Origin of the sequence: Microcoleus sp. A006_D1 (assembly GCF_036702805.1) — a bacterium.
Taxonomy (GTDB): Bacteria; Cyanobacteriota; Cyanobacteriia; order Cyanobacteriales; family Microcoleaceae; genus Microcoleus.
This window is the reverse complement of the sequence record NZ_JAUBVZ010000007.1, coordinates 73,427-131,097: the sequence shown is the minus strand read 5'-3', so window position 1 is coordinate 131,097 and position 57,671 is coordinate 73,427. Positions and strand designations below refer to the sequence as shown.

Here is a 57,671-nt window from a genome sequence, read left to right as displayed (position 1 = left end):
TAGACAAATTGATTGATGTGTGACACTCCGCGTAAGTCCTGATATTCAAGGTGCAAAATGTATGGCTTACAGCGACTTCAGTTTAGCCAGTGTCAAAAAAGCTCTTAATTTAACGATTTCGCCGAGGCAAGATTTGTTCTCTGCTGTACCTGCCTTGGAACCCAGCAATTATTTAACAGAAACTTTACTTTATAATGTTCCTTTTGCGCTGGCGAGCAATACGGAAAAATCTCGATCGGAGATGATTATTGCGCCGATTTTGCTGGAACTCACTCGACATTTTGCCGATCGCATCAGTTTGTTTTCGGGCGTAGATTTTACGGTTGACACCGATCTGGGGTTAAATGGCAGTTGCGATTTTCTGATTAGTCGATCGCCCGAACTGCTGATTATTAGTGCGCCAATAATTTTGATTGTGGAAGCCAAAAAGGAAAATATTAATGCAGGGTTGGGTCAGTGCGTGGCAGAAATGTATGCAGCTCAACTATTTAATGAACGGGAAGGAAATGAGATATTGGGGATTTATGGGGTTGTGACCACCGGAGAAATTTGGAAGTTTTTAAGGCTAGAGGGACAGGCAATTCAAATAGATTTATTGGAGTATTTTTTGAATCAGGTTAATCAAATATTGGGGATTTTGGCGATCGGCATTCAGAATGGGTAATTGTTAATGGTTATTTGTCAATGGTTATTTGCTGCTGATTTATTGACAATTTGGTAATATCACATATTCTAAAAAAACATAAATATTGTAGGGGCGGGTTCCACCAACCATAACTGCCTAAAACCAATAATCTCGTAAACCCGCCCCCACCCAACCGCAAATCCTAATCTACCTCTTTTGAAATACCAGAAAATACAACCCAAATCTGTATAAAACCTTAAAAGTTACTTAACCTACAAATAGTCACTAATTTTTACACTAGATTATAACCAGTGTCAATTCTGGAACTCGTGCAAACTAACCTCTATTGAACTGACCCAAGGAGATAACGATGGATATCTTATCTAACACCGTGGCGCTATCGCGGATGCAATTTGCGCTGACGGCAATATTTCATATGCTGTGGCCAGTTCTGACTACTGGAATGGGAATTTATCTGGTAATTGTCGAAGGAATGTGGCTGAAAACTCGCAATCCCGACTACTACCACCACGCTCGTTTTTGGTCTAAACTCTACGTACTCAATTTTGGGATTGGTGTAGCTTCCGGAATTCCGATGGAATTTCAATTTGGTACAAATTGGGCACCATTTTCTGAAGCTACAGGCGACTTTTTTGGCAGCATTTTAGGATTTGAAGCTTCAATGGCATTTATGCTAGAAGCTGGCTTTTTAGGAATCATGCTGTTTGGTTGGGAGCGCGTTCACCCGCTAGTTCATTTGTTCGCTACAATCATGGTAGCCTTCGGCGCAAACCTATCAACAGTCTGGATTTTAGTCGCCAACTCTTGGCTGCAAACTCCTGCGGGCGGAGAAATGGTTAATGGCAAGTTTATTGTCACCGATTACTTTCAAGCAATTATGAACCCGTTCGCATTAAACAGCATTCTCCATATGTTTTTTGCAACGTTAGAAACTTCGCTGTTTGTGATTGGTGGGATTAGCGCTTGGTACATTCTAAACAAGCGCAATGAAGCCTTTTTTTCCAAATCGTTAAAAATTGCGATCGCAACTGCAATCGCCGTTGCACCTTTGCAGATATACATCGGACACTTGAGCGCCGAACAAGTCTATCACTATCAACCCACTAAATTAGCAGCAATCGAAGCTAAATGGGAAACCTCACCAGCCGGAGAATCTGCTGATTGGACTTTGCTAGCTTTGCCTAATGAAAAAGCCCAAAAAAATGATTGGGAAATTAAGGTTCCCAATGGCTTAGGATACGTTCTAGAATTTAAACAAAAACTCTCAGAACCCGTACTCGGATTAAAGGAATGGAAACCAGAAGATAGACCCCGCATGGTGGGTTTAATCTACTATTGTTTCCGCATCATGTCCGGGATTGGATTCTTTTTTCTAGGATTGATGCTATTCAGTATAATTCAGTGGCTGCGGGGCAAACTTGCTGCTGAAAATATCGGCAGTCAACCTTGGCTGATGCGCGCTTGGGTATTAGCTGCTCCCCTGGGATACATTGCTGTAGAATCGGGTTGGATTGTCCGCTGTGTCGGTAGACAACCGTGGGTTTTATACGGGCAAATTCGTACTGCTGATGCTGTATCAGTAATCCCGGCTAGCAATGTTTTAGTTTCCCTCAGCTTCTTTGCTGTTATCTACAGCTTTTTGTTTGTTTGTGCGATGTATTTCGGCAGCAGAATTATCCGCCAAGGCCCGAATTTAAGTCTGCCGGTGCCGGGTTTAGACAATCAACCTGCCATCGAAACTGAACCCGCAGAACACATTCCCGATCAACGTCCAGTAGAAGCACAACAATAGGAGATTTTATGCAAGCTTTAGAGCATTTTCTCCCGCAGGTTTGGTTCGTAATTTTAGGTATCTTTCTCTTGCTCTATGTCATGCTAGACGGTTTTGACTTAGGAGTCGGAATTTTGTCTCTGACTGCGAGCGACGAGGAACGCCGGGGCATTTTAATGACGAGTCTGGGCAATGTTTGGGATGCTAATGAAACTTGGCTGGTTTTGATGGGAGGCGCTCTGTTTGGTGCATTTCCCCTCGCTTACGGCACGATTTTAACTGCTTTGTATATACCGATTTGCATGATGCTTTTCGGGTTGATTTTCCGGGCTGTCGCGTTTGAGTTTCGCGAGCATTCTAACCGGAAAAAATTCTGGAATTATGCTTTTGGTGCTGGCAGTTTCTTGGCGTCTTTAGCTCAAGGATTTGCCCTCGGTGCGGTGCTGGAAGGTATTGCAGTTGATGAAGCTGGTCACTTTGTCGGTACGACTTGGGATTGGCTGGATTGGCGATCGATCTTGGTGGCTTTGACGCTGGTTCAAGGCTATGTTTTGATCGGTTCAACCTATTTGATCATGAAAACTGACGGGGAACTGCAAACAACTCACTATCGCACTGCTAAAATTGCGGCGGTGACGACTTTAATCGGAGCGGTTTTAATTACGATCGCCACTCCGGTATTTTACGAAAGTACGCGGGCGAGGTTGTTCGATAAACCGCTGGTTTATGTCTTTGTCGCGATTCCTTTGCTGGGAGCGCTATTTGTGGGAATGCTGCTGAAAAGTCTCGCAAATAAAGAAGAACGGACGCCGTTTGTCTGGACAATTCTGATTTTTTTGCTGAGTTTTATCGGCTTGGGATTGATTGTTTTTCCATACATTATCCCGACGCAAATCACGATTTATCAAGCCGCAGCTTCTCCGAGCGCGCTGGTGTTTATGATTGTGTTCATTGGCTTTCTGATCCCGATTATGATTTTTTACAACATCTACAATTACATTGTATTTCGGGGTAAGGTTGCTGGCGGATATCACGGGGAATAAAATAGGTTCGTAGTGAGGAATTTATTCCTCATAAAAGTCTGAGGATTGAAGTCCTCACTACAAACCTATTTTTCATAAGGGAAGCTCGATCGCAAATTCCGTCCATTCACCGAAAACCGAACGGCATATCAAGGTTCTGCCACAATACGGTTCACTTAAGACCGATCTCCCTGGCACACCCCTTAAAAAGGGGGGGACTGGAGTGATCAAAGTCCCCCTTCTTAAGGGGGATTTAGGGGGATCTCCTGGGCATAAATAGTGTTAAGTGAACCGTATTGGGTTCTGCCATGTTTTCCGACGATAATCCGGTAACTGATAGCTAACCCCAAACCAGTGCTTTTCCCCATCTGTTTTGTGGTGAAAAACAGATGCAGACGGCCCTTGAAACCGCCCTATTTTCTATGAGCCAAGAGTTTTTAACCCCTGACTTTTACCTTAGCAAATCCACAATTAACTAAGCCTCACCCAGTACCAAATGCACCAAAGTCCGAACTCCAAAACCAGTTGCTCCGGGGCCGTTGTAGCCATTTTCTTTCTCGATCCAAACCGGGCCAGCAATATCTAAATGCGCCCAAGCAGTATCCTTGACAAACTGCTTCAAAAATAGTGCCGCCGTAATCGAACCACCAGCACGGGGCCCAGTGTTTTTCATGTCAGCGTGCAATGCTTTTAAGCCTTCAAAATATTTCTCTTCCATTGGCATTCGCCAAAACTTTTCGCCGGCTTTTTCTGAGGCGGCGACTATTTCGGCGGCGACGCTATCTTCAGGACTCCACAAACCCGCGATATCTTCGCCCAAAGCAACTACGCAAGCACCAGTCAGAGTGGCTAAATCGACAATTACGTCCACTCCCAATTTATCAGCAAATACCAACGCATCAGCCAGGGTTAAACGGCCTTCTGCATCGGTATTGTTGACTTCAATTGTTTTGCCGTTGGAAGCTGTGAGGATGTCTCCCGGGCGCATGGCGCGGCCGCTAATCATGTTTTCGGTGACGGCGCTGATAAAGTGAACTTCGACATCTGGTTTGATGTGTCCGATCGCCTTTGCGGCTCCAAAAGTAGCAGCAGCGCCGCCCATGTCTACTTTCATGATTTCGATGCCGCTACCCGTGAGCTTGATGTTCAAACCGCCGGAATCAAAGGTTAATCCTTTGCCCACAATTGCTATTTTGCGGCGCGGCGTGCCTGCGGGTTTGTAAGTCAGGTGGATGAATTTAGGTGGCAAATCGGATGCTCTGGCAACACCGAGAAAGGCTCCCATGCCGAGTTTTTCGCAGTCTTCTTGCTCTAATATTTCTAATTCTAAGCCGCATTCAGCCGCTAGACTTTGAGCGGTTTCGGCCATGGTAATCGGGGTGACAAAATTTGCCGGCGCTGCGACTAATTCCCGTGCTAAAATGACTCCGGCTGTGATTTGGCGGGCGCGGGCGATCGCGCTTTCGGTACCTGCAAAACCGAGCAAATGAATTTCTTCGATTTGCGAGCTTTTATCGTCGGGTTCCGATTTGAAACGGTTGTCTTGATGCAGGGATAATTCTACACCTTCGGCGATCGCACTTGCTGTAGCCTCCGACGCGCTTTTCCACACAGGAATGCTAATTCCCAGGGTTTGGCATTTCTCCTTTTTGGCTAACTTGGCGCAAACACCCGCAGCTTGCCGCACGGTGTCTAATTTTAACTCCGAGGCTTTCCCCAAACCGACGATCGCAATTTTGCGGATCGGATTATTGCCGCCGACGCGGGCGATCGCGCTTTGGCCTGCTTTGCCCTTAAAGTCTACTTCCTGAATCAGCTCTTTCAGCGTACCAGACAGCTTTGCGTCTAATTCTGCCAAATCGCCAGTAAGCTCTACTGAATCCTCAAATAGACCAATTGCCAGGGCGTCTCCCGTCCAACCAGAGCGGGGTGTATCGGTAACTAGAAATTCCATGTTTTGATTTACACTTTATATTTTAGATTTTTGATTGTACTTTGTAGTTGGTGGTTTGTGCTTTTTCCTTGGTGCGGATAAATAAATCGATCGCCCAAATTCTCTCCTACAGATCTAAATAAATTCTGGTACGATATCAGCCAAGTCTGCTGGCGATCGATTTTCTATTGTTATTTTCTTAAATTTTCCCATGAAGAAGCGACGCAAAACCCGAGTTTCTGTTTTAATCAGCGTTTCAGTGTGCGTAATGGCGATCGGCTCAGGTCTGGCGGCGGCGAAATGGATGGGTTTAAGCCCCTTCCAGAAGGCTCCGCAGCCCGTGGATGCAGCGAATTCCGCATCCTCGGTTAAGATGTTGGTATCGCTGTCACCTAGCGAGCGATCGGCGAAATTAATTGAACTCGCAGCCACTGAATCTGCAACTACGAACCCGCAGCAGCAAATCTCCCCTCAAAGCCGCGCCCGCTACCTGCTGGCTAGCGATTTAATCCAGCAAGGAAATGCCGCCAAAGCATTAAAGTTATTGGACAAACTAGAGCCAGAATATCCGCTTTTAGCCTCTCATATTGCCCTAAAAAGGGCCCAAGCTTACCAATTGAGCGGCGACAAAGACCAAGCACAAAAAGCTTGGGAAGAACTGCTAAAGAACTATCCGAGCGACCCAGTAGCTGCCGAAGCTTTGTATGTTTTAGGCAAGTCAAAACCGGAATATTGGCAGCAGGCAATTACTGAATTTCCCGCACATCCGCGCAGCGTAGAAATTGCCCTCGGCAAGTTAAAACAAAATCCGAATCAGCCAGAGTTGATGCTGCTAGTAGCGAAACACGGTCACTATGTCAAAGATTACGGCACTGTTTTAGAACAATTAGTGCAGCAAAACAGCGCTGCTTTGAAACCAGAAGATTGGGAAGAAATTGCCTTTGGCTATTGGGAAAAACAGGATTACGGCAAAGGAGCTATGGCTTACGGGAAAGCTCCCCGCACTGCTAAAAATCTTTACCGCAAAGCTCGCGGTTTGTGGCTCGACGGCAAAATCCCGGAATCGAGAATTGCCTATCAAGAATTAGTGCGGGAGTTTCCCGATTCTGAAGATACTGGGATGGGTTTAATTCGGCTGTCGCGGGTGAGTGATGCCAAGGATGCGATCGTTTATCTCGATCGCGCCATTAGCAAATTCCCCAACTATGCCGCCGAAGCTTTGCTAGATAAATCGAAACTTCTGGACAAAGCAGGCAGCGGTGAATCCGCCTCAGAAACCCGCAAGTTGCTATTGACAAAATACAACAATTCTGATAAAGCAGGCGAACTGCGTTGGGCGATCGCCCAACAGTATGCCAAAGCCGCAGATTTTAAATCAGCTTGGCAGTGGGCGAGAGAACTAACCACCAACAATCCCGACAGCGAACAAGCACCAGAAGCAGCATTTTGGGTCGGGAAATGGGCAATGCAGCTCGGCCGCGAACAAGATGCGAAGACTGCATTTGACTACACTATTTTACGCTATCCAGAATCATATTTTGCATGGCGATCGGCAGTATTTCTCGGCTGGCCAGTAGGCGACTTTACCACAGTCCGAGACTTATCTCCCAAGGTAGTGCAACTCCCTCAGCGTCCCGAACCAACCGCCGGTTCTCCTGCGTTGAAAGAACTCTATCAATTAGGTCAAGATAGAGATGCTTGGAATCTGTGGCAAATAGAATTTACCAACCGCGTAGAACCGAGTATTGCCGAACAGTTTACCGACGGTTTAATGCGAATTGGAGTCGGAGACAATTTAGACGGTTTGTGGATGATTGGGAGTTTGCGGCAGCGCGACAAACCCGATGATAGAACCCAATACCTCGCTCTCAGACAGCAGCCAGCTTATTGGCAAGCACTTTATCCTTTTCCGTACTTAGAAACCATTGTCAAATGGTCGCAAGAACGCAAAATAAATCCAGTATTAGTAACAGCATTGATCCGGCAAGAATCGCGGTTTATGCCCCAAATCAAATCAGTAGTTGGCGCGACAGGTTTAATGCAAGTAATGCCAGAAACCGCTAGTTGGGTAGCCGGGAAAATCAATCTCAAAAAGTATTCATTGGAGAATGTGGACGACAATGTTAAACTCGGCACGTGGTATTTGGATCACACTCACGACGAGTACAAAAATAACTCGATGTTAGCTGTGGCGAGTTACAATGCCGGGCCGAATGCAGTAGCAGATTGGTTGAAGAGGTTTGATTTTAGTGATCCGGATGCTTTTGCCGAAAAGATTCCGTTTCCTGAAACGAAAGGATACGTGAAATCGGTGTTTGAGAATTATTGGAATTATCTACGGATTTACAATCCAGAAGTCAATCAGTTAATGACTGAGAATTATGCTGCTTCTCAGAAAAAAGCCAAGCCTCAATAAATTCGGTTTGTAGTAATACCAGTTACATTCTTTTTGGAAACTGGTATTACAATAGTTATTGTCAATCCAACTATCACAATCGCTGGCATCTTTTTGTAGCTTCAAGAGACTCAACGCTTGACAAATCTGGGTTTTTGTCGGAGTTGTCATCCCGTCAGCAATACCGACTAAAAATAAAAAATAGACAAAACTGACGGATTAATACTATTTGAGATTTTCGATTAGGAATGACTAAAGTCGATCGCCTTTGAGGTAATTTCCAAACCTGTAGAAAATTTAAATTCTTAAATAGCTAGCCGTCGGACTTAGCGGCAACAAAAGCAGTGTTTGTTTCTGCAAATCTAATTCAATTCCCAATGCTTCTAAGGGGATGACACCCAATAACGGATCGGCTCCTACAGGCAGTTCTATGCACTCAAAAGTCGCGTCTCTTCCCATTAACGAAATTTTTGCATCTTCAAAAATGCGTGCTGTACCGATGCCTGTTGCCGTTGCTACAGGCACTGTTTTCAGGAGTTTTAAACCGAGTTGAGCTATTGCATCCTGCGGCAGACATAAAGTAGTCGCCCCAGTATCCACCAGCACATTTTTGATGGTAATAGAACGTATTTGCTCAGCCGGAATCGCGCCATCTTCACAGCGAATTTGATCGGCATGATTTGTGATTGTCAGCGTTGTAGTAATTTTGCCCATTGTTTCTTGGATTGTTGATGTCATTATTATATCCCTCCCAGGATAATTTTAGTCAACTTTTGAGCAAAATATCGTCCTGCACATCAACAGCACAAAATCACTCTTTTGTTAATACAAAAACACTTCCTTCATTGCCACGCCCGATCCGCAAATCGCCATCCAAATAAGTAATATCCAACCATCCCTGCTGTTCGCGAGTATCCAGGTTGAAATCTACAGCAGCGAACTTTTTTCCCGACTCAATCTCATTGATAAACTTGAGCGGAGATTCATAGCGAATCAAGCTGCGTAAACCTAAAATTGACCGCTCAAACTTCACCTGCACTCGCCGTTCCGAAGTCGCCTCAAATCTCGCGGCTACACTGACAATTCCTTCTAAATAAGGCAAACCGTAAAGTTCCGCAATGTTGTATATTTTAGATTCTTTGACGCGGATAGATTGATAAATTTGACCCAATTTTAACAACGGAAAACCGTCAAGATTCAGCAGGGCGCGGCTGCTGGTGTACAATAACCGCCAATCGCCATTTAAAAGCTCTGCGGCTTCGATAGGGCGTGGTGTGGGGTTATAATCTTCCAATTGGGCGATCGCACTTAGAATCGCCTGTTTGTCGGTTGGAGTCGCCAGCAAACCGCGATTCTTACCAGCAATTATTTCTAATAGTCCTGATTTTTTAAGCATTTTTTTATTCTTCAGTCGGCGGAGGCCGACTTCGTTTGTGTAGTTGCGGTTTCAACCGCCGAGTCTTCTTGAACTAATTACCCATTTCCAATAACTAAGATACCAAATTTCACCAGGTAAAGCATCGTCCGATATAGGTATGCTGATTCTTGCTCATTTGCCGCATAACACCTGAGAAGTTCCCCAGCGCTGACAGCACCATTTTGCTCGATCGCATTTAACATCTCCATCTGAATCTTAACAGAGATTCTCCGGTCTTGACCGAAGCTGGTAAACCAAATTGTTTGCAACTCTTTCAAAATTTGTGGTGTGGCGATCGCACCCAGACTCAACATCATATCATTGGTTAAAGTCCTAGTTGCATAATGACCCAACACCCGAAACGGATCGTCGCCCAGCGGATAAGGCGGTTTCCCCGCTTTCAAAGGTGCAGACTCCGGTGCCCAAACCCGAATTTCTGCTAATTCCCGCCACAACTGTTCGTAAGCAGCAATTACCACTTTCCAATCATAAATCTCCCTCGCCCTTTGTCTGGCATTTTCACCCATCTGCTTTCTCAATTCTGGGTTTTCAATTAATTTGCATAAAGCGCGGGTGCAAGCATCAATATCAACTGCTGTGGCTAGGGAAGTGTGACCCATGTAAGTCGGCCAATTTAAGCTGCCGTCGAGATAATTTAAGGCTAAATCTAAACAAGCAGATGGCGGCGGGATGATTGTGGGAATGCGGAAGCCGTCTATTTCGTGGCGTACTGATTCTTTATATCCGTTCCAATCAGAGACTATTGCCGGCAGTCCATTAGCCATTGCTTCGATTGGCGTTAGTCCGAAGGTTTCTTGAATGTTATCGGAAAGCGAAATAAAAATGTCGGCGGCCGACCAAATATTAACTCTAATTTCAGGCTTTCTCCCATCTAAAAAAATAGCATTTACGGAGGGACAAAAGATTTTTGCGCTATTTTTAAAGTCGGGTTCTTCTCTCGGATCTTCGATCCAACCAGCTTGAATTAAGTGGATTTTTGCCTTTGTCTGTTGGGCGGCGCGTTCTAGGGCGATGTACATTGGTACTGGATGAGCTTTTGCCGAAAAAGTTAATCGGCCGACAAATAACACGACAATATCGCCAGCAGAAATGCCGAGTTCTTGCCGTTGTCGATCGCCCGTCTTGACTGCTTCGGCACCCTGCGGAAACGCGCTGCAATCCACTCCCAGGGGAATAACGGGCAATTTGACCAAAATTTCGGGTTGACCGCCGTTGCGCTGCGCTAAATACTCAGACCACTCTGTCAGAACTCCTTCTACTGCTGTTTTCACCGCGTTAGAGGTGCAGATCAGGGCGTCCCAAGGCTGCATCGGTGCAGCGATCAAATCGCCGATCGCCGCCATGACGTATTTTGTACCGATGGTATGGGTAACGCCACAAACGCTGTAAGCCCGCTGATCGACAAATCTGCGCGCCCAAACCAGATCGGCAAGGGCGGGGTCGGGTCGATAAATTGTGCCCGGTTGAGATAGCAAATCCGGTCGTTCCGTGGGAATCCAGCGGACTTTCCGAGGTTGTTGCAGCCACGGTTGGATGTGCGAACAAAATTCCTGAAACGTTGTTTGGTTATCTGCACAACAGTAGAGAGAGTCAGCGGTTCCGTGTTGGACTAAGCTTTTGAGAAACCCTTCTCCGGCTGAATGACGCCCCAGAAGTCTTTGCCCTCCAGTGTCGTAACCCTCTTTATTGTATAAAACCGCCGCCGTTGTATTCATTCTGAGATTTATTGAAGAGAGAGTTGACTGAATTCGGCAGAGGGCATTCGCCATCAGGCTTTGATGACAAACCAGGAGACGCTTGAGTCTATCAACCGCTTGCCCGTTAGTGTTAGCTTTCGCGAGTTCCGATCAAACCTGGCATTCGAGACGATCGCCATGTGTCCTGGGATATCTTAAAAGGCGATCGTCTCAGATTACAATATTTACGGCTAAAAAAGGATTGGCAAGAGCGGATTTTAGTGTTATCCTGAGGCCCATGCTTGGGGCGATCGCATGAGTCGGTCTCCCATCTTATCCGATCCGGAACCAAACACTGCCTGTGGTATAATGCTTTAGCCGTGCTAAATCCCCGATTTGCAAGTGCTTGATTAAAGGAGCAGTCGGCAAAACATTAAATATACTCGATCGCATCTTTGTCTTTAGAAACCGAGAATCATGTACAACCCATCTCTGCGCCAAATCCCTCGCCACTTGCCTGCGGACGTAATTCCATTAAAGCAGCAATCATCTCTTTTAGACTGGTTGGAATCTAACAATCGCCTGTTAGCAAGGGATGTTCAAGAACCCGACTACCTCCACGAAGAAGAAATTTCTGAACTAATGGCAGTTGACGACAGTCCTTACGATGATTTAGAAGAAGAAGCAGAAGAGGATGCGGGTGCAGGCGATGAATAACCGGTAGAAGGGTGAAGGAATCAACCGGAAACAGGGAATAAAAAATAAGAGATTCCCCAATCTCCTGTATCGCACCCTACTCTCAAATTGTGAATTGCTTATACTCAAATGGTGTGTGTTGAGGAGTGATATGGATAACTTTGTGGATGAAAAAGTCCCTTTTACTATGCCTTTCAAACTTACAGGCAGGAATTTATTCCTGCTGCTGGGTTTGGGGCTGGGCATTGTAGCGATCGGTTTAGATGTAGCAGCGGGTAGACTTTTGAATTCACCTGCATCGCTATTTATGCCACTAGCTATTTGTGCTGTAGTTGCAGCAGGTTTGGGTTATATAGTAGTGCCTTTACTCCAGCAACTCAAAGCAGGACAAATAATTCGCGAAGACGGCCCCCAAGCCCACTTAAAAAAAGCGGGAACGCCGACAATGGGAGGCGTATTTTTTGTGCCCGCAGGTGTCGCAGTCGCCTTGCTTTGGTCTAGATTTAACTCAGATGTTGTTGCTGTATCGGCTTTAACTTTAGCTTACGGTTTCATCGGCTGGATAGACGACTGGCAAATTCTCCGCCGCCAGTCGAATAAAGGTATTTCACCTCGGATGAAATTGGCTTTGCAAGTAGGTTTTGCAACTCTATTTTGTCTGTGGCTGATGTTCCGGGAACCCGGTATTTCTACCAGCATTGCTTTGCCTTTCGGTTGGGTATTGCCTTTAGGTTTGCTGTTTTGGCCGCTGGCTGGTTTTGTGTTGGTTGCTGAAAGCAATGCTACTAATATAACTGACGGTGTTGACGGGTTGATGGGAGGCTTGGGGGCGATCGCACTTTTGGGATTAGGCGCATCTGTAGCCTCAACTTCGCCAGAATTAATGATATTTTGCGCCTGCATCAGTGGCAGTTGTCTCGGTTTCTTAGCCCACAACCGCAATCCAGCCCGCGTGTTTATGGGTGATACAGGTGCGTTGGCTTTGGGCGGTGCGTTGGCTGCGGTAGCTTTATTAACAAATAGCCTTTGGATATTATTAATAATCAGCGGGATTTTCTTCATTGAAACGCTGTCAGTAATTGCTCAAGTAGGTTATTACAAAGCTACAAAAGGCCCGGATGGCATCGGTAAGCGTCTGTTAAGAATGGCTCCGCTGCACCATCATTTAGAACTGTGCGGCTGGCTGGAAACTCAGGTGGTTGGTATCTTTTATTTAACTAACGGGGTGTTAGTGTTAATGATTCTAATGTTAACCAGTAACAGTTAACAGCGAATTTGTAACAGATTTCATAGCATATGTAAGTGATATTTTGTGCAATGTCAAAAAACAAATAAGATGCCCGTTCCACCAGAACTCAATGCACTTGTGGAACGGGCATCTTGCCCGTTTGAGGCTAAAAAAAACAGGCAAGATGCCTGTTCCACTAAGATTAAATCTAGTTAAATCACAGGCAAGATGCCTGTTCCACTAAATATTATGGAATCTAGCTAAATCACAGGCAAGATGCCTGTTCCACTAATATTGAATCTAGCTAAATCACAGCCAAGATGCCTGTTACACCCATACTTTATTTAGTTGTGGAACTGGCATCTTGTCATTTCCAAGCTCATAAGTTAGAATTTTGAGAATTGATATCCCCAGTGAATGCAATGGAAATCAAAAAAAAACGGGGTAATATTTGGATAATTGCTTCATCTGTCGGTTTGTTCTTGCTAGCTGCTAGCTCAATTTTTTACTGGAAACTCGTCAGACTCGGTTATGCTGTTCCCATTCCCTACATTTTAGATGTCTTCTGCTTCACTAACTGTCCGGCTGACGATTTAAATGTTTTACACATCCAATTCCCATCAGATAATTTATTAAACTACGGCAAACCCCTAGCACAAATTTTAGGCGAACCGGATAAATTAGATAAAACTAGAATTTCAATCCTGGTGGAAAAATCCAAATACCGACTGACTGTATATGACAACAAAAAACCGATCAAATCTTATCCTGTTGTATTTGGCAGCAATCCCGCAGGCGACAAACTAAAAGCAGGGGATTCGCGAACGCCGGAAGGAATTTTTAGCATAAAAGACCTTTATCCTCACGCAGCTTGGTCGAAGTTTCTCTGGCTGGATTATCCCACTAAACAATCTTGGCGAAAACATATCAAAGGCAAGCAAGCAGGTACAATAAAATGGAATGATAGTGTGGGCAGTGAGGTTGGGATTCACGGCGTGCCGGCTAATTCAAAGAAAATTATCAAAAATCGATCGAACTGGACTTTGGGCTGCGTTTCGCTGGAAAATAAGGATGTTGAGGAGTTGTATCAGTTTGTGCAAAAAGGCACGAAAGTAGAAATTATTCCATAACTAGGTTCGATGGTTCGGACTTTAGTCCTGATTGACTCAACAACCCGTAGAGAGGACTAATGAACAGTGCGGAGTTTTTACCCCTTGTTTCGGTTGTGGTGCCCATTTACAACGGCGAGATGGATTTGCCGGATTTGATCGAGTGTTTGCGATCGCAAACTTATCCGCCACACAGAGTAGAATATCTCTTAGTAGACAACAACAGTCGCGATTACACTTCAACCATCCTTCAAACAGCAGCCAAATCTCGCAACCAAGAGGGATTCAATCAAATCACCCTTCGCAATCTCAGCGAAAATACGATTCAAAGTTCCTACGCCGCCAGAAACAAAGGAATTCGCGCCTCAACAGGCGAAATCATCGCCTTTACCGACGCAGACTGTCGCCCCGAACCTCAATGGTTGGAAAATTTAGTCCAACCATTCGCTAACTTAGAAATCGGAATTACCGCAGGTGAAATCCTCGCCCTCCCCGGTAACACTCTCTTAGAAAAACACGCCGCCCGCGAAAATACTTTATCTCAAAAACATACTCTCGCTCACCCTTTTTGTGCCTACGGTCAAACGGCCAACTTAGCTGTACGCAGGCAGATTTTAGCACAAGTCGGTTTATTTCGCCCCTACCTTACGAGCGGCGGCGATGCGGATTTGTGCTGGCGGATTTTGCGGGAAACATCCTATAAAATCTATTTTGCTGAAAATGCGATCGCCCGACACCGCCACCGGTCTACAATAAAACAGTTGCAAAGTCAATGGCACCGTTACGGCGAGTCGAATAAATATTTGCACGAACTCCACGGCGTGGATTTGATGCGAGAATTCACAACCGGGGAATATTTGTATCGGCTGGCTAGGTGGCTGTTAAAGGAATTGCCGGTTGCTGCTGCCAAATGTGCGTTAGCGAAGCCCTCGAAGAGGATCGCCCGCGCCGATCTGGTAGATTTATTCAATACGCCGATCGGTCTTTTGAATGTGAGAGCAAGGGCGATCGGACAGCGACAAGCCCAACTTCCCGAATCAGCTAGGGAAATTGAGCGACTTTAATCTTTAGAAGACGCTCGCGGTTGAAACCGCGTCTATACAGGCAACACCCCGATGGTGCGCGGGTTGAAGACCTATGTTATCCTCTTCAGTCCGCGTCCGGCGGACATCGTTTGACGAAAAGCGGTTTCAACCGTACGTCTGATTTTTGCTATAAGTACAGTTTATCTGTATATAAGTATGCTGAATCAGGAAATATGAAAATTTATTGTAATCCGTAATATAAAATTAATTAAGTCTACTATGAAGCGCTGGGCTTGAAAACGACAAGATACTCGCAGGCAGACCACAAAATTCCTTGACTTCTGCCGAATGCCCTCAACCTAGCGATCGAAATTATTCTCAGATTTTTAAAGTTTTGTAACATTTACAGGTAGTGCCAATGGCTCAAATCCTACTCCAGACCGTTTGGTTCATACCTTGCTATCCACTCATCGGCGCATTTCTGTCGATACTGTGGTTTCCAGCAGTAACTCGCCGCACGGGGCCCAGACCCTCCGGTTACGTGAACGCCATCTTAACTTTTTTCGCTTTCGTCCACGGCGTTATCGCCCTGACAGCTATCTGGAACCAACCAGCGCAACAGCAGTTCATTCCCTGGCTGAACGTAGCAGGTTTAGACTTAACCATTCCCGTAGAAATTTCTGCTGTCACCGTCGGGGCGACAGTTTTGATTACCGGACTGAATTTTCTGGCGCAGATTTATGCAATCGGCTACATGGAAATGGACTGGGGCTGGGCTAGGTTCTTTTCCCTGATGGGGCTGTTTGAAGCGGGGATGTGCGGCTTGGTATTGTCCAACTCTCTGTTTTTCAGCTACATGATTTTGGAAGTCCTGACTCTGGGAACTTACCTGCTAATCGGGCTGTGGTTCAATCAGTCTTTGGTGGTGACAGGAGCCCGCGACGCTTTCTTGACTAAGCGCGTGGGAGACTTGTTTTTGCTGATGGGAGTAGTCGCAATTCTGCCGCTGGCTGGAACTTGGAATTTTGAAGAATTGGCCCTGTGGGCTAAGACTGCAAACATCGACCCCACAGTGGCGACGCTGTTGAGTTTAACTTTGATTGCCGGCCCGATGGGCAAATGCGCCCAGTTTCCCTTGCACCTGTGGCTAGACGAGGCGATGGAAGGCCCTTTGCCGGCAACGATTTTGCGGAACACGGTAGTTGTGGAAACCGGCGCTTGGATTTTAATTAAATTGCAGCCGGTCATCGCTTTGTCGCCCGTGGGACTGAAGACAACTATTATTGTAGGTGCTGCAACGGCCGTCGGTGCTTCCTTAATTGCGATCGCCCAAATCGACATCAAGCGCACGCTTTCCTATATAGTTAGCTCTTACATGGGCTTAGTATTTATCGCCGTCGGTACCGGACAAACCCAGATAGCCCTAACATTAATGTTTGCCTACACCTTGGCAATGGGTTTGTTGGTGATGAGCATCGGTTCCGTAGTTTGGAACAGCATTACTCAGGATGTCCGCTCTCTCGGCGGTTTGTGGCCGAAGCGGCCGATATCGGGAATATCGTTTCTTGTCGGCGCTGCTGGATTAGTTGGACTGCCGCCCTTCGGATGCTTCTGGGCTTTATCAGAATTGGCAGGCGGGCTTTCGGAAACTCACCCTTCACTGTTAGTAATAGTGCTGTTTGTCAACGGTGTAACTGCTTTTGGCTTAGTGCGCGTTTTCGGTTTAGTTTTTGGTGGCAAACCGAAGCAGATGACCGAACGTTCGCCGGAAGTTCACTGGCCTTTTATCTTGCCGATGACCGTGTTAATGGGATTTACTTTGCACGTGCCGCACTTGCTCGCAGCGTGGCAATTGCTGCCTTTGGCCAGTTTGAATTATACTGCGGCCGGACTGTTAGTTTTGTCAAGTGCGATCGGCATCAGTGCCGGAGCATTTATTTACCTAAACGACAAGTGGGAAAAACCAGTGCGAATTGGTTCTCAAGCGGTGCAAGACTTCTTTGCCTACGACTTTTACACCGCCCAACTTTACCGCGTGACAGTGATATTTGCAGTCGGTCTGGTATCCCAAATCATATCCTGGGTCGATCGCAATATTGTTGACGGATTCGTAAACTTAATCGGTTTTGCCACAGTTTTTGGCGGACAGAGCCTTAAATACAACGTTAACGGTCAAACTCAATTTTATGCCCTGACAATTCTGTTCGGAGTTGCACTTTTGGGACTGCTGGTAAGTTGGCCGCTGCTAGCTCGTCTATCGCTGATTGTGGGCGGGTAAATAGTTTTGAGTTTTGAGTTTTGAGTTGGGAAAAGAGAGCATCCTAATTTTTGAATCGGTTTTTAGCAAAAAAATCGATGTTCTCCAAGAATTTATAGCAATTGCCAAGATATTTAGGAAGTTATTAATCGCTAAAAGTCACAGGGTTAATTCCTTCTTCCTTCCTTGGGATACGCTCAGGAAAAGTGTTCTTTCTTCCTTCTTCCTTCTGCAATAGCTCAAAACTAAAAACTAGAAAAATCTTCGATCGAAACACTACACTTCACCCTTTAATTATGCTTAGTGCCTTGCTCTGGTTGCCCGCGTTGGGCGCTGCGGTGGTCGGTTTCTTACCCGGAAAAATGAATACGATGCGGGCGCGTTCTGTCGCATCTGCCTTTGCTGCTGCTATTTTTCTGTTGAATATCTGGCTGCTGACTCAATTTGACACGACAAATTCAGGACTGCAATTTCAAGAATATTTGTATTGGATTCCGCAATTGGGTTTGAGTTACAACCTGGGCATTGACGGCTTATCTTTGCCTCTGTTAGTTTTAACCGCACTACTGACGCTATTAGTGATTTACGGCACCGGCGAAGACATCGCTCGCCCTCAGCTTTATTACTCTCTGATTTTGCTAATCAATGCGGGGGTAGCGGGAGCTTTGATGTCTCAAAATTTGCTGCTGTTCGTCCTGTTTTACGAGCTAGAATTAATTCCTTTTTACCTGTTGATTGCGATTTGGGGCGGCAAGCAGCGCGAATATGCTGCGATGAAGTTTCTGATTTACACAGCAGTTTCGGGACTTTTAGTTTTAGCAGGATTTTTGGGTGTAGCTTGGCTGAGCGGCTCTTTAAACTTCGATTACAGTGCGATTACTACTCAAGACTTGCCCTTGAAAACGCAATTAATCCTGCTAACAATTGTGCTGCTGGGGTTGGCAATTAAAATTCCTTTAGTTCCCCTGCACACTTGGCTACCAGATGCCTACGTCGAAGCTTCGCCAGCAACAGCAATTCTGTTGGGAGGTGTTTTGGCGAAGTTGGGAACTTACGGTTTGATCCGGTTTGGTTTGCAGATGTTTCCCGAAACTTGGTCGATTATAGCTCCCGGTTTAGCGATAATCGGCACTGTGAGCGTGATGTACGGTGCTTTGAGCGCGATCGCCCAAAAAGATATCAAGCGCATGGTAGCCTATAGTTCGATCGGGCATATGGGCTACATCCTCGTCGCCTGCGCCGCGGGAACAAAACTCGCCTTAATCGGTGCTGTCGGGCAAATGGTCAGCCACGGCTTAATTTTAGCCTTGCTGTTTTATTTAGTGGGGCTCATCGAAAGCAAAGTCGGCACGCGGGATTTGGACGTGCTCAACGGCTTAATGAATCCGCTGCGGGGTTTGCCCACGGCGAGCTCGCTCTTAGTTTTGGGCGGCATGGCAAGCGCCGGCATTCCCGGTTTGGTGGGTTTTATCGCCGAATTTTTAGTATTTCAAGGTAGTTTCTCAAAATTTCCAATTCCGACTTTACTGTGCATTTTAGCCTCCGGGTTAACAGCAGTTTACTTTGTAATTCTGCTCAACCGCACCTGTTTTGGAAAGTTGGACAATGCCACGGCTTACTATCCTGCTGTTAAGTTTGCCGAAAATATGCCAGCCCTAGTTTTAGCCGGCATCATTTTCTTCTTGGGAGTTCAACCAGTGTGGCTGCTGAAGTGGAGCGAATCTACTACAAATGCGATAGCCGCAACTCTTCCGACTGACAGAATTGCTCAGGTAGCTGTTAGCTATCAGCCGGAAAAATCAGTCATCAGTCAGTTGACAGTTGACAATTGACAGTTGACAATTGACAGCTTGCTGGCTCGCTTGTCGAAGAGTTGTCAGTTGTCAACTGTCAACTGTTGTTAGTTGTCATTGGTTGTTGGTTATTAGTCATTAGTCACTACCCCCACCGATGATGAAATTTATTCCTGGTATTCTTGTTGCCCTTCGCGCCGCAATCGCGCCATTCCTTCTCTGGGATGCTGTTGATGGCACAATCAGCGTTTGGTTCATCATCGGTTACTTAGTTGGGTTTTTCTCAGATATCTTCGATGGCGTTATTGCCAGACGCATCGGCGTCAGTAATGCACAATTACGTCAAGCTGATAGTTGGGCTGATGTCTGCTTCTATATCTGTGTATTTGCCAGTGCGTGGCTGGTGCATAGAGATGTAGTAATAGCCTTTCGAGTACCGCTACTGGCTGTTGTTTTTGTACAGTTAGTATGGTGGATTGTTAATCTGGTAAAATATGGTAAACCAGCCAGCTACCACACCTACTCCGCTAAATTTTGGGGAATAACTCTGTTCATTGCTACTGTTGCTCTTTTCGGCTTTAACTATGCTGGAATTCCCCTCTGGCTAGCTATTATTTCTGGGATCATTCATACTGTAGAAGAGATTGCTATGACACTGCTATTGCCAGAGTGGAAGCATGATGTTTTGAGTGTCTTTCACGCTCTGCGGTTGCGTCAAGAATTGATTTCTGGTTCCCTCAATAACGACTCAAGTCGGGTTTAGAACAAAAGCCAGCTTTGGCGAGACACGAAAATAAGAATCGACGGTTCAAATGGTTCAAATAATATTGCTATTCATTAGGAGAAACTGAAAATGGTACAAACCCCTACTAAACCAGCAGCAACTAAACTACCTCCTTCCAAGCACGAATTTGCCGAAATAATTCACAGACTGGAAGCAGGCGGCGCGATGATTCCAGATACGCCGGAAAATCTGATGCAAATCATCGCGATTTGGAAGGCCTACGCGGTGCCGATGGACTTTTACTGGCGGGATTTGCTTTACATCGCCGAACGGGTATTTTTACACCCGCTTCCTTTCTTTAAATACTTCTTGCCCCAGGAGTATTTAGACTTGCAAAATCACTATTCAGGCGACGGTGCAGATTTGCGGATTTGGCGGGGGACTGGCAGTGCTCACCCGGAATTGCTGGAGTTTATGGAAAAAGGAGAAATGGGCAAACTCCCACGCCTGGTGCACCATTTGTGGCACGATCGCATTAATATGGAATTTGCGGAAGAGTGCATGAGAGGAATGCTGTGGCACCGGGGTTTGTATGTGCCTGTCAACCAGTTTGACCCTTATCTCGACACTGACGAATACAAAGCTAATGCCGATCGCGCCATTAAAGCTTACTTCAAAAAAGACCCGTTTATGCTGGCTGTGCACAAGGCATTTCCCGAAATGTTTTTAGAACAGTGCCGCCAGATGTCTTATTACAGCAATCTTGGTTTATTCTGGGAAGTAATGGCACCGGTGTTTTTTGAAGTATCCGATTTGTACGACGAAGGGAAAATTACCACAGTCCCCCAGGCGATGGATTTTCTGGTAAATGGTATATTTGCGATCGCAGGTCGTCCAATTTACCACCACGTTGAAATCGACGGCGAAACCTACGAAATCATCCCGAAATCAAAAGGTTTTACTTGGCTGTACGAAGCAGCGCTGCCTTACATAGAAGCAGTATTTTACCGCACTTCGCCGTTCCGGGGAACCAAATCTTATAACGCGCAAGCGAGGGAAGTTCCCGACGATCAAAAAGACTTCCACTTCGGAGTTTTGTATGCAGACAAATTCCCGGTAGGAACTGCGGGGATTCCGCCGACTTTGCTCGCCCAAGATATGCTGCACTTCCTGCCGCCTTATTTGATGGATTTCTACAAACAGCGGTGCCGCGGCGAAGATGATATCCTAAATCAAATAGGGGTGACGTTCCAGCGATCGATGTACTGCGTTACTTCGGCTGTGATTCAAGCTTTGCGGACTGCCCTTTTGTATCCTTTGGATGACCCAAATCCAAAGCATTTGAAGGCTAATCGAGCGTTTTTTGAGTCTCAGGTCGATCGCTTTTGCCGCCCGGAATACGGCATGAAATATGCCGCGAAGTTGAAAAATATTCAGACTTCGGATTACAGATAGTCATTGGGAATGGGGCATGGGGCATGGGGCATCGGGCATCGGGAATTGGGCATTGGGGATTTGTTATTTGAAAAACTCTTAACAAGTAACCACTAACTATTACCGATTACCGATTACCGATTACCGATTACCGATTACCCATACCCCATGCCCCATACCCCATGCCCCATGCCCCAATAACTATGAATAGCAAAGACGTAGCCAAATATATCGAAGCAACGGACGGGATTTCCAAACCTTGGCTGTTGGTGCAACTGCGGATGAAAAAACTGCAAGAAAGGCGATCAGAGATTTCGACTGAAGAATATATGATAGAACTTGCCGACCTCCACCGGGATTTAATGAATCTGGGCGAATGGTGGGTGGGAATCGAAGATGAAGTGTTTTAAAAGTTAAATCGCGATCGGTAAAATCAGAAATTTATCAATAGTCTAATTCCATCATCTAGTTGTCTCAGTTTAATAGACAAAGAGAACAGGCGATTCCGGCTCGGGATAGCTGCGATTCACAAACTTTTCGGCTTTGGATTATACTCAGGCGATTTGAAGAATGCTAGGTTCCGGGATGGGTGCACCTTCTTCCTGCCAAGCTTCTAGATACATTTCGAGGACTTCTTCGCCATGTCGGATGGCTGCTTCGCGGGTTTTGCCGTGGGTACAGGGCATGATAACGCGATCGGCAAATTCTGGAATCGTCACTAGGAAAAGTTGATCTTCGTCAGACCATTGGACGATCATACTGTATCGATTCATGAATCTTCCTCCTTTAACTCGTCGAGTTCCGCTAACAATATTGCCAACTGCGGTGAGATAGTGGGTAAAGAATCAACCTCCTCTGTAAACTTCCTTCCGATGTTTACATTGCAACAGCAGAATCCTTAACTCTTGATCTTCTATTTCATAACGAACGCGATAATCACCGATGCGAATACGGTATTCATTTTCATAACCTTTTAGTTTAACAACTCCATCAGGGCGCGGGTTTTCCGCAAGTTGCTGGACTTTGACAGCGATACGCTCATAGACATCATCGGGTAAGGCATCTAGCTGCTTTTGCACAGCTTTCGGCGTAATGATTGTATAAGTCATAATGACTTTCTTGCCCGTTGAGTCGTGTATTCGTCAAACGTGATGTAATCACCCGCTTTGTAATCAGCACGGGCGGCCTCAATTTCAGCAATATCTTCAGGAGAATCTTCCTCATCCGGGAATAATTCAGCTTCCAAAAGTTCCCAAAGCTTCTGTTTCTCAGCAATTTCTAGTGACGAAATTGCTTCCAGCAATGATTGAAATGAGATGTCTACTTTCACGATATTCTCCGCCATTCAAAGTTTTCTCCATATTTAGTTTTACATTTTTCATTGTGCCTGTGCCCATTCTCGCAGTTGCTCGTCCGATCGCACTTTAAAATCTTTCCATCAAATCTTTTTCTTGGGCATAAACATCTCGTAGCTGTTGTAGCCTCGCCCCAGAAATTGCCGATTTAACTTTTGCTACCAATAGTCCCCACTCCAGCAAGCTGTCAACTGAAACAGCCTCTTTGAACTTGTGCGTGTAGAATTTAGTCCAAAATAGCGGTGCTAACTTACTTTTCCAGCGTTTGTACCAGCGGCCAAAATCTTGAAGTGCGATCGGATTGACTGCGACAATCGGCGGAAAATCGGCGTAGCTGACAAACCGGCTGATGTGTTTGGCGTGCACGTAAACCATGTGGCGACAGCATTCTATCCGGTAAATGTCGTCTACTGCGATATTGAACAGGAGTGCGACTGTTTCTTCTGTGACAAATCTCGCTAGCGGATGCAGGATGGGAGATTTGTGGATAATTTTTGATTCTGCGATCGTCCGTGATTTTGCCGGAGTTTCTGATATCATGGTAGCTACCTATTCTGATTGTAAATAAGTCTGGTAGGTGTTTAAGACAGCTAGTAACTGTCTATGTGAGTTTTAAAGACGATCGCCCTTTAGTTTTCTATGCCAGGGGGCGATCGGCTTTTTTGATAAATTTATTGTAAGGTGTTATAGCACCCATTGTCAAGCATGGGTTTAGTCAGAATTAAAGTCAGAGAACTAGCCGCCGAGAAAGGCTGGACATTCAAGGAAGTTTCAGAACGTTCTGGGGTGGTGTACAACACGGTGAAGCATTATGCTCGTTGTCCAGGCCTGACAACGGTTGACTTTACTTTGTTGCGGAAATTAGCTAGGACTTTTGATGTGATGATTGAGGATTTGGTTGAGGTTTTGGAAGAGTAGGTCGATCGACCTTGAGCTATTAAGACCTATATCCCGGTCTAAATTTGTATGTCCTATTATATGACGCAATTGCATCAATTGTCAAGCATGGGTTTAGTCAGGCTGAAAATTCGGGAACTGGCGGCTGAGAAAGGCTGGACACTGAAGGAAGTGTCCGATCGTTCTGGGGTAATTTACAGTACAGTCAGAAGCTATGCTCGTCGTCCTGAAATGGCAATGGTTGATTTTACAGCAATCCACAAATTGGCTCGGACTTTTGACGTGATGATTGAGGATTTGGTTGAAATTTTAGAGGAATAGGTCGATCGCCCTTTCCACATTTTTACTATAACTTTTTCGTCGCGTCTTGTCAAGACGCGCTTAAACATTTTGCATCGCAGCTAAAAGCTCAGCTTAAAGATGCTAAGATTTAGTCGAAGTCGTTAATCTCCGGTTATTTTTGTGACACGAGCCAGTACCGCCATTGGAGTCAGCCCGATTATCAAGGATCTTGTGCAGAAAAAGGCGCTAGCAACCCGACTAACGCTGAAGGAAATTATCTATGTAGGGATGCTGGCGATCGATGAACTTGACGAAAAGCGCTTGCAAGAATTGGCTGACAAGGTGCATCAGATGCAGGTGAATGGGGAGATTTGAGGGGTTGAGGGCGCGAACTTGGGACTCAGAAACCGGGTTTTTTACGAAGATATTTCGTTGCAGCCCTAAAATTTTGCAAAAAACCCGGTTTCTTTGATCCGAGCGCGTAAGTCCCATCGAGCATCTCAAATAGTAGAATTCTCTGGAACTAGCAACATCCGCGATTCTATTTCTTCCCAGGTTTTTGGTGATATTCTCACGGCTGCTTCTTTGCATTGGATGATGAGATAATTGGCAGATAAATAATCTACCAGCGCCCATGCTTCTTCCTCAGATAAGTTGACTATTTCTGGATTGAGATGGAGTGCATGACACCAGGTATCTAAAAGGCGATCGGCAAAAGCTGAGTGTATTTGTTCGCTTTGGTAAACATCAGGCAATTGCTTCTGGAGTTCTGTCAGTTGAGCAATCAGCTCAGTCCAGTTCACCTCGTTGAAGATTTTAATTTTTTTAAGTTCTTCGGCCAACGCGATGGCGTAGGAGTTGTTGATGGCGTTGGCAATGCCGTAGGAGTCGTTGATGGCGTAGGAGTTTTTGATGGCGTAGGCGTAGGAGTTGGGGTAGGCGTTGTCAATGGCGTAGGCTCTGGCAATGGCATAGGCCCTGGCGTTGGCGGTGGTGATGGGGTAGGCGATAGGGGTGGCGTTGGCCTTGGTGATGACGTTGGCCTTGATGACGTAGGTGATGGCGTTGGCGATGCTGTTAGCGTTGCCGATCGCCCCAGCACGTTTACCAACAGGCTTAAAATCACCTTCCGAGCCCTTAGTCGCTGCATCTGCCCATTGCAATAGCCCTTGCAACTTCGGCTTGTTAATAATGTACTTTTGAGCCTCTTTTTCCATTAACAGCAGCAACTCGTCAGCCCCATTTTTTGAACGCACCAACCCCGCCACCAACAAAAACACCTCTCGCCAGCGTCGATCAAAAAGATGATTAGTAACTAACTGCTCAATTAAATTATTATCAGCAATATATTGAGCCGTGAGATATTCCTGAAGCGTCAAATGCGAAAACGAGTACACATCCTCAGCCCGTTCTACCAAAATCCCCTGTTGAACTACGATCGCATTCAGCACCGCCTCACCGTCTAAATGCTTCGGTACATTCAAATTACTTGCTAAAAAAGTTTTGATTGGCTCAACCACTTCTCGCTGCGAAAAAAACAGCTTATCAGTCTCAAAACCACTATAAGCAATCTCCGACAACAAACTCTGCTCTAACTCCGTGCTGAGTCCTTGATAAATTTCCTCTTTCTGAATCCGCTTTTCCGCTGCCCATTCTTCCAACAAGATCCGCAAAGCCTTTTTGTAAAGAACACTGCGACTATTCGGAAAGTTTTGCGATCTATCATAATTGAGACAGAGGAAAGTTAGCAATAAAGGCGTGTGGGCTAACTCTTTAGCTGCGGCATATTCTGGTTTTTGCAATAACTCCCAACATTTTTGAGCCGTTCCCGCTTGTTTGTCAACATCAGACTGAAACCAGTTACTAATATATTGCTGAATTTGAGTATCGTCAAAATCAGCAAGTTTGACATCTGTGAAGCGTTTAAAGTTGTGTCGATAAGCCGCTGTACGACAAGAAACAATGAAGCGATTTTTGTCATAGCGATCGACAAAATTTTGAATTTTACTAATGACCTCATTTGTGTTCACTGTCGGCACTTCATCCAATCCATCCAGCAAGATTAACAGTTTTCCCTGCTTCAATGCCTCAGCGATAAATTTTTCAGAAGAGGGAAAGCGACAAATACTAAACTCTTCAACAATTAATTTTTCTATGTCTATCTGGCTAGATATAAAACTTTTAAGTTCGATAAAAACGGGAATACAACTATGTTGAAATCCGCCTTTGTTGCCCTTCAGTGCTTCGAGTCCAGTTTTTCGCAAAAAAGTAGATTTTCCCGCTCCGGGCTGCCCTAAAACCATCAGATATTGCTTCTGATTAGCAATCTTTAGCCCTTCTTGCTTCTCGCATTTTTGCTGTTGAAAATTTCGCTGTTTCGCTTGGCGGTAAGCTTGCTCTAAATTTTGGATTGATTCAAAACTGCGGATTTCTTGCTCATCTAAAAACTGCACAGCAGTATAAACTGATTCTAATGGCACAGCCTCCCGCATTCCCAACGCTTTCAGAATGCCGTGACGCTTCAGGTAACGTTTGCCGTAGTCCCCCGATGCAGTGTGAATTAGCTCTTTAGTTTTCTCATCTAGATTTTTGCCAATGAAACCGAGAAACTTGCCACCGCCTTCAATGACTGACTGAAAAACTGGGAGGGCGATACCGCTAACACAAGCTATACCAAATGCTTCGATTCCTGTCATGGGAATATTAAGGAGGTTTTTATGATTATCGCACTTTTATTCGTGCCTGATATCAATTCCGGTTGCACCGTCAGGATAGAGGAGACGGCAGTGCCGTGTCCCTACCCAAAATAATATTGTAGGGACACGGCACGTGCAGTCTCCGAATTTCGGCTAATAATAATTCCGATCTACCGGATTTGATATGATTTCCATTAACCAACATATATCAAAAAAATCCCCCGCCAGAAGGCAGGGGATTTCATTTAATTACCTAGAAACCAGAGTTCAGAGTTATCCAAATTTCCCGGCTGTCGAGGCAATTACAAACGCGCCGTAAGTAAGGATGTTGCCCACAGTAAAGTGAACTAAGCCAACCAAACGACCTTGGACGATCGACAAAGCAACAGGCTTGTCTTTCCAGCGAACCAAGTTAGCCAAAGGAGTGCGCTCGTGAGCCCAAACCAAAGTCTCGATCAATTCTTGCCAGTAACCTCTCCAAGAGATCAGGAACATGAAACCAGTTGCCCAAACAAGGTGTCCGAATAAGAACATCCAGGCCCAGACTGACAAGTTGTTAGTACCATACGGGTTGTAACCGTTGATCAACTGAGAAGAGTACAGCCAGAGGTAATCGCGGAACCAGCCCATCAGGTAGGTAGAAGACTCATTGAACTGAGCCACATTTCCTTCCCAGATGCCTAGGTGCTTCCAGTGCCAGTAGAACGTTACCCAAGCTAGGGTGTTCAGCATCCAGAAGACAGACAGGTACATCGCGTCCCAAGCAGAGACATCGCAGGTACCGCCACGGCCGGGGCCGTCGCAAGGGAAAGCATAACCGAAGTCTTTTTTGTCCGGCATCAGCTTAGAACCGCGTGCATCCAGAGCGCCCTTGACCAAAATCAAGGTGGTGGTGTGCAAGCCAAGTGCGATCGCGTGGTGAACCAAGAAATCGCCAGGTCCGATCGCCAAGAACAGAGAGTTAGTAGAGCTATTGATGCCTTCCAACCAGCCTGGGAGCCACACGTTGCCGTAGTTGGGCCAAGCGGTAGAAGCAATGCTGTCAGGGTTAGACAACAGCACGTCCATGCCGTACAGAGCCTTCCCGTGAGCAGCTTGGATGAACTGTGCGAACACTGGTTCAATCAAGATTTGCTTTTCAGGAGTTCCGAAAGCGACTACAACGTCGTTGTGAACGTACAAGCCGAGAGTGTGGAAGCCCAAGAACAGCGATACCCAGCTCAAGTGAGAGATAATCGCTTCTTTGTGCTGCAACACGCGATCGAGCACGTTGCCTTTATTAGCTTCAGGATCGTAGTCCCGCACCAAGAAGATAGCTCCGTGGGCGAAAGCGCCGACCATGATGAAACCAGCAATGTACTGGTGGTGCGTGTACAACGCAGCCATTGTCGTGTGATCCTGCGCCATGAAAGCGTAGGGAGGCATCGCGTACATATGCTGTGCCACCAAGGAGGTAATCACGCCCAAAGAAGCGAGGTGAATTCCCAGTTGGAAGTGCAGCGAGTTGTTGTAGGTTTCGTAGAGGCCTTGGTGAGGCAGGTTGAACTGACCTTCACTCTTGCCGCCTACCAAACCTGCCTTAGAATCCAACATCTCTTTGATGCTGTGACCGATACCGAAGTTAGTCCGGTACATATGACCGGCAACGATAAACAGAACTGCGATCGCCAAGTGGTGATGAGCAATATCTGTCAACCACAGAGATTCTGTTTGAGGGTGGAAGCCGCCCAAGAAAGTCAGAATTGCTGTTCCAGCGCCTTCGGAAGTACCGAAGACATGGCTCGCTGCATCTGGGTTCTCGGCGTATACGCCCCAGTTACCAGTGAAGAACGGAGCCAAACCGGCCGGGTGAGGCGGGGTAGACATGAAGTTTTCCCAACCTACGTGCTGTCCGCGAGATTCGGGGATAGCAACGTGAACCATGTGACCTGTCCAAGCCAAAGAGCTGACACCGAACAAACCAGCCAAGTGGTGGTTGAGGCGAGATTCAGCATTTTTGAACCAAGACAAGCTCGGACGGTACTTAGGCTGAAGGTGGAGCCAACCTGCGAACAGGAAGACTGAAGCCAGCAGTAGCAAGAAGATAGCTCCTTGATACAGGTCAGCGTTTGTCCGAATCCCTTGGGTAAACCACCAGTGGTAAACACCTGAGTAAGAGATGTCTACTGGATTAGAAGCACCCGCTTGAGTGAAAGCTTCTACTGCTGGAGCACCGAATTGGGGGTCCCAAATCGCGTGAGCGATCGGGCGAACGTTTAGGGGGTCTTTAATCCACTGTTCAAAGTTACCTTGCCATGCTACGTGGAACAGGCTGCCCGAAGTCCACAAGAAAATGATTGCTAGGTGGCCGAAGTGAGAAGCAAAAATCTTTTGGTAAAGATTTTCTTCGGTCATGCCATCGTGGCTTTCAAAGTCGTGCGCTGTGGCAATCCCGTACCAGATCCGCCGTGTGGTCGGGTCTTGGGCAAGGTCTTGGCTAAATTTTGGAAATTTCGTTGCCATAAGCCTTGATTAATCCTGAATCCTGAACGTTGAAGAGGTTCGGTTCCGAGGTTTGGATTCTGGGTTTGAGATCGATCCCAAATCCTGAATCCAAAACCTAAAGGTAGTTTACCCTACCGAGATGATTCGCGCTAGGAAGAATGCCCACGTAGTGACAATTCCTCCCAGGAGGTAGTGAGCTACACCCACTGCCCGACCCTGAATAATGCTCAGAGCGCGAGGCTGAATCGACGGAGACACTTTGAGTTTGTTGTGAGCCCAAACAATGGACTCAATCAGTTCTTGCCAGTAGCCGCGGCCGCTGAACAGGAACATCAAGCTGAAAGCGAATACGAAGTGTCCAGCTAGGAACATCAGACCGTAGGCCGACAGTGCCGAACCGTAGGACTGAATTACCTGAGAAGCTTGCGCCCAGAGGAAGTCCCGCAGCCAGCCGTTAATCGTGATCGCACTTTGTGCGAAGTTGCCGCCGGTGATGTGAGAAATTGTGCCGTCTGGCGATACTGTTCCCCACACGTCCGACTGCATTTTCCAGCTAAAGTGGAAAATCACGATCGAGATGGAGTTGTACATCCAGAACAAGCCCAAGAACACGTGATCCCAACCAGAAACTTGGCAGGTGCCGCCACGGCCGGGGCCGTCGCAAGGGAACCGGAAGCCCAAGTTACCTTTGTCAGGAACCAAGCGAGAGCTGCGTGCAAACAACACGCCTTTCAATAGAATCAGGACTGTAACGTGAATGGTGAAAGCGTGGATGTGGTGGATCATGAAATCCGCCGTACCCAACTCGATCGGCATCATCGCTATTTTGCCACCGACTACTACTGCACCGCCGCCAAAAGCGTGGCTGACGATTTCCATAGCATTCGGAGCTGTTGTGCCCGGAGCCAAGGCGTGGATATTTTGCACCCATTGGGCAAATATCGGACGCAATTGAATACCGGTATCTGAGAACAAATCTTGAGGACGACCGAAAGCCCGCATTGTATCGTTGTGAACGTACAAACCGAAGCTGTGGAAGCCCAAGAATATGCAAACCCAGTTCAGGTGGGAAATGATCGCATCTCGATGACGGATCATGCGATCCAACAAGTTGTTGACATTTCCCGCCGGATTGTAGTCCCGCACCATGAAGATTGCTGCGTGAGCCGCTGCGCCAACAATCAGGAATCCGCCAATCCACATGTGGTGGGTGAACAGGGATAGCTGAGTCGGGTAGTCGGTCGCGATGTACGGATACGGAGGCATCGCGTACATATGGTGAGCTACGATGATGGTCACAGAGCCCAGCATTGCCAAGTTAATGGCTAGTTGCGCGTGCCAAGAATTAGTCAGGATTTCGTAGAGACCCTTATGACCTTCACCAGTGAAGGGGCCTTTATGGTTCTCTAAGATTTCCTTCATGCTGTGGCCGATGCCCCAGTTCGTGCGGTACATATGACCGGCGACGATAAATAGCACTGCCAAAGCTAAGTGATGGTGCGCTGTATCTGTCAGCCACAGACCGCCTGTGGTGGGGTTCAGACCGCCTTTGAAGGTCAGGAAGTCTGAGTATGCGCCCCAGTTGAGGGTGAAGAAAGGGGTTAAACCTTTTGCGAAGCTCGGGTAGATGTCAGCCATCAAGCCCGGCGTCAAAATCCACTCGTGTGGCAGCGGGATGTCGGTAACTGTTTTGATCAGCTTACCGCCGACTGTCAGCGGTGCGCCTGCATCGATCGCGTCCATGCAAGCATTGATCGGCAGAGCAATGTGAATTTGTTGTCCTGCAAAGCCCAAGCATCCGCAGCCGAGCAAACCTGCCAAGTGGTGGTTCATCATCGATTCTACGTTCTGAAACCATTCCAGTTTCGGAGCGCGGACGTGATAGTGGAACCAACCGGCAAATAGCATCAATGCTGCCATTACCAAGGCGCCGATCGCAGTGCAATATAGCTGGTATGAGTTAGTGATGCCGTTGGAGCGCCACAGTTGAAACAGACCAGATGTGATCTGAATTCCGTGGAAGCCGCCGCCTACATCTGCATTTAAAATTTCTTGGCCAAAAATCGGCCAAACCACTTGAGCGCTGGGCTTGATGGCTGTAGGATCTGTCAGCCAAGCTTCATAGTTGGAAAATTTAGCGCCGTGGAAATATGCGCCGCTCAACCAAACGAAGATTACTGCCAAGTGGCCGAAGTGAGCGCTAAAGATTTTGCGCGAAACGTCTTCTAAGTCACTTGTATGACTGTCGAAGTCGTGAGCGTTAGCGTGGAGGTTCCAAATCCAAGTGGTGGTTTTTGGCCCCTTAGCTAGAGTGCGATCGAAATGACCTGGTTTTGACCACTTCTCGAAAGAAGTTGGAACCGGATTCTTATCGACTACTACTCTAACTTTTACCTCTCGCTCTGGAGGACTAATGGTCATGAAGACTCTCCTCTCGGTAAGACAAGGAACGAGAACTGAATACTGTATCTGACACTCCCCGCGCTTAATTAGGCGGGGGATTCTCGGTTCTCCGACACTGCTTGCACTTGACTCTTTGCAGAGCTAGACGCAGCTGCATCGTCTCCCCAAGCATTTTGCTTCTTTGAAGAAGCCAGTTCCCCAGTGTCGGTAACAATGTCCCTGGGTACTGCCAACTCTTCTCGCCTTGAGCTGCCGATCGCCTCCTTGATTCAAGATTGATTCAGGATTGATCCGGCTGCTCCTTTTGAGGGAGTTTTATGAATTATAAGCCTGCTACGAGGAGTATGAGTCGCTTGTTAACAATACTTAAAAAACCCTCTATTCTTGATGTAATAAGCCTTTTAATTTCCACAATCCCTCGCAAAAGTCAAGGGGTATTGCCATTAAGTTTACAAAACTCAAAGATTAGGTAATTGAGAAATACTCATTTATGGAGAGATGTTTAAGAAAACGGCTGTAGGAGTTATTAGTGGGATCGGATTGGTGGCTGGCGCAGCCACCAATCCGGGGCAGAGCGGCCCCCGAATTGCCGATCGGCAATTCCCCAATCCTAAATTCGGTTTTGGGCTATAGTTCCCTATGAGAAGGCTTCTAGGAGTATAGTTGCGTGATTGGCATCAATTGGCAGAGAACGGTTGCAGGTAGGCTGGTGGCATTGTTGGCAGCAGCAGTATTGATTTTGGGTATAGCAAGTTGTGGCGCGGGCGATCCCCAAATTCCCAAATCCGGAAACAAGAGCGGCTCACCTACCGCCGAGGTAAAGAGAATCTCAGAGGTTTCGCCCCCAGAAGCCATTCAACAACTGCGTCAGGCTCTCTTAATCTACCAGCCTCAAATAAGTATTTTGAATCCCAAACCTGACGAAGTGCTTCAGGATATAAATGTATCTGTTCAGTTCCAAGTTAAGGACTTCCCCATTTTCAAAGACGCAAACTTGGGCTTGGGGCCCCACCTGCAAGTTTTATTAGACAACCAACCTTATGCAGAAGTTTACGACATCAACGGGCCTGTAACGCTCTCAAACTTAGAACCCGGAACCCATACCCTGCGGGTGTTCGCGGCTAGCCCTTGGGAAGAAAGCTTTAAAAACGAAGGTGCATACGCCCAAACCACTTTTCACGTTTTTAGCAAAACAGAGGACAACAAGCCCGATCGCACATTACCCCTATTAACGTACAACAGCCCCCAGGGCAGCTACGGCGCAGAACCGATCCTGCTCGATTTTTACTTGACCAATGTGCCTTTGCACCATGTAGCTCAAGAAAATTCCCAAGATGACATACTCGATTGGAAAATTCGAGCCACAGTGAACGGGGAAAGTTTCGCGATCGACCAGTGGCAACCTATATACCTTAAAGGATTCAAGCCTGGGAAAAACTGGGTACAGCTAGAATTAATCGACGAACGGGGAAATACCGTCAAAAACGCCTTTAATAATACAGTCAGACTGGTAAATTACCAACCGCAAGGGCAGGATAATCTTTCTAAATTAGTGCGGGGCGAACTAACAGTAGCAGATGCTCGCGGTACAGTCGATCGCACCTACCAAGCCCCCAAGCCCCAACCAACACCGACACCAGCATCAGAAAAAACACCAGCAGCCGAACCCTCACCAGCGGTTCCAGAAACCCCAGTTACCCAGCCCAGCTTAGATCCCAAAGTTGCTCCGAAAGTTGCACCCGTTCAAATAATAGAACAGACACCGACAGCAACACCCCAACTCGAAGCGCCCAAACTTGTAAAACCAGTTCAAGTAATACAACCGACGCCGATAGCAACTCCCGAATTAGAAGCTCCGAAACTTGTAGAACCAGTTCAAGTAATAGAACCCAAACCCACAGGAACTCCCGAATTAGAAGCTCCGAAACTTGTAGAACAGGTGAAAGTCATAGAACCCAAACCCACAGCAACTCCCGAATTAGAATCAGCGAAAATTGTAGAACAGGTAAAAGTTACAGAACCGACACCAGCAGCAACTCCCCAAGCAAAGAAACAAGAATATAAAGGATACTACAATCGGTTCCGCAACTTTTTGCGTCAAGATACCCAACCTGCGACTCCTTCAGCAGCGCCAACACTGCCAGAAATAACAGACAAAGCACCAATACCACAAGTAGTCGCTCCTGCGATACCAGAACCATCTCCCAATCTTGTAGCGCCAGCCCCGCCGATTGCCGCTCCCGAAAGCGCCGCTGAAACTCCCAGTCAACCAAGCGCCGAATTAGCCCTTCCCGAAACAACAGTTTCCCCACCAGAATATCAGCCCAAATCCGAACAAAAAGTCGAATTTGAAACCTAAGAAAAAAATCCCTGCATCCATCAGCGTTAATCCGCGTTGATCTGCCTACATCTGCGCTCAAAAACACAAACCAGGAAAATCGAAAATGACCTATCTCGAAACAGCAGCCAAATTCTACAGCGACGTTGCCGAAACTCCCCAAATCGGACTTTGCTGCGTCCAAAGCAGCCCCTTGCAACTGCCAGGATTAAAAATTCCCGAACAAATGCAAGAAATGAACTACGGCTGCGGCACAACCGTTCACGCCGCGGAACTTGTGGGCAATCCAACAGTGCTGTATCTAGGCGTCGGCGGCGGTTTGGAAGCGCTGCAATTTGCTTATTTTTCTCGACACAAAGGAGCGGTGATAGCCGTCGATCCGGTTCCAGCAATGCGAGACGCGGCTGCACGCAACTTGCAAAAGGCCGCCCAAGAAAATGATTGGTTTGATGCGAGTTTTGTAGAAATTTGTGCCGGTGATGCTTTTGCGTTGCCGGTGCCGGATGCTTCTGTCGATGTTGTCGCACAAAATTGCTTGTTTAATATCTTTGAACCTGCGGATTTAGATAAGGCATTAAAAGAGACTTATCGGGTTTTGAAACCGGGCGGCAGGTTGTTGATGAGCGATCCGATCGCAACTCGGCCAATTCCGCAGCATTTGAAAGATGACCAACGCTTGCGGGCCTTGTGTTTGTCCGGCGCCCTGACATACGCAGAATACGTTCAACACCTTGTAGGCGTGGGCTTTGGCCAAGTGGAAGTCCGGGCGCGCCGTCCTTACCGACTGCTGGACAAACACAATTACAAATTGGATGCGGATTTGCTGTTAGAAAGCCTCGATACAGTGTCTTTTAAAGTAGAGATTCCCCCGGATGGCGCTTGCATTTTCACTGGCAAAACGGCGATTTATGCGGGGTCTGAGGAGATATTTGATGACGGTGCGGGTCACGTTTTGCAGCGGGGAGTTCCGGCGGCGGTGTGCGATAAAACGGCTGGGAAGTTGGGGGGATTGATGCCGGATCAGGTGTTGATTACGGATTCGACTTGGCACTATAATGGCGGCGGTTGCTGTTAAGTAAAAAGTAAATAGTGGGATTTTAAATATTTAGATGTTTGCTGGGGCGGGTTCACTCTTAGACTCTAGCTAGTAGCGCAAATATTAATAAACCCACCCCAATGCCAGAACTAGACCATTAATCTGCTATTTCCTAGCATTAATCCCCGGAATAAGAGAAGAGGGCGGGTTTATTTTATTTATTTGTGGGAGGCAAATATTTTTGGTGAACCCGCCCCTACAGCGATATGTTTAATTTCCAACTAATCTTAGAGAAAAAACCAGGCAGAGCCTCGCGGCAGGCATTTCCCGGCTCTGCCTGGAAGTCGAAAAGTCTAACCTGAAACCCGCTCGCAAGCAACAATATCGTGGTGATTGTCCCATCCTTTTTCTAAATATAAGAGTTTCCGCAGATTGGGTATTGTTTCTAAATGCGAATTTACCCAAGCTGACGAAGATACCGAAATACCATAGTTTGAAGCGCCATCATAATCTTGATACCCAAAGCCTTGACGCTGATAATCATTGAGTATGGCAGTCACTTTATGCGCTGGCAGCCCATAATTATGACCGCTGTTGAAGCAGTCAGCAACATAACGACCGTGTACTGAAAAAACTACAATTCCTCCTAGAGTTAAATGGTCGTAGAAAAACTTTAAGAATCCTTGCCAATATTTTGATTCTAAATGAGTTAGTAAAGAGCCGCACCAAATTAAGTCAAATTGGCGGTCTATTTTTATGCAATCGGGATTGCGATCGGAGTAAACTGGAATCGCATTAAATACCTCGGCACAAAAATCAACAGCTTTTCGCTCCAAGTCGCAGGCTGTAATCTCAGCATTCGGAAAAGCTGCCTTAAGTGTCCTCAATACTCTGCCGTGTCCGCAAGGAAAGTCCAGAATTGCGATCGAGTCAGACTTAGACGCAGCCAGCATCGCTAACCGCACAGATTTTAAAGCTGAACATCCGACTGCATAATAGTGTGCATCTCCATTGGGTACATACATCACATCATCGGGAGAGATGCGTTTGATAATATTAGTTGGTTCCTGTTCCAACAAGTTTTTAAGTTCCTGCATTGCACCCGACCTCTATTTATTAAGCCAACCTATTGTATCTTGAAACTTGACTCGGTTGAGGACGCTACTGGCCAAGCTTTGTGACGGTCATTCTCAGGCGTTTTTGGGCAACGAGTGCAGTCCCGGATGCACCCTCGGCCAAAAACCCGGTCGATCGGCATTATTTGGCGCCCAGGGAGAGATTTTTTGACTGTTGGGGGTTTTTTGGCCAAGCGTTTGACACTCAAAACTGTAGGTGGGGCGCCCCTGTAGCCGCCGGAGGTCCCGTGCTGACCCCTGCAAATCATCGCCCTCATCCTCATTCTCTGCACCCTCTGCGGTTTCCTTAACCTCCTTTCCCCCATCCCGCGAAACTTCCCGCTAAATTAAAGAAGTAAAAAATATTCTAGCCCCACCAAGGAGATGCCATGCCTCGCGTCAGAGCACCAGAATTCCCCGTCAAGTACCCCTGGTTGAACACCGAGAAACCTTTATCCATTGCATCGTTAAAGGGGCGCGTCGTCCTCCTCGACTTCTGGACGTACTGCTGCATCAACTGCTTGCACGTCCTCCCAGATCTCAAATACCTGGAACAAAAATATAAAGATTCCCTGACAGTGATCGGCGTTCACTCGGCAAAATTTGAAAACGAAAAAGATGTAGAAAATATCCGCCAAGCTATTCTCCGCTACGATGTCGAACATCCCGTGCTCGTAGACAGCGGTATGAAAGTTTGGCAAAGCTACGCTGTTCGCGCTTGGCCGACTTTAATGGTGATCGATCCTGAAAGTTATGTCGTCGGCTTTGTTTCCGGCGAGGGGAATAGAGAAGCACTTGACCAGTTAGTTGCCAAGTTAATTGCTGAATACAAAGATAAAAATGCGATCAATTTTAAAGAACTGCGTTTCAGCTTAGAAAAACAGCGCAAACCTCTATCAACGCCGCTGGCTTTTCCGGGTAAAGTGCTGGCATTTGCGATCGCTCAAACGGAGGCCAAACAGCTTGACCAACATGAGGCGCTGTTGGGGGAAATGACTGAGGACAGTGCATCTATAGATGAAACTGTATTGCCCGGGCCTGCTAATTCAGTTATCCAAAACTTGGTCGGTTCTTGCTTGTTTATTGCGGATTCTGGACACAATCGCATTGTTGTCAGCAGTATCGAAGGTGAGGTGCTGCACGTTATCGGTACTGGGAAACCGGGTTTAACTGATGGTAACTTTGAAGAAGCTGAGTTTTTTACACCTCAAGGTATGGCTTTTGATGCAGAAAGTCAAATTCTATATGTTGCTGATACGGAAAATCACGCTATCAGAACGATCGACTTTACGACTCAACGGGTGGAAACTGTGGCTGGTACTGGCGAACAAAGTCACGAAATTGCACCCCGCAGCGGCAAGGGTTTAGAGATGCAATTGAATTCGCCTTGGGATTTAGAAAGAGTTGGCGATCGACTTTTTATCGCGATGGCGGGTTCGCACCAAATTTGGGAAATGCAGTTAGACACTGGTACGATCGCCACTTATGCGGGTATTGGCCGAGAATCCTGTGTGGATGGAAGTCTCGCAGAATCGGCTTTTTCTCAGCCCAGCGGCTTGGCTACGGATCGATCGGAGTTGTTTGTGGCTGACAGCGAAATTAGTTCGATTCGGGCTGTGGGTATCGATGAAGACCCGAAGGTGCGTACTGTCTGTGGTAGCGGTGAATTGTTTGGTTTTGGGGATAAAGATGGTCGCGGTGAGGAGGTGAGGTTGCAGCACTGTTTGGGTGTGGAATACGCTCAAAATTATCTCTGGGTTGCTGATACTTACAATCACAAAATTAAGCGGATCGATCACCGGGGCGGTACGTGCAGGACGATGATTGGAGATGGTACAGCAGGTTTGGTGGATGCCAAAGGTCTCAATGCTCGATTTTTTGAGCCTTCAGGGTTGAGCGCGATCGGGTCTCATTTGTTTGTTGCTGATACGAATAATCATGTGATTCGGCGAGTTGAGTTGGATACGCTGGAAGTTACAACTTTGGATTTTCATGGTTTGTGCGCGCCGGATGTTTGCCTTGCTGATTGAGACAAGACGGCGGTTGAAACCGCGTCTATACAAACGAAGTCCGAGCAAGGGAGGGACTGAAGAAAATTAATAATATCTGGTGCTTTTAACCGTGCACTCTTCAATCCGTACTCCTCGGGTTTTGTTTGTGTAGATGCGGTTTCAACCGCCCGGTCTTCTGAACCGTATTGTCTAATAATCGCAAAAATCTAAAATTCCGAATTGCTCAGCAGCCGCACTATTTGTTCAGCATCGTTCAATTCTCCGACAATTCGCCGCACGGGTTTCGGCCAGATTTTAATTAAAGTAGGAGTTGCTGAAATCTGATCGGCTTCAGCTTGTTCGGGATGTTTCAACACATCAATTACTTTTAAAGTGTAGGGACGATCGAGACATTGCTCTAACAATTGGTGTAAAGTTTCGAGAATGCGTTCGGTGCTGGGGTTGCTACCGGAAACAAACAGCCGCAAAACGTACCCTTGAGTTGGCGGCGGCGGGGTGAGTGCTGTTGCTTTGGTTGGTGGCGTCTGCTGCGATTGCCGGAAGCGCCAGGGATGTACGATCGCACAATTGAGCGAGTCCGATCGACCTTGGGCGATCGGATATCGTACAATTAAGTCGTGATTTTCCCAAAGTTCGGGGAATTGTTCGTGATAAGTGGCGATCGCCATTGGTTCGCAAATTTCTTCGCTGCGGGCTTCCCAAACCAAGTCACCAGTGCCAAAAATGGCATTTAGTAGGGTTTGATGTCGCAGCACGGGGGGGTATGCCTCGGCAGCAACCCGCAATTGTCGATCGGTGCGATCGATCCAGCAGTCAACGGTTGCCGTATAGCAAGGTATCAGAAAATGCGGGGGCTCCGACAAACCTAGTATCTCCTGGAGAGCTACGCACAACTGCAAGTGCCACTGAGTTTGCTTGCGGGGGTCTATGCAATAGATTAAGTCTCCCCCCGGTGTAAATAGTGCAATGCCTTTGAAAAATTCCGGCAAAATTGGGCGATCGACTTTCAATTAAGTACACCAATAAAAATTAACAGTTAACTGTTATAGCCCTTCTCATTTAAGTGAGGTATATCCGGTAATCGGTAATGGCTAATGGGTAATGGCTAATGGGTAATAAAACAATCGCCCGCGAGCAATTACCGATTACCAATTACCAATTACCCACGCTCAAGCGTACCGCACTGTTACTGAGAATTGCTATAACTGTTAACTGTTAACACTCGATCTTTAGACTCGACCTCGAAGCATCTGAGCCATTTCGTTCGGGAACGGTGAGTTTTCTACAGCCAGTTCTTCAGTAATTCTACCTTCTTGATAAAGGCCATAGAGCGACTTATTCATCGTCGTCATACCTTCATAAGTATCTTTGATCATGATTTGATTGATTTCCTCATTCTGCCCCTTCAGAATGTATTCCTTCACCACGTCGGTATTGATCATAACGTCGTGGAAAGCAGCCCGCTTGCCGTCAGTGGTTTTGCAGAGCAGTTGAGCAATAATCGCCACCAAGGATTCTGAAATAGAAACCCGTATGGCTTCCTGTTCTTCCGCTGCGAACATATCCAGAATCCGGTTGAGGGTTTTAATAGCACTATTGGTGTGCAGGGTTCCTGCAACTAAGTGACCTGTTTGAGAGGCTTTGAGGGCAATTTCCACTGTCTCTCTGTCCCGAATTTCTCCGACTAGCATCATGTCGGGGTCTTGCCGCAGAGCGCCTTTGAGAGCGTTAACAAACTTGAGGGTATGCCTGCCGACTTCCCGGTGTTTGATCAAGGATTTTTTGCTTTCGTGTACGAATTCTACCGGGTCTTCGATCGTAATGATGTTGTAGGCTTTATTCTTATTGATGTAATCTATCATCGCGGCCAAGGTGGTAGACTTGCCCGAACCTGTTGGGCCCGTCACCAAAATCAGCCCTTTGTGGAAGCCACATATTTTCTTAAAGACTTCCGGCAGGTTCAATTCCTCCAGTGTCATTATTTTGGCAGGAATTAGCCGCAGCACCATCGCCGGGCCGGCCAAGGAGTCCATACAACTGATCCGAATGCGGACGAAGCCGAAGTCGAAAGCGCCGTCAAAGTCTAGGTTTTTTTGGAAAATTTCAATTTCTTCATCGCTCATGCACTCGCGCAGCCAGCCAAAAAACGTATCTAAATCCGTCGGTGGGTAGCCGATGTCGGCAATCTCCCCACGGTTGCGGAAGCGCGGGAATTCGTTTACTCCGAGGTGAAGATCGGATACTCCTTCTTTTTTGGCTCGCAAAACTAGGTCTTTCAAACTCGGCTGTTCGCCGCTGCTGGAGCTCGGGTTTTTAGGTGTGGCGAAGGATTGGGGCGCGGATGCCGGCGGCGGTGCTGGTGCTGGTGGCGGTGCTGGTGGCATTCCTGCTGCTCTGGGAATTCCTGGAGCTGGAGGGCGGGGGAGCCCAGGCGGTGGGGGAGCTCCGGGTACGGGCGGGCGAGGTGCTGGCGGATGCTGTTGTGTCATATGCGCTACTTTAATTTGGTGAGAAGGCTGACTCGAACAGATGATTTGTGGAAGTTGGACAATGCCGATCGCCCGAAGTGCTCATAGAACACAAAAGCTCAACTGTTCAGATCAGTTTATCCCAAGAGGGGGTCACACTGCTGCACCAGTAAGGAAATATTCTGTCGCTTGCAGGATGCGAGCCAAGTCCATCTAGGATCTAATATGGATTTTAGCCATTTGGGTGTTTTTTTTTCAGGAAAAGAGGTTTCCGCAAGAAAACAGTATAAATTAATACTTGCTTGAATTATTAAGGACGTAAACCGATGAATTCTGTCGATCGGGCTTTTAGTTCAGCCCTGGATTTGGCGAAGTCGATCCGCGCTCGGGAAGTGTCGCCGCTAGAACTTGTCAATCTGTACTTGGAACGGATCGATCGATTAAACCATCAGCTTGGTAGTTATTTTACCGTAACGGCCGATCGGGCGATCGAGCTGGCGAAATCGCAAACCGAACAACTAGCAGGCTTAAACAAGTCACAGGAACTGCCGCCGTTTTTCGGAGTGCCGATCGCGATTAAAGACTTGACACCAGTTGCGGGCGTTCCCTGTACCTACGGAACTCAAGCATTGCACGGTAACATATCTCCCTACAACGAGTCAGTCGTATGGCGGATCGAAGCAGCCGGATTTAACATTTTGGGCAAAACAGCAACCTCTCAAATTGGCTCATTGCCTTACACCGAACCCCCAGGTTTCCGGCCCGCGCGCAATCCCTGGAATTTAGCCTACACGCCCGGAGGTTCCAGCGGCGGCTCAGCGGCGGCCGTAGCGGCGGGTTTATGCGCGATCGCCCAAGGTTCAGACGGTGGCGGTTCGATCCGAGGCCCAGCTTCCGCCTGCGGTTTAGTGGGCATTAAACCCTCGCGGGGGCGAGTTTCCTGGGCACCAGTCGGAGATTACCTGAGCGGAATTTCTGCCAACGGCCCTCTGGCGCGCACTGTCGCTGACGCCGCCGCACTTTTAGACGTAATGTCAGGCTACACAACAGGCGATCCCTACTGGCTCCCCGACCCGAATCCCACGTTTCTAGAGGCTTCCGGTGAAAAGTTGGGCAAGCTGCGAATTGCTTTTTCGACCAATATTTCACCCGTGGGTGAGGCGGCGGATATCTGTCAGCAAGCGGTACTCGAAACCGTAAAATTACTAACAGATTTGGGTCACGATGTCGAACCGGGCTGCCCGGATTTTACGGGTTTGATCGAACCGTTTACGGTAATTTGGCAGTCTGGGCCGGCTGCAAGCGGCATTCCAGGCAAGGTTTTGGAACCGATGAATCGCTGGTTGTTGGAAAGGACTGTTTCGGCTGGGGAATATTTGCGGGCGGTGAATCAAATGCAGGTGATTTCACGGCGGATTGTGGGGTTCTTTGAAAATTTTGACGTGTTAGTTTTGCCGACTTATATGCACTCGCCAATTGGCATCGGCGAGTGGGCAGATTTGAGTTGTGAGGAAACTTTGCAACGGATTATTAATTGGATTGCTCCTTGTCCGCCGTTTAATGCTAGCGGTTTACCTGCGATCGCACTTCCTGCCATTTTAGATGATAACGGTTTACCTGTGGGAATTCAAATTATCGGGAGGCCGGCAGCGGAAGCAACTTTAATTGCTTTGGCGGCGCAGATGGAAGCAGCAAAACCTTTCCCGGTTTTGGATTTTCAATAGGTTTGTAGTGAGGACTTTAGTCCTCGGATTTAGATAAGGACTAAAGTCCTCACTACGAACCTGTATGCTTGAACAACTAGCATCAAGTAGGTTTGTAGTGAGGACTTTAGTCCTCGGATTTAGATAAGGACTAAAGTCCTCACTACGAACCGATATTTTGCGAAGAAACCGGGTTAATTCCGGTCAATCATAGTTATTAGCCAATACGGTTCACTTAAGATTGTCCGAAGAGAGGAACGAAGCAAACAAGAGTATTTATTTTTCATAATTTTTACCGCCTGGATCGTTTTAAGTAAACCGTATTGAGTTATTAGCGATAACAACTGCAATCTTTCCAAAATCCATCTTTAGATTGATAGATATTTAGAGTTTTTAGGAAAAGATTAGTAGCAATTATGTGCGAATATGTAGGATAAAAATTAATGCTAGCTTCCGGCCCAATTACCGCTCCAGTTCCCGTTTTTCTTGTTCTTTTAGCAATCATGCTAATCGCCCCTTTAGTATTTGAGCGCTTGCGACTGCCGGGAATAGTCGGTTTGATTATTGCAGGCGTAATTGTCGGGCCCAACGGTATCAATTTGCTGGAACGGGACGCTACTATGGTTTTGTTAGGAACCGTAGGATTGCTATTTTTGATGTTCCTAGCGGGACTGGAAACTAGCCTCGACGACCTCAAACTCAATGCGGACAAAGCTGTTATATTTGGGCTGGCTACTTTTTCCTTGCCGATGATATTGGGGACGGGAGCGATGCTGCTGTTGGGATATAGCTGGCTGGCTGCAATTTTAGTCGCTTCTTGTTTTGCTACGCACACGCTTTTAGCGCTGCCAATTCTCACAAAATTGGGATTGATGCGAACTCAGACTATTACTACGACTTTGGGGGGGACTTTAATTACGAATGTGTTGGGACTGTTGGTGCTGGCAATTGTTGTCAAAGCTTACAAAGGAAATCTCACTCTCGATTTTTGGCTGTTTCTCATTCCATCTCTGGCTATCTACACTTTTGCTACTTTGTGGGGAGTCCCCAAAATCGGTCGCTGGTTTTTCAAGAAATTCGGACACGACGAGAATGCCGAATTTATATTTGTATTGGCTACCCTATTTCTAGTTTCTTACGCAGCAGAACTAATTGAAATTGAGGCAATTATTGGTGCATTTTTATCGGGAATTGCCATTACTCAAATTATTCCCAAAATGAGTCCGCTGATGAATCGGATTCAGTTTATCGGGAATACGCTGTTTGTGCCGTTTTTTCTGATTTCTGTGGGGATGTTAATTGACCCGCTAATTTTGGTGAAGCAGCCGCAGTCTTTGTTGGTGGCGGCGGTGATGATTTTAGCAGAGGTGGTGAGCAAGTTTTTGGCAGCTTGGATACCGGGGAAATTATTTCGTTTTGAGTTTCCAAGCATTATGGTAATGTTCGGCCTTTCTGTTGCTCAAGCTGCTTCTACTTTGGCTGCGATTACGGTTGCTTTTGAGATTAAATTGGTCGATCGCGTCACGGTGAACGGCATCATTGCCATGATTTTAGTAACTTGTGTCGCTTCTCCTTGGATTGTATCTCGGTGGGGTCAAGAAATGCAGCAGCCGGGGTCGAGTTTGCCGGCTGCTACTTCAGGAAAGCGTTCATGGGGAGAGCGAGTTTTAGTGCCTGTTGCTAATCCGAATACAGAAGATAATTTGCTGCGTTTGGCTTTGATTTTAGCAAAAGCATCTCAGGGAACTTTGCTGCCGCTGCATATTTTGTCCGATCGCGGGGAAGCAATTTCTCCGGCAGATAAAATGCAGCAAACTCAACTTTTGACGGCTGCGGAAACTGTGGCCCATGCGGCTGCTTGTGCGGTTGAACCGATCGCGAGGATAGATGATGCGATCGATCGCGGAATCCTACGGAGTGCAACCGAACGCGAGGCTAGTTTAATAGTTTGCGGTTGGAAGGGATTTTCCACGACGCGCGACAATTTTTTTGGCAGCATCATTGACACAGTGATCAGGCGATCGCCCGTACCCGTACTGATTGCTCGATTTCCCGATCCTCTCCAGAATACAGCCAGAGTTATTTTGGCTGTAACTGACAGCGAGTTGACTCGGTTTGGATTTCAGGAAACCGTGGATATTGCTAAGAGTTTGGCCGACGCACTCAAGGCGAGTTTGCAAGTGTTGTTGGTGGCGACAAAACGGGAACAAAGCAACAAAAGTGCGGGGGAGGTGGAAATTCTTTCTGAGATACCAGTAAATCGGGTGCGGGGAAATTTTATCAAGCTAGTTTCGCAGAATTTGTTAGAACACGATTTGCTGATTTTAACAACAATTTCTCACCAGAATTTGTGGGAAAAACCGGGAACTCTTAAAGAACCGGAAGCGATCGCCCGCGCTCACCAATATCTTTCGATGCTTGTTGTTTATTTTCCCAAATCTTAAGTAATATTTTAACCGCAGATCGTCTGATCGACATGCATTCATCTGCGGTTAAAATTTAAGAGAGAGAGTCTATTTTCACATCTGTTTTACTCTCGCTTGCTGGCTTATCTGAACTGTATTGGATTAGCAGCGACAAGCAAAGTAGACTTGAGTTGCATAAATATTCGATCGAGCCAGTTAACCGCAGATTTTAAGCTGATAAACACTGATGGACGCAGATGCTTTCGATCGGGTCTGCGATTGAGTACAAGAGGTCTAGTGCAATGGGATCGTCTGTGTTTTGCTTTAACGCTGTGCGATCGTCCTCGCTTGCTTTCGGTTATGGAAGCCCTTCGAGCAAAGCCGATCGCACTAATACAAAAAATTATACAAAAATCAGATGTTCCCAGTGCCATTAGGTGCAAAATTCGCGACAGACAATTAAATATACCCAAAAGCATTGCCGATCGCACTTCAACACAATTTCTAGGCATCTAGAACAATTTTTCGGTATCTGAGAGACTTCTGAGAATATAGTGATATAGTTTCTAGTTGAATCCGGCAAAAATGAGCATTACACCAAATTTCAGATGGTTTTCGTCAATGGTGAGCGTTTGTAGCGCGATCGCGATCGGCACTTTCGGCGCTCTGACATCCCCTGCAAAAGCTGCGGAAACGGTGGTTGTCCGCAAAGGTATTTTACAATCGTCAATCTCCGTTGCAGATTTGCGCGAACTCGCTGAAACCGGAAAAGTCCCCGACAGACTGCAAGCCTACGCCAATCTGCTGTCTGACGCACAGCGCAGTCAAATATTTGGAGCGCTGCGAGCGAAAGTTCCGCTGAATGTAGTTGGTTTGAGCAACTTGCTAAATACGGGCATCGGCACTGCGATCCTGACGGATTTGACTACAGTCATACCCAGGCGCGACGGTGCGGGTGTCGAAGCGCTGCGAGCGGCTTTGGTGTTGGGGGCGAACGCGCCGGAAGGCTTATCTGTATTGAGTTTCATAGAATCTTATCCCAGCTCGCGGGTAGTCGTGGATCTCGATCGAGCTTTCGCAGTTTTGGCAAATTTGAACGCTGGTTTTTGGCAAACTCAGCGGTTTATGGCCGCGATCGCACCTCAGTTAGCAGCCACTAAACCCGCGTTTAACCAGCCTTTCGACCCCACCCAGCCCGGGCCGAATTCTGTGCAGGTATTGAAGCTAGATTTGAACGATAGCGCCCGCAATCGGCGCATTCCGGTTGATGTCTATTGGTCGAAAGCTGCGACAGCCGACAAACCGGCGATCGTCTTTTCTCACGGGTTGGGTTCCGTCCGCACGGATTTGCGCTATTTAGCCGAGCATTTAGCATCCTACGGCTATGTGGTAGCTGCTTTGGAACATCCGGGAAGCAACGAAACGAACACCAATGCTGCGATCGCGGGTAAGTCTCGGTTGCTAGCTCCTCAAGAGTTTTTAGACCGTCCCAAAGACATCAGTTTTGTGCTCGACGAACTGGCTAAATTGAACCAAACTGATGATAACTTGCAGGGGAAAATTGCGATCGAGCGATCGATGATCGTGGGCTATTCCTTCGGCGGCGCCACAGCCTTGTCCGTAGCAGGTGCCGAACTGCAATTGACCGGGCTCAAACAGCGGTGTCAGGGGGATTTGATTGGGTTTAGCTTGGGCGAAGGCATTCAGTGCGCGGCGGCCGGATTGCCCCAAGAACGGTATCAATTGCGGGATGCCAGGATTAAAAGGGCGATCGTCATGAATCCCACCACATCATTACTATTTGGAGAAACAGGTTTAAGTACAATTCAAATTCCCACATTAATAGTAGCAGGTTCTGCCGACAAAACAACACCCGCCCTAGTCGAACAAATTGCCGGATTCCCCAAAATCCCCAATCCCAAATGGCTAGTCGGCTTTGTAGGAGGAACCCACTTAAGCGTCAAAGATCCGAGTACAACCTTAGACCAAGTTGGCAGACCGAGCACAGTAATTACTGGCGATGAACTTGTCGGCGACCAAGCTGTGAGCATACGCAATTATATTAAAGCTATAAGTCTAGCAATGGCTGCTCAACTAACGCCTGAAGCCGACAAATATGCAGTATTTCTCACCCCAGAATACGCACAATTTGCTTCAACAAATGCAATTCCAGTGCGGCTAGTAACAGAAATCTCCCCAGAAACCAATGCAGTCGTACAAACTTTCATTCAAGGAAATAAGTAGTCAGTTGTCAGTTGACAGTTGACAGTTGGCAGTTGGCAGTTATCAGGAGTGCAAGCGTCCCCGAAGAACGAGTTTTCTATTTAAGTAGGTGATTAAAAAAAACAATAGTATCTCCTAGGGGCGGGTGCCGGCTAATAATCTATGATACCAGCCGATTTATCAAGGCAAAACCCGCCCTCCCCATCTAATATTTATTTATACTCCCCATCTAATATTTATTTGTACCAAACTATTTAGTAACGAGAAAGTTACGAAGAAACCGGGTTTCTGAGGTGTCACGAGTCCGCACATTTGAACTTAGGTTGTGAGTTTCTAGTCAGCGTTGTCCAATAATATTGCGACTTAGCAGCCTTTGCTGTAGTATGTGCGCCCGTTGCGCCCAGCGTCTATTTTTCTTGAGCCGTTGCTGATATTTTTTGTGCGTGCCAGGGCAAAATATAACAAAGCACTTTCACCAACTCAACTCCCAAACTGCCATGCCTAAAAAAAATATTATCCCGCTGTTGATTCTGTTTGTAGCCCTGTTTACCCTTTACGGTGACAGTTTAACTTTTCTCCCCAAGCCTGTAAGAGATACCAGCTTGGCCAGTAGAAAGTTCTTCGTAGGGTTGTGGCCTTCATGGGTGAAGCCGAGAGAGGTAAATAAGCAAAGGGATAAGGAGATTGAGGACTTGCAAAAAAACCCTAGTCCGAATCGATAGTTTTGACAGTTGACAGTTGACAGTTGACAGTTGACAGAAGTCTGATGGAAGTTATTGTAGGGTGCGTCAGGTCTGAATGTGGCGACCACCTACTCAATAAATTTCTCCCTGACGCACCCTACGGTTAATTAGCACTTCAGACTTTAGATTAGTCCTCCAATCTAAAATCTAAAATCTAAAATCTAAAATTGATTACGCTTGCTTTTTCAACCAGCTAAACATAGCGCGCAAATCTTTACCAACTTCTTCAATCGGATGTTCTGCTTCCTGACGGCGCATGGAGATAAAGCCCGGTTTGCCGGCTTGGTTTTCCAGAACGAATTCGCGAGCAAATTGACCGGATTGAATTTCGCTAAGAATTTTGCGCATTTCGGCGCGGGTGTCATCGGTGACGATGCGGGGGCCGCGAGTTAAGTCGCCGTATTCTGCGGTATTGGAGATACTATCGCGCATTTTGGCGAGGCCTCCTTCTACTACTAAGTCAACGATAAGTTTAACTTCGTGCAAACATTCAAAATAAGCTAATTCCGGTTGATATCCGGCGTCAACTAAGGTTTCAAATCCAGCTTTAATTAAGGCGCTCAAACCGCCACACAAAACTACTTGTTCGCCAAAAAGATCGGTTTCTGTTTCTTCGCGGAAAGTGGTTTCAAGAATACCGGCTCTGGTGCCACCGATACCTTTAGCATAGGCCATTGCCCGATCGCGCGCTTGACCGGAAGCATCTTGATATACCGCAAACAAACTGGGAACACCTTCGCCTTGTTCGTAAGTCCGTCGCACCAAATGTCCGGGGCCTTTGGGCGCTACCATTACTACGTCTACGTTGGCTGGGGGGACAACTTGGCCGAAGTGAATGTTAAAACCGTGAGCAAATGCTAAAACATTTCCTTCGGAAAGGTTAGGTTCGATTTGTTCTTTGTAAATAGTTTTTTGAACTTCATCGGGCAATAAAATCATGATGAAGTCAGCGGCGGCGGCTGCTTTGTCTACCGGGTGAACAGTTAAACCCGCGTCGGTGGCTTTGGCGGCAGACTTGCTACCGGGATACAAACCGACAATGACTTTCATGCCACTGTCTTTGAGGTTGAGGGCGTGGGCGTGTCCCTGGGAACCGTAGCCAATGATAGCAACCGTTTTGTTGGCTAAGAGGTCTAGGTTGGCGTCTTCGTTGTAATACATACGGGCCATAGTGCTTGTCTCCTGAGATGCAAATTGGGTAATTGACTGCAAAACTTTCATTTTATCAAAGTGGGGTGCATTTTTTTGCAGAGTTTTACAGATTAAGATTTGGATGGGGAAAATCAAGGGCGATTCACGCTCGGGATAGCTGCGCCGCGCGTGCTGAATTTAGCAGGTTTTGCTGGAAGTCCAATATAATTGTCAGTAGCGTACTGTGCTGTTGAAAAAACGCAACTAACTAACTAACTTTTTTAACATGAAAATAAAAGCAATACATCATGTGGCAATTATTTGCTCGGATTACGAAGCATCAAAGAAATTTTATGTAGAAGTCTTGGGATGTTCGATTATCAAAGAAACTTTCCGCAGCGAGAGGAATTCTTACAAACTAGATTTGCAAGTCGGAAACAGCAGCGCGATGATTGAGCTGTTCTCATTTCCCCATCCTCCCGAAAGAGTTAACAATCCTGAAGCTTGCGGTTTGAGACATATAGCTTTTGCAGTTGATGATATAGAAGCATCAGTTGCTTACTTAAAATCGCAACAAGTAGAAGTAGAAGGAATTCGCCTTGACGAGATTACAGAAAGACGGTTTACTTTTTTCAGAGATCCAGACAATTTACCATTAGAAATCTATGAAATTTAAGGAGTATACCGATTTGGTAAAGCGGCTAATTGAACGGGTGCACAGTACACAGAGTAAAAACTCAAACTTAAAATTGTATAATGGACTATCTCGCTAGAAATATAATCACGATCGCATTACCTGCTTTAATACTGTTGATCGGCATAGTAGCTACAGGTAAAACAGGTGATGCAGCCATCGCAGCCGGTTTGAAAAAAGTAGGCTGTTCCTTTGGGACGCTCAGCGGTTTAAGTGTGTTGGTAATTGCAGGATTTGTTGCCAATTACTTTAGTTATTTTGTCGTAGATGGCTTGCTGATCAGATTTTATCAAAAGCGGCGAGTGCTGGAACAGCCAGAAAAATTGACAATAGAAATTGACAAATTGCCGATTACCAACGACCTCAAAATTAAGCTTAAATGGGCGGTGCTGCATAGCAATAGCAAAATCATTGGCTTGAAGTACATATTTTTGAGATGGTTTATTCTGGCAGCAATTGTAGATGCAGTATTGTCAATCGCAGGTTACTTGGGAGAATTTAACCGACTTTTTGAATTAAATTCTCATTTTAAACTACAATATATGTTAATCGGTATATCTATTTTTATATTCTTCGCTCTGGTGCGCTCTAAAAAAATATGGTTGCTGGTGAGCGCATTTTGTATAATCATTAATTTGGCGGAAATTGTTCCTTGGTATTTTCCAGCGCCCGCATTTGCAGGAGCTGCTCCCGGACAACACTTGCGGATTTTGCATTCAAATGTTTTGACGAGTAATCAGCGATATGCTGATGTGCTATCGCTGGTTAAAAAAGAACAACCTGATATCGCGGTTTTTGTAGAAGTCAGCACAGCTTGGGCAAAAGAGTTATCGGTTTTAAGCGAGATGTTCCCTTATTCTTCCCAGCAACAAGAATCAGAGGCATTTGGTAGCGCCATCTACAGCAAGCTGCCTTTAGAAAATGCTTCTGTTCAAGCATTTTCAAGCCGAAGAAAGAGTTTGTTAGCGGATGTTCAATTTCAAGGTAAAACTATTTCTCTGCTGCTTGTTCATCCGTCTGTGCCGATCAAACAGCACAGTTTTATCGATCGCAACCAACAACTAGCAGCCATCGGCGAGTATGCAGCCCAAGTCAAAAATCCGCTGATTGTGGTTGGGGATTTCAATACCACAATGTGGTCGCCGTTCTACAAAAATATGGTAAATACCGGAAAATTGCGAAATGCGCGATCGGGCTTTGGCCTTTTACCTACTTGGCCGACTTTTATGCCGCTAGCTTATATTCCGATCGATCATTTCCTAGTCAGCAAAGAAATTGGTGTTTTGAATATTCATACAGGCCGCAATGTCGGTTCGGATCATTTGCCGTTAATTACAGATTTGGTACTTTGAACGCTGGAGTCGATATTTTCTAACAAATTATTGATTAACTGGATCTGGTACTGCTGAATATTTGTCTTTAGCGGCTCTTGGCTGTCTTGAAAACTGATAACTTTGGCAGCGATTTCCTTGTAGTGTTGCAGCATGGAAAAAGTATCGGTGCTGAAGCGGGCGAGATAGTTTTTCGCAGCCTCGCTGCAAATTTGCGTTACTTGATTTAGATAAGCTTCTGAGGATTCAGGCGGCTTTTCATAGCCAGTTCTTTTGTTCAAAATATAGCTAGCACCGCCGACTACTGCTGCTCCCACAGGCCCGCCCAACAGCCAACCTAAGCCAGTCGCGATCGCCACTGGAGTCACTTCGCTGTCGATCGACTTTTTAGCAGCCGGAGGTGGCGGCGGCTCTGGTAAGACGATTTGCGGGGCTGGGGGAAACGAGATCAAAAGGGCGATCGGCTGTTCCTTATCAAAGAACTCGCAAGCTTTATTTACCCATTCTGCGATGGTTTGCTGCTGATGTAAGACCTCTCGCTGAAATTTTAGCTTCCACGCATCAAAACTTCCTTCCTGAAGCGACAGCGCCATTTCCGATTGATACCGCTGCAAAAGTGTGGGCTGGTAAAGCCAAATCTCGAAATCGGAAACGCTGGCTTGAAAGCCTTTTGAGATTAGTTTTTCGGCTTTTTGTTTAATTTCAATTTTGTCTTTGTGCTTTTGTTGAGCTGATGCTATTTCGGCGGCGACAGTTTCCGATTTAGCTTGCAAAGATTGACAAATTTTAGTAGCTATGGCTTCAATTCTCGGCAACTTAACTGCTAGTTGTTCCTGTTGAGCTACGACAATACTTTGCAAAGCCGATTCAAACGCGGCAATTCCTGTAGTTTGGGCGGCGGCTACATCGCCTTTTAATCTCGCCCTCAAAGCGGGTAAAGCATCGACGCGGTAGATATTGCTGATGTTGTTCGGCAAGTTGGAGCGAAAACTTTCGGCAACAAACAACAATCGATTGTATACTTGTTTTTGGTCGTCTGGTTCGAGTAAATTGATAAAATTGGCAACAAAGACGACTGTGTTAATTTGGCGATCGCTCAACCAATCTCTCAGGTGCTCCCGTTCGCCTAAAGTCATCAATTTGCGAGCGTCCAAAACCTGCACCACTAAATCAGCCGTGAGCAATTTATCCCGAACTAAGTTATCCTGTTCTTGGCGATCGTTAGTTCCCGGCAAATCCAGCAATTCCACGCCCGTTTTCAGGAATGGATGGGGACAGTAGACATTCACGGCTGCGACATCATCCCGCATTTGCCTAGCGTCGTCAAGGATGGCGTAGCGTTTCAGAACATCTGTCCCCGGTTCGCTGACTTCTGTACCGTCTTTGAGCGTGATTTTTGCGTGCAATTCGTCGCCGTAGTTGACATAAATGGCGGCACCTGTAGTGGGCACAAGGTCGATCGGCAAAGCACGATTTCCCAGCAAAGCATTCAGCAAAGTTGACTTACCGTAATTAAACGGCCCGAAGACAGCGATTTGAAAAGTTGGTTTGGCGAGATAGTCGCAAATTGAAGTTGTATCTCGATAAAGTTGGGAGTTTTTATCGAGTTCGAGAATGCCGAGTGCAGATTTGAGATTGTTGGTCAAATTTTGATAAGTTTCGGGTTGTTGCATATTTTTTTTAAGCTATTACAACATTTAAATTTTAGTTTTTGGGCGGGCAAGATGCCCACCCCACAAGTACAAAGTAATACCAAGTGTGAACAATCAATGCAACAATATTGGTAGGGTGTGTCGCCATCGATAGTATCCAAAAAGATCCGAAAAATTAGCTATGGCGACGCACCATCGACAATATTTGAATAAACAAACTCAACTAAAAGTATTGTAGCAAGGATTTTTTCAATTGGTATAAATATTGAAACTCTTGTGGCGTGGGCTTCTAGCCCGCCCCGATTCGCACCCTTGTGAAAGTCAGATGAATCAGGTTTGACAAAGAAACACTCAACTAGCGGATGCTAAGAAACCTTGATAAATTGATTCAATACTCTGCGACTCGGCAGAAACATCAGCCTCCAATTTTTGCAACCGCTGCGATTCAGCCTGACAATTAATCTCGCGAGATTGCTTTTGTTCCAGCAAATTATCCAACTCAGCTTTCCGAGAATTAATATCATCATTCATGCGATCGCCCACTTCCCGCCCGTAAACATCAAAACACTCTTTCACAGCATCGTGAATCGGCTGCCACTGCTGCTGGGCCACCTGCGGCAGATATTTCACCAACTCTTTTTTCGCCGCTTTCACCAACTGTTTATGAGCTCCATCTGCTTGCAAAACCCCAATACCCATTCCCAACAAAGCCAAATATAGCGGCCCCAAAACAATCCCCGTAAAACTCGCAAAAATCGTACTAACACCCAACACAGTAATTAAGTTGAGCAGGATATTTTTCCAGTCAAAACCCGCTCCGGCCATTGCTACACCTGCTAAGTTTCCTGTGGTTAACGAAAACAATCCCATCGCCCATTTTGCCCAAGCTGGCGAGTTATCTTCGGTTGAGTTATTGACTGCTGCTGGGATTTTTTGCCCGGTCAGTTTTTCGGTGATTTTTTCAGTTACTTTTGTGTAGGATGCTCCGTAATTTGCCGCACTTTGCGACAATTGCGAAAATGCTGAATTCATCTCTTGTTCTGCGGTGAGAGTCCAAGCTGCTAGTTTGTCGTTGATGTACTGCTCGAATGCTCGTCTGAGCGATGCTTCAAAGGCTTCTCGCCTGTCTTGGCTGAAGAAATCCAGAAATCTCAACTCTGGTTGATACCGCAAAAAGTCTGTTTCAAAGGTATGTTCTAAGTTGAGAACGTAGGCGCGGAAAGAATCTGCGATCGCCCGCGATTTACTATCTCTAACTCCGATAATTTCTTGTTTGAATTCATCGCGAATCTGACTCAGCTTCTTAAACTCAGGCTCAACTGAATTAATTTTGTCTTTCAACTCATTGACATCGCGATCGAGCAATGGTAAGCGGCGTCCAACAGCTTCGCGGACGCGAGCAGAAATTTGACGCGCCAAAGTCCTCGCCGGACGCAATTCCGAAATCGCCCTTTCTTGGGTCAAAAATGTATTCAGTGACGCCATAAACTCAGGAAAACCAGTTCCGGCCAAATCCGCTTCAGGATTTTTCATCCGCAACCTGAGCGCCTTAATTGAGGTAATTGGGAACACCCGCTCGTCGTAAATATCGTGTCCTTCTGTTAAACAATATTCAGCCAAATTCACTTTAAAAACGCGCCGCAGTTTCTCTTCTGCTTCTGCCATTTCTTCAGCATCGTCCGGATCGATCAAACTTTCCCGCACCTGATCCCAAGCATTAATCAGAAAGAAAATGCTCAAACCGCGACCTTTAATGTAGTTTTCTAGATAGCGTCTTTCTCCCATTGTACAAGGCTGAGTTGCCCTGAGCACAAACAAAATAGCGTGGCAGTTGTTGATGTAACCGAGAGATAATTCGTTGCGGGATTCTGTATCGTTCAGCCCGGGACTGTCTACTATTTCTATGCCTTTTTCTAGCAAAGGTAAAGGATATTCTACTACGGCGCAGTCGATATCTGGAAATGCTGGTTTCTTTTCTTCTTCTAAGCGTTTTGCCTCAGCGGGGTCAATTGTGTAGTCCTGTTTGAAACTTTTAAAATCGAGCTGTTTGGGGCTTTTGCCATCGTTGAAGTAAACGGTGACTTTTTTTTCGGAACCGTAGCGCAAAATCGTCAGCAAAGCTGTGCAGGGGTTGACATCGCTGGGGAGTAAGTTTTCGCCGATTAAGGCATTGAGAAAAGTGCTTTTGCCGCGTTTCATATCGCCTAATACTAACAGTCTAAAAACTCCTTGACGCAAGTTTTTGCTGGCGAGATTGATGTCGGCGTTGTCTGTTTCTAAGCCTAGTTTTCCTGATGCTGCGGTTCCGGCTAACTCGGATTGATCGATGGCTGTGGCGATGTTGCTGAGGCGATCGGCAATTTCTCGGCGCACTGCGGATACTCGCTCTAAATCGTTGAGAAAGCTGCTGGTTTCTACTTTAAGGTTCATGGTTATTTTCTGATAGTTTCCTGCTGGGCTATTTCCAAGTCAATCTTCTTCTTCAAAAAATATTTTGTAAGCAATCAAAGCAATTCCTCCAACTATCAGCGCTGCGGCCAACCAAGATGCGATGCGAACTGTAATTACAACAGCTATAACAATGCCTGTAAATTGAGCGGTGGCTAGGATTTTTCGGCGCCACTGTTGGAGTTGGCTGTTAGTTTGGCTGTCTGGTTCTTCGTACTTGCTGGTTAGATGTGCTGGCACTGAGCGGTCGATTTCGGCTGCTAGTTCGCTGAGTAGAAGTTCTTGTTGGCGCTTTCGCTGCTCTTGTTCTTTGTGCCGGATTTCTCTTGCTTTTTGGTCGGGAGAATTCATAAATTTTACCCGGTTTTCCAGGGAAAAAGTCTGTTATTTATTGTCAATATTGCGCCACGATAAGTTCTCTACAACTGTAACTCACATTTTCAGCGGTGTCCAGAGGTGTTAAGAAATTTCAAAAAGGCCGATTCAGCCTCTGAGGGATAGCTACGCTTCACGACTAATTAAGCCGATCGCCCTACGCACTACGCCCCAGACTTCTGGCGCTGCGAATCATCAATATCCTTCGGGGCCGATGGTAGTGCGATCGCACTCAGCATCCGACAAATCCACCAAGCGCGATCGAAATAAGTTGCAGCCGGCTAATTGAGCTTTGGTTAACTTTGCTTTCTCCAAATTAGCTCTCTGCAAATCCGCATATCTCAAATCGGCATTGGTCAAATCTGCATTGTACAAATCCGCACCTTGTAAATTCGCTTTTTGCAAATTAGCACCTTGCAAATTGGCGTGGCGCAAATTCGCTCTTGATAAATTAGCTCCCTTCAAATTAGCTTCTGACAAGTTGGCTTGATAAAGTTGAATGTCGCCCAACTCAGCATCTTGCAACTCAGTTTTATAAAGATTGGCTTGAGTCAGATTTCCATAGGGTAAATAAGCTCGCCTCAGCACGCTACCAGAAAGGTTTATTTCTGCCAAATCTGCTTGAAACAAGTTATCTCCACTTAAGTCTACTGCGTCAAAATTTCGCTTGCCTTCAGAATACTGAGCGAGCAATTGCTCAGCGCTTAGCTTTTGCATTTTCATCTCTTTATGAGGACAGCTATAATGATAATTGATGCTTTTTATTTGCGTATTTATACCTAAGCATTCTCTTATGTTAAGCTTGTGTAACAACGATCGCATTTTTTCTAAGATTTTTTTTATATTTGTAAATTTCTGCGTTGCTAGACCATGCTTGCCGTCAGTAATGCCAAGATCGATCGATAAACCAAAACTGACCCTCTACTGAAATATGCCAGAACTTCCCATCTCCATTGCTGAGCACTACCACGAACGGACGAAATACGATCCCGAAACCATTGCTGCCAAAAGCAGACAGCTAGATTGGACAGAGCAACCTGTGCCGTTCAAAGAATATAAAATTGGAGCGTATTTTGACCTCAAGCCTCACCTAAAAGACCCCTCAGACGATCCAAATGCCGCTCCCGATGCCGGTTGGTGGCACCGCTTGTCCAGCTTGTTGTTGTGCAGCTACGGGCTGACAGCGAAGGTGCAGACGGTAGATGACAGCTACCTGTATTTGCGATCGGCACCGTCGGCGGGCGGGCTCTATCCAGCAGAGGTTTATTTAATCTCGCGCGGGACGCCGCATTTGCCTGCCGGACTCTACAATTATCAGTGCAGAACTCATGGGCTGGTTCATTTTTGGGATAGCGAGGTTTGGCCTGCGTTGCAAGCAGCTTGTTTCGGATCGCCGGCGCTAGAAAATACCCAATTGGCGATCGCAATTACGACTGTTTTCTTCCGTTCTTCTTGGCGTTACGAAGACCGAGCTTATCGGCGAATTTTTCTCGACACCGGTCATTTATTGAGCAATATCGAGTTAGCTTGCGCCGTCAACGATTACCGCCCTCACCTGATTGGAGGATTCGCCGACGAAGCGATCGATCAATTGCTGTACATCGACTCGCAGCAAGAAGGAACGATTTGTTTAATTGCTTTAGCCGACTTGCTAGATATCGACCAAAACTTGCCAAAATTTAAAACAGCTTTGCCGGGAAAAACGACGACAGATTACCCAGAAATTTCCGAAAGCCAATTATTAAGATCTCTCCACAAAGCGACACAGTTAGAATCAGATCCCACCGGAGTTGATGGCTGGAAATTTGATGAAAGTGAAGGCGATTTAGAAGATAAATACAACTTTCCATTTTGTACTAAAGTTTCGACGGTAACTCCTTCGATTCCTTGGGGAGTGAACCTGGAAACTTTAGAAAGCACTATGCTCAAAAGGCGTTCTACCCGTGCTTATACAGGTGCTTCTTTGAGCTTGGGCGAACTGCTAGCCATGCTCGATTTTACTTACCAGCCGCAGCACTATATCGACCAAGGATTAGACGGTTATCCCGACTATTTCGATCTGAGTTTGATCGAGACTTTTATTGCTGTTTCGGGAGTGAACGGGTTGGAAGAAGGTTGTTATTATTACGCTCCAAAAGCTCAAGAATTGCGGCAAATTCGGTTTAAGAATTTCCGCAGGGAGCTGCACTATTTGTGTTTGGGGCAAGATTTAGGCAGGGATGCGGGGGCGCTGTTGTTTCATACGGCGGATTTGAAGAGGGCGGTAGCAAAATATGGCGATCGCGCTTACCGATATTTGCACATGGATGCGGGTCATTTGGGCCAGCGGTTGAATTTAGCAGCTATTCAACTGCGTTTGGGTGTCAGCGGTATTGCGGGCTTTTTTGACGATCGCGTCAATGACGTTCTCGGTATTCCTGCGGGCGAGGCTGTGCTTTATATTACCACGCTGGGAAGACCGCGATCGTAACTCGTTCTAGTAGATATAATATTCGTTAAATGAAATAATGCACAGGTAGTGACAGTTTCAGAAGTTACCCATAGGAGGCGAGAAACCGGGTTTCTACGAAATTTTATGTTGAGTAACGATAAATTTAGAAAGAAACCCGGTTTCTGAAGTCTCGGCCACTCAGTAGACTTTTCGAGATTACTCATGGGAGGCGAGAAACCGGGTTTCTACGAAATTTTATGTTGAGTAACGATAAATTTAGAAAGAAACCCGGTTTCTGAAGT

At 46.4% G+C, this 57,671-nt stretch carries 46 protein-coding genes; 27 read left to right on the top strand and 19 right to left on the bottom strand.

Annotation, left to right across the window (positions count from 1 at the left end):
• Positions 1 to 19: 19 nt before the first annotated feature.
• From QUB68_RS14790 to cydB, 3 genes are all read left to right on the top strand, one after another.
• Complete coding sequence (locus QUB68_RS14790) at positions 20 to 664, top strand: hypothetical protein (protein WP_332993631.1); 645 nt, start codon at positions 20 to 22, stop codon at positions 662 to 664.
• Positions 665 to 995: 331 nt separating this feature from the next.
• Complete coding sequence (locus tag QUB68_RS14785; protein ID WP_332993629.1) at positions 996 to 2,438, top strand: cytochrome ubiquinol oxidase subunit I; 1,443 nt, start codon at positions 996 to 998, stop codon at positions 2,436 to 2,438.
• An 8-nt stretch (positions 2,439 to 2,446) separates the two neighbouring features.
• Positions 2,447 to 3,460 (top strand): cytochrome d ubiquinol oxidase subunit II, encoded by a 1,014-nt coding sequence (gene cydB / locus QUB68_RS14780; RefSeq protein ID WP_332993628.1) that lies wholly within the window; start codon positions 2,447 to 2,449, stop codon positions 3,458 to 3,460.
• A gap of 454 nt (positions 3,461 to 3,914) precedes the next feature.
• Here cydB and QUB68_RS14775 read toward each other — a convergent pair whose 3' ends face one another.
• The gene (locus tag QUB68_RS14775) at positions 3,915 to 5,393 is read right to left on the bottom strand and encodes a leucyl aminopeptidase (RefSeq protein WP_332993627.1); all 1,479 of its coding nucleotides are present in this window, start codon (positions 5,391 to 5,393) and stop codon (positions 3,915 to 3,917) included.
• Positions 5,394 to 5,583: 190 nt separating this feature from the next.
• Here QUB68_RS14775 and QUB68_RS14770 point away from each other — a divergent pair, with 190 nt between their 5' ends.
• Entirely contained in the window at positions 5,584 to 7,788 is a 2,205-nt protein-coding gene (locus tag QUB68_RS14770; RefSeq protein WP_332993625.1) for a transglycosylase SLT domain-containing protein, read from the top strand.
• Positions 7,789 to 8,064: 276 nt separating this feature from the next.
• Here the strand turns inward: QUB68_RS14770 and QUB68_RS14765 are convergent, their stop codons facing one another.
• The 3 genes from QUB68_RS14765 to QUB68_RS14755 form a co-directional block, all read right to left on the bottom strand.
• Positions 8,065 to 8,505: a retroviral-like aspartic protease family protein gene (locus QUB68_RS14765; RefSeq protein WP_332993624.1), complete on the bottom strand. Its 441-nt coding sequence runs from the start codon at positions 8,503 to 8,505 to the stop codon at positions 8,065 to 8,067.
• A 73-nt stretch (positions 8,506 to 8,578) separates the two neighbouring features.
• The gene (locus QUB68_RS14760; RefSeq protein ID WP_332993622.1) at positions 8,579 to 9,163 is read right to left on the bottom strand and encodes a PAP/fibrillin family protein; all 585 of its coding nucleotides are present in this window, start codon (positions 9,161 to 9,163) and stop codon (positions 8,579 to 8,581) included.
• 77 nt (positions 9,164 to 9,240) lie between these two features.
• Positions 9,241 to 10,974: a glycosyltransferase family 4 protein gene (locus tag QUB68_RS14755; protein WP_332993620.1), complete on the bottom strand. Its 1,734-nt coding sequence runs from the start codon at positions 10,972 to 10,974 to the stop codon at positions 9,241 to 9,243.
• Positions 10,975 to 11,358: 384 nt separating this feature from the next.
• Here QUB68_RS14755 and QUB68_RS14750 point away from each other — a divergent pair, with 384 nt between their 5' ends.
• The 9 genes from QUB68_RS14750 to QUB68_RS14710 all read left to right on the top strand — a co-directional run bounded on the left by QUB68_RS14750 (position 11,359) and on the right by QUB68_RS14710 (position 21,557).
• Positions 11,359 to 11,598, top strand: a complete 240-nt coding sequence (locus tag QUB68_RS14750) for a DUF3134 domain-containing protein (RefSeq protein WP_332993618.1) — start codon at positions 11,359 to 11,361, stop codon at positions 11,596 to 11,598.
• Between the two features lie 130 nt (positions 11,599 to 11,728).
• On the top strand, positions 11,729 to 12,844 hold the full coding sequence (gene mraY, locus QUB68_RS14745) for a phospho-N-acetylmuramoyl-pentapeptide-transferase (RefSeq protein WP_332993616.1): 1,116 nt from the start codon (positions 11,729 to 11,731) through the stop codon (positions 12,842 to 12,844).
• A 383-nt stretch (positions 12,845 to 13,227) separates the two neighbouring features.
• Entirely contained in the window at positions 13,228 to 13,935 is a 708-nt protein-coding gene (locus QUB68_RS14740) for a L,D-transpeptidase family protein (protein ID WP_332993614.1), read from the top strand.
• A gap of 59 nt (positions 13,936 to 13,994) precedes the next feature.
• A complete protein-coding gene (locus tag QUB68_RS14735) occupies positions 13,995 to 14,978 on the top strand; it encodes a glycosyltransferase (RefSeq protein WP_332993612.1) in 984 nt (327 codons plus the stop codon).
• A 379-nt stretch (positions 14,979 to 15,357) separates the two neighbouring features.
• Positions 15,358 to 17,217 carry an NAD(P)H-quinone oxidoreductase subunit F gene (locus tag QUB68_RS14730; protein WP_332993610.1) on the top strand — a complete coding sequence of 620 codons (1,860 nt, stop codon included), beginning with the start codon at positions 15,358 to 15,360 and terminating at the stop codon, positions 17,215 to 17,217.
• 275 nt (positions 17,218 to 17,492) lie between these two features.
• The gene (locus QUB68_RS14725) at positions 17,493 to 19,028 is read left to right on the top strand and encodes an NADH-quinone oxidoreductase subunit M (protein WP_332993608.1); all 1,536 of its coding nucleotides are present in this window, start codon (positions 17,493 to 17,495) and stop codon (positions 19,026 to 19,028) included.
• A gap of 118 nt (positions 19,029 to 19,146) precedes the next feature.
• Positions 19,147 to 19,752 carry a CDP-alcohol phosphatidyltransferase family protein gene (locus tag QUB68_RS14720; RefSeq protein ID WP_332993606.1) on the top strand — a complete coding sequence of 202 codons (606 nt, stop codon included), beginning with the start codon at positions 19,147 to 19,149 and terminating at the stop codon, positions 19,750 to 19,752.
• A gap of 90 nt (positions 19,753 to 19,842) precedes the next feature.
• Positions 19,843 to 21,168 (top strand): CO2 hydration protein, encoded by a 1,326-nt coding sequence (locus QUB68_RS14715; RefSeq protein ID WP_332993604.1) that lies wholly within the window; start codon positions 19,843 to 19,845, stop codon positions 21,166 to 21,168.
• 182 nt (positions 21,169 to 21,350) lie between these two features.
• A complete protein-coding gene (locus QUB68_RS14710; RefSeq protein ID WP_332993602.1) occupies positions 21,351 to 21,557 on the top strand; it encodes a hypothetical protein in 207 nt (68 codons plus the stop codon).
• A 144-nt stretch (positions 21,558 to 21,701) separates the two neighbouring features.
• Here the strand turns inward: QUB68_RS14710 and QUB68_RS14705 are convergent, their stop codons facing one another.
• From QUB68_RS14705 to QUB68_RS14690, 4 genes are all read right to left on the bottom strand, one after another.
• Positions 21,702 to 21,920, bottom strand: a complete 219-nt coding sequence (locus QUB68_RS14705) for a type II toxin-antitoxin system HicB family antitoxin (RefSeq protein WP_332993599.1) — start codon at positions 21,918 to 21,920, stop codon at positions 21,702 to 21,704.
• Positions 21,921 to 21,992: 72 nt separating this feature from the next.
• Positions 21,993 to 22,256: a type II toxin-antitoxin system RelE family toxin gene (locus QUB68_RS14700; protein WP_332993597.1), complete on the bottom strand. Its 264-nt coding sequence runs from the start codon at positions 22,254 to 22,256 to the stop codon at positions 21,993 to 21,995.
• A complete protein-coding gene (locus tag QUB68_RS14695; protein WP_332993595.1) occupies positions 22,253 to 22,492 on the bottom strand; it encodes a hypothetical protein in 240 nt (79 codons plus the stop codon). The genes QUB68_RS14700 and QUB68_RS14695 overlap by 4 nt, the downstream gene beginning before the upstream one ends.
• Positions 22,493 to 22,571: 79 nt before the next feature.
• Positions 22,572 to 23,042 carry a hypothetical protein gene (locus tag QUB68_RS14690; RefSeq protein WP_332993592.1) on the bottom strand — a complete coding sequence of 157 codons (471 nt, stop codon included), beginning with the start codon at positions 23,040 to 23,042 and terminating at the stop codon, positions 22,572 to 22,574.
• A gap of 165 nt (positions 23,043 to 23,207) precedes the next feature.
• Between QUB68_RS14690 and QUB68_RS14685 the strand changes: the two genes are divergently transcribed.
• The 3 genes from QUB68_RS14685 (at position 23,208) to QUB68_RS14675 (ending at position 24,056) form a co-directional block, all read left to right on the top strand.
• Positions 23,208 to 23,420 carry a helix-turn-helix domain-containing protein gene (locus QUB68_RS14685; protein ID WP_106332166.1) on the top strand — a complete coding sequence of 71 codons (213 nt, stop codon included), beginning with the start codon at positions 23,208 to 23,210 and terminating at the stop codon, positions 23,418 to 23,420.
• An 87-nt stretch (positions 23,421 to 23,507) separates the two neighbouring features.
• Positions 23,508 to 23,720, top strand: a complete 213-nt coding sequence (locus tag QUB68_RS14680; RefSeq protein WP_332949454.1) for a helix-turn-helix domain-containing protein — start codon at positions 23,508 to 23,510, stop codon at positions 23,718 to 23,720.
• A 141-nt stretch (positions 23,721 to 23,861) separates the two neighbouring features.
• Positions 23,862 to 24,056 (top strand): hypothetical protein, encoded by a 195-nt coding sequence (locus QUB68_RS14675; protein ID WP_236506338.1) that lies wholly within the window; start codon positions 23,862 to 23,864, stop codon positions 24,054 to 24,056.
• Positions 24,057 to 24,181: 125 nt separating this feature from the next.
• On the opposite strand, the gene QUB68_RS14670 is transcribed toward QUB68_RS14675, so the two are convergent.
• The 3 genes from QUB68_RS14670 to psaA all read right to left on the bottom strand — a co-directional run bounded on the left by QUB68_RS14670 (position 24,182) and on the right by psaA (position 31,282).
• Positions 24,182 to 26,377, bottom strand: a complete 2,196-nt coding sequence (locus QUB68_RS14670) for an NACHT domain-containing protein (protein ID WP_332993586.1) — start codon at positions 26,375 to 26,377, stop codon at positions 24,182 to 24,184.
• Between the two features lie 273 nt (positions 26,378 to 26,650).
• A complete protein-coding gene (gene psaB, locus QUB68_RS14665) occupies positions 26,651 to 28,879 on the bottom strand; it encodes a photosystem I core protein PsaB (protein WP_332993583.1) in 2,229 nt (742 codons plus the stop codon).
• A 108-nt stretch (positions 28,880 to 28,987) separates the two neighbouring features.
• Positions 28,988 to 31,282: a photosystem I core protein PsaA gene (psaA, locus tag QUB68_RS14660; protein WP_332993580.1), complete on the bottom strand. Its 2,295-nt coding sequence runs from the start codon at positions 31,280 to 31,282 to the stop codon at positions 28,988 to 28,990.
• 480 nt (positions 31,283 to 31,762) lie between these two features.
• Here psaA and QUB68_RS14655 point away from each other — a divergent pair, with 480 nt between their 5' ends.
• The 3 genes from QUB68_RS14655 (at position 31,763) to arsM (ending at position 34,677) form a co-directional block, all read left to right on the top strand.
• A complete protein-coding gene (locus QUB68_RS14655; protein ID WP_332993579.1) occupies positions 31,763 to 31,897 on the top strand; it encodes a hypothetical protein in 135 nt (44 codons plus the stop codon).
• A 34-nt stretch (positions 31,898 to 31,931) separates the two neighbouring features.
• A complete protein-coding gene (locus QUB68_RS14650; RefSeq protein WP_332993577.1) occupies positions 31,932 to 33,623 on the top strand; it encodes a hypothetical protein in 1,692 nt (563 codons plus the stop codon).
• 85 nt (positions 33,624 to 33,708) lie between these two features.
• Positions 33,709 to 34,677 carry an arsenosugar biosynthesis arsenite methyltransferase ArsM gene (gene arsM, locus QUB68_RS14645; RefSeq protein WP_332993574.1) on the top strand — a complete coding sequence of 323 codons (969 nt, stop codon included), beginning with the start codon at positions 33,709 to 33,711 and terminating at the stop codon, positions 34,675 to 34,677.
• A gap of 314 nt (positions 34,678 to 34,991) precedes the next feature.
• Here the strand turns inward: arsM and QUB68_RS14640 are convergent, their stop codons facing one another.
• Positions 34,992 to 35,735 carry a class I SAM-dependent methyltransferase gene (locus QUB68_RS14640; protein WP_332993573.1) on the bottom strand — a complete coding sequence of 248 codons (744 nt, stop codon included), beginning with the start codon at positions 35,733 to 35,735 and terminating at the stop codon, positions 34,992 to 34,994.
• A gap of 407 nt (positions 35,736 to 36,142) precedes the next feature.
• Here QUB68_RS14640 and QUB68_RS14635 point away from each other — a divergent pair, with 407 nt between their 5' ends.
• Positions 36,143 to 37,783, top strand: coding sequence for a thioredoxin-like domain-containing protein (locus tag QUB68_RS14635; protein ID WP_332993570.1), 1,641 nt, complete (start codon positions 36,143 to 36,145; stop codon positions 37,781 to 37,783).
• 188 nt (positions 37,784 to 37,971) lie between these two features.
• Here the strand turns inward: QUB68_RS14635 and QUB68_RS14630 are convergent, their stop codons facing one another.
• Both QUB68_RS14630 and QUB68_RS14625 read right to left on the bottom strand, forming a co-directional pair.
• The gene (locus tag QUB68_RS14630; RefSeq protein ID WP_332993568.1) at positions 37,972 to 38,775 is read right to left on the bottom strand and encodes a circadian clock KaiB family protein; all 804 of its coding nucleotides are present in this window, start codon (positions 38,773 to 38,775) and stop codon (positions 37,972 to 37,974) included.
• A 219-nt stretch (positions 38,776 to 38,994) separates the two neighbouring features.
• Positions 38,995 to 40,254 carry a type IV pilus twitching motility protein PilT gene (locus QUB68_RS14625; RefSeq protein WP_332993566.1) on the bottom strand — a complete coding sequence of 420 codons (1,260 nt, stop codon included), beginning with the start codon at positions 40,252 to 40,254 and terminating at the stop codon, positions 38,995 to 38,997.
• Between the two features lie 305 nt (positions 40,255 to 40,559).
• Here QUB68_RS14625 and QUB68_RS14620 point away from each other — a divergent pair, with 305 nt between their 5' ends.
• From QUB68_RS14620 to QUB68_RS14605, 4 genes are all read left to right on the top strand, one after another.
• Positions 40,560 to 41,957: an amidase gene (locus QUB68_RS14620; RefSeq protein ID WP_332993565.1), complete on the top strand. Its 1,398-nt coding sequence runs from the start codon at positions 40,560 to 40,562 to the stop codon at positions 41,955 to 41,957.
• A 422-nt stretch (positions 41,958 to 42,379) separates the two neighbouring features.
• Positions 42,380 to 44,380 carry a cation:proton antiporter domain-containing protein gene (locus tag QUB68_RS14615; protein ID WP_332993563.1) on the top strand — a complete coding sequence of 667 codons (2,001 nt, stop codon included), beginning with the start codon at positions 42,380 to 42,382 and terminating at the stop codon, positions 44,378 to 44,380.
• A 258-nt stretch (positions 44,381 to 44,638) separates the two neighbouring features.
• The gene (locus QUB68_RS14610; RefSeq protein ID WP_332993561.1) at positions 44,639 to 44,857 is read left to right on the top strand and encodes a hypothetical protein; all 219 of its coding nucleotides are present in this window, start codon (positions 44,639 to 44,641) and stop codon (positions 44,855 to 44,857) included.
• 69 nt (positions 44,858 to 44,926) lie between these two features.
• Entirely contained in the window at positions 44,927 to 46,585 is a 1,659-nt protein-coding gene (locus tag QUB68_RS14605) for an alpha/beta hydrolase (protein WP_332993559.1), read from the top strand.
• Between the two features lie 893 nt (positions 46,586 to 47,478).
• On the opposite strand, the gene ilvC is transcribed toward QUB68_RS14605, so the two are convergent.
• On the bottom strand, positions 47,479 to 48,528 hold the full coding sequence (gene ilvC / locus QUB68_RS14600; RefSeq protein WP_332993556.1) for a ketol-acid reductoisomerase: 1,050 nt from the start codon (positions 48,526 to 48,528) through the stop codon (positions 47,479 to 47,481).
• A gap of 196 nt (positions 48,529 to 48,724) precedes the next feature.
• Between ilvC and gloA2 the strand changes: the two genes are divergently transcribed.
• Together gloA2 and QUB68_RS14590 are read left to right on the top strand one after the other, a co-directional pair.
• On the top strand, positions 48,725 to 49,114 hold the full coding sequence (gene gloA2, locus QUB68_RS14595) for an SMU1112c/YaeR family gloxylase I-like metalloprotein (protein ID WP_332993553.1): 390 nt from the start codon (positions 48,725 to 48,727) through the stop codon (positions 49,112 to 49,114).
• An 80-nt stretch (positions 49,115 to 49,194) separates the two neighbouring features.
• Positions 49,195 to 50,484, top strand: a complete 1,290-nt coding sequence (locus tag QUB68_RS14590) for an endonuclease/exonuclease/phosphatase family protein (protein ID WP_332993552.1) — start codon at positions 49,195 to 49,197, stop codon at positions 50,482 to 50,484.
• Here QUB68_RS14590 and QUB68_RS14585 read toward each other — a convergent pair.
• From QUB68_RS14585 to QUB68_RS14570, 4 genes are all read right to left on the bottom strand, one after another.
• A complete protein-coding gene (locus tag QUB68_RS14585) occupies positions 50,451 to 52,136 on the bottom strand; it encodes a dynamin family protein (RefSeq protein ID WP_332993551.1) in 1,686 nt (561 codons plus the stop codon). The genes QUB68_RS14590 and QUB68_RS14585 overlap by 34 nt on opposite strands.
• A gap of 330 nt (positions 52,137 to 52,466) precedes the next feature.
• Complete coding sequence (locus tag QUB68_RS14580) at positions 52,467 to 54,545, bottom strand: dynamin family protein (protein ID WP_332993550.1); 2,079 nt, start codon at positions 54,543 to 54,545, stop codon at positions 52,467 to 52,469.
• Between the two features lie 39 nt (positions 54,546 to 54,584).
• Entirely contained in the window at positions 54,585 to 54,914 is a 330-nt protein-coding gene (locus QUB68_RS14575) for a hypothetical protein (RefSeq protein ID WP_332993548.1), read from the bottom strand.
• A 219-nt stretch (positions 54,915 to 55,133) separates the two neighbouring features.
• A complete protein-coding gene (locus tag QUB68_RS14570; protein ID WP_332993546.1) occupies positions 55,134 to 55,655 on the bottom strand; it encodes a pentapeptide repeat-containing protein in 522 nt (173 codons plus the stop codon).
• Between the two features lie 214 nt (positions 55,656 to 55,869).
• On the opposite strand from QUB68_RS14570, the gene QUB68_RS14565 reads away from it, so the two are divergent.
• The gene (locus tag QUB68_RS14565; RefSeq protein WP_332993543.1) at positions 55,870 to 57,408 is read left to right on the top strand and encodes a SagB/ThcOx family dehydrogenase; all 1,539 of its coding nucleotides are present in this window, start codon (positions 55,870 to 55,872) and stop codon (positions 57,406 to 57,408) included.
• Positions 57,409 to 57,671: the final 263 nt, after the last annotated feature.

Coding starts and splice junctions, on each gene's coding strand:
- QUB68_RS14785 (WP_332993629.1), top strand. CDS start 996: ATGGATATCTTATCTAACACCGTGGCGCTATCGCGGATGCAATTTGCG.
- cydB (WP_332993628.1), top strand. CDS start 2,447: ATGCAAGCTTTAGAGCATTTTCTCCCGCAGGTTTGGTTCGTAATTTTA.
- QUB68_RS14775 (WP_332993627.1), bottom strand. CDS start 5,393: ATGGAATTTCTAGTTACCGATACACCCCGCTCTGGTTGGACGGGAGAC.
- QUB68_RS14770 (WP_332993625.1), top strand. CDS start 5,584: ATGAAGAAGCGACGCAAAACCCGAGTTTCTGTTTTAATCAGCGTTTCA.
- QUB68_RS14765 (WP_332993624.1), bottom strand. CDS start 8,505: ATGACATCAACAATCCAAGAAACAATGGGCAAAATTACTACAACGCTG.
- QUB68_RS14760 (WP_332993622.1), bottom strand. CDS start 9,163: ATGCTTAAAAAATCAGGACTATTAGAAATAATTGCTGGTAAGAATCGC.
- QUB68_RS14755 (WP_332993620.1), bottom strand. CDS start 10,974: ATGGCGAATGCCCTCTGCCGAATTCAGTCAACTCTCTCTTCAATAAAT.
- QUB68_RS14750 (WP_332993618.1), top strand. CDS start 11,359: ATGTACAACCCATCTCTGCGCCAAATCCCTCGCCACTTGCCTGCGGAC.
- mraY (WP_332993616.1), top strand. CDS start 11,729: ATGGATAACTTTGTGGATGAAAAAGTCCCTTTTACTATGCCTTTCAAA.
- QUB68_RS14740 (WP_332993614.1), top strand. CDS start 13,228: ATGGAAATCAAAAAAAAACGGGGTAATATTTGGATAATTGCTTCATCT.
- QUB68_RS14735 (WP_332993612.1), top strand. CDS start 13,995: ATGAACAGTGCGGAGTTTTTACCCCTTGTTTCGGTTGTGGTGCCCATT.
- QUB68_RS14730 (WP_332993610.1), top strand. CDS start 15,358: ATGGCTCAAATCCTACTCCAGACCGTTTGGTTCATACCTTGCTATCCA.
- QUB68_RS14725 (WP_332993608.1), top strand. CDS start 17,493: ATGCTTAGTGCCTTGCTCTGGTTGCCCGCGTTGGGCGCTGCGGTGGTC.
- QUB68_RS14720 (WP_332993606.1), top strand. CDS start 19,147: ATGATGAAATTTATTCCTGGTATTCTTGTTGCCCTTCGCGCCGCAATC.
- QUB68_RS14715 (WP_332993604.1), top strand. CDS start 19,843: ATGGTACAAACCCCTACTAAACCAGCAGCAACTAAACTACCTCCTTCC.
- QUB68_RS14710 (WP_332993602.1), top strand. CDS start 21,351: ATGAATAGCAAAGACGTAGCCAAATATATCGAAGCAACGGACGGGATT.
- QUB68_RS14705 (WP_332993599.1), bottom strand. CDS start 21,920: ATGAATCGATACAGTATGATCGTCCAATGGTCTGACGAAGATCAACTT.
- QUB68_RS14700 (WP_332993597.1), bottom strand. CDS start 22,256: ATGACTTATACAATCATTACGCCGAAAGCTGTGCAAAAGCAGCTAGAT.
- QUB68_RS14695 (WP_332993595.1), bottom strand. CDS start 22,492: ATGGCGGAGAATATCGTGAAAGTAGACATCTCATTTCAATCATTGCTG.
- QUB68_RS14690 (WP_332993592.1), bottom strand. CDS start 23,042: ATGATATCAGAAACTCCGGCAAAATCACGGACGATCGCAGAATCAAAA.
- QUB68_RS14685 (WP_106332166.1), top strand. CDS start 23,208: ATGGGTTTAGTCAGAATTAAAGTCAGAGAACTAGCCGCCGAGAAAGGC.
- QUB68_RS14680 (WP_332949454.1), top strand. CDS start 23,508: ATGGGTTTAGTCAGGCTGAAAATTCGGGAACTGGCGGCTGAGAAAGGC.
- QUB68_RS14670 (WP_332993586.1), bottom strand. CDS start 26,377: ATGACAGGAATCGAAGCATTTGGTATAGCTTGTGTTAGCGGTATCGCC.
- psaB (WP_332993583.1), bottom strand. CDS start 28,879: ATGGCAACGAAATTTCCAAAATTTAGCCAAGACCTTGCCCAAGACCCG.
- psaA (WP_332993580.1), bottom strand. CDS start 31,282: ATGACCATTAGTCCTCCAGAGCGAGAGGTAAAAGTTAGAGTAGTAGTC.
- QUB68_RS14655 (WP_332993579.1), top strand. CDS start 31,763: ATGTTTAAGAAAACGGCTGTAGGAGTTATTAGTGGGATCGGATTGGTG.
- arsM (WP_332993574.1), top strand. CDS start 33,709: ATGACCTATCTCGAAACAGCAGCCAAATTCTACAGCGACGTTGCCGAA.
- QUB68_RS14640 (WP_332993573.1), bottom strand. CDS start 35,735: ATGCAGGAACTTAAAAACTTGTTGGAACAGGAACCAACTAATATTATC.
- QUB68_RS14635 (WP_332993570.1), top strand. CDS start 36,143: ATGCCTCGCGTCAGAGCACCAGAATTCCCCGTCAAGTACCCCTGGTTG.
- QUB68_RS14625 (WP_332993566.1), bottom strand. CDS start 40,254: ATGACACAACAGCATCCGCCAGCACCTCGCCCGCCCGTACCCGGAGCT.
- QUB68_RS14620 (WP_332993565.1), top strand. CDS start 40,560: ATGAATTCTGTCGATCGGGCTTTTAGTTCAGCCCTGGATTTGGCGAAG.
- QUB68_RS14615 (WP_332993563.1), top strand. CDS start 42,380: ATGCTAGCTTCCGGCCCAATTACCGCTCCAGTTCCCGTTTTTCTTGTT.
- QUB68_RS14605 (WP_332993559.1), top strand. CDS start 44,927: ATGAGCATTACACCAAATTTCAGATGGTTTTCGTCAATGGTGAGCGTT.
- ilvC (WP_332993556.1), bottom strand. CDS start 48,528: ATGAAAGTTTTGCAGTCAATTACCCAATTTGCATCTCAGGAGACAAGC.
- gloA2 (WP_332993553.1), top strand. CDS start 48,725: ATGAAAATAAAAGCAATACATCATGTGGCAATTATTTGCTCGGATTAC.
- QUB68_RS14590 (WP_332993552.1), top strand. CDS start 49,195: ATGGACTATCTCGCTAGAAATATAATCACGATCGCATTACCTGCTTTA.
- QUB68_RS14585 (WP_332993551.1), bottom strand. CDS start 52,136: ATGCAACAACCCGAAACTTATCAAAATTTGACCAACAATCTCAAATCT.
- QUB68_RS14580 (WP_332993550.1), bottom strand. CDS start 54,545: ATGAACCTTAAAGTAGAAACCAGCAGCTTTCTCAACGATTTAGAGCGA.
- QUB68_RS14575 (WP_332993548.1), bottom strand. CDS start 54,914: ATGAATTCTCCCGACCAAAAAGCAAGAGAAATCCGGCACAAAGAACAA.
- QUB68_RS14570 (WP_332993546.1), bottom strand. CDS start 55,655: ATGCAAAAGCTAAGCGCTGAGCAATTGCTCGCTCAGTATTCTGAAGGC.
- QUB68_RS14565 (WP_332993543.1), top strand. CDS start 55,870: ATGCCAGAACTTCCCATCTCCATTGCTGAGCACTACCACGAACGGACG.